The 57,671-nt window shown below is 52.8% G+C and carries 48 protein-coding genes, 1 tRNA gene and 2 pseudogenes (1 of these 51 running past the window's edge); 21 read left to right on the forward strand and 30 right to left on the reverse strand.

Features of this window, described 5'->3' with window-relative positions; all coding sequences use genetic code 11:
• Positions 1–21 precede the first annotated feature (21 nt).
• Both VB712_RS01270 and VB712_RS01275 read left to right on the forward strand, forming a co-directional pair.
• Positions 22–564, forward strand: a complete 543-nt coding sequence (locus VB712_RS01270; RefSeq protein ID WP_323251321.1) for a filamentous hemagglutinin N-terminal domain-containing protein — start codon at positions 22–24, stop codon at positions 562–564.
• A gap of 9 nt (positions 565–573) precedes the next feature.
• The gene (locus tag VB712_RS01275; RefSeq protein ID WP_323251323.1) at positions 574–3,960 is read left to right on the forward strand and encodes a hypothetical protein; all 3,387 of its coding nucleotides are present in this window, start codon (positions 574–576) and stop codon (positions 3,958–3,960) included.
• A gap of 5 nt (positions 3,961–3,965) precedes the next feature.
• Here VB712_RS01275 and VB712_RS20325 read toward each other — a convergent pair whose 3' ends face one another.
• The gene (locus tag VB712_RS20325; protein WP_416236218.1) at positions 3,966–4,076 is read right to left on the reverse strand and encodes a delta-aminolevulinic acid dehydratase; all 111 of its coding nucleotides are present in this window, start codon (positions 4,074–4,076) and stop codon (positions 3,966–3,968) included.
• A 134-nt stretch (positions 4,077–4,210) separates the two neighbouring features.
• Here VB712_RS20325 and VB712_RS01280 point away from each other — a divergent pair, with 134 nt between their 5' ends.
• Positions 4,211–5,170 carry a DUF362 domain-containing protein gene (locus VB712_RS01280; RefSeq protein WP_323251324.1) on the forward strand — a complete coding sequence of 320 codons (960 nt, stop codon included), beginning with the start codon at positions 4,211–4,213 and terminating at the stop codon, positions 5,168–5,170.
• Between the two features lie 50 nt (positions 5,171–5,220).
• Positions 5,221–6,228 carry a hypothetical protein gene (locus VB712_RS01285; RefSeq protein WP_323251325.1) on the forward strand — a complete coding sequence of 336 codons (1,008 nt, stop codon included), beginning with the start codon at positions 5,221–5,223 and terminating at the stop codon, positions 6,226–6,228.
• Between the two features lie 58 nt (positions 6,229–6,286).
• Here VB712_RS01285 and VB712_RS01290 read toward each other — a convergent pair whose 3' ends face one another.
• The 6 genes from VB712_RS01290 to VB712_RS01315 all read right to left on the reverse strand — a co-directional run bounded on the left by VB712_RS01290 (position 6,287) and on the right by VB712_RS01315 (position 16,270).
• On the reverse strand, positions 6,287–8,086 hold the full coding sequence (locus VB712_RS01290) for an SLC13 family permease (RefSeq protein WP_416236219.1): 1,800 nt from the start codon (positions 8,084–8,086) through the stop codon (positions 6,287–6,289).
• A 10-nt stretch (positions 8,087–8,096) separates the two neighbouring features.
• Entirely contained in the window at positions 8,097–9,098 is a 1,002-nt protein-coding gene (locus VB712_RS01295; RefSeq protein ID WP_323251329.1) for an NAD-dependent epimerase, read from the reverse strand.
• A 141-nt stretch (positions 9,099–9,239) separates the two neighbouring features.
• The gene (gene pyk / locus VB712_RS01300; protein ID WP_323251331.1) at positions 9,240–11,048 is read right to left on the reverse strand and encodes a pyruvate kinase; all 1,809 of its coding nucleotides are present in this window, start codon (positions 11,046–11,048) and stop codon (positions 9,240–9,242) included.
• 126 nt (positions 11,049–11,174) lie between these two features.
• Entirely contained in the window at positions 11,175–14,969 is a 3,795-nt protein-coding gene (locus VB712_RS01305; protein WP_323251333.1) for an EAL domain-containing protein, read from the reverse strand.
• 264 nt (positions 14,970–15,233) lie between these two features.
• Complete coding sequence (locus VB712_RS01310; RefSeq protein ID WP_323251336.1) at positions 15,234–15,488, reverse strand: hypothetical protein; 255 nt, start codon at positions 15,486–15,488, stop codon at positions 15,234–15,236.
• 44 nt (positions 15,489–15,532) lie between these two features.
• Entirely contained in the window at positions 15,533–16,270 is a 738-nt protein-coding gene (locus tag VB712_RS01315) for a hypothetical protein (RefSeq protein WP_323251338.1), read from the reverse strand.
• Between the two features lie 245 nt (positions 16,271–16,515).
• Between VB712_RS01315 and VB712_RS01320 the strand changes: the two genes are divergently transcribed.
• The 3 genes from VB712_RS01320 (at position 16,516) to VB712_RS01330 (ending at position 19,786) form a co-directional block, all read left to right on the forward strand.
• Entirely contained in the window at positions 16,516–17,085 is a 570-nt protein-coding gene (locus VB712_RS01320) for a nicotinate-nucleotide adenylyltransferase (protein WP_323251340.1), read from the forward strand.
• Positions 17,086–17,133: 48 nt separating this feature from the next.
• The gene (locus VB712_RS01325; RefSeq protein ID WP_323251343.1) at positions 17,134–17,841 is read left to right on the forward strand and encodes an NUDIX hydrolase; all 708 of its coding nucleotides are present in this window, start codon (positions 17,134–17,136) and stop codon (positions 17,839–17,841) included.
• Positions 17,842–17,959: 118 nt separating this feature from the next.
• Positions 17,960–19,786 carry an ATP-binding protein gene (locus VB712_RS01330; protein WP_323251345.1) on the forward strand — a complete coding sequence of 609 codons (1,827 nt, stop codon included), beginning with the start codon at positions 17,960–17,962 and terminating at the stop codon, positions 19,784–19,786.
• Between the two features lie 45 nt (positions 19,787–19,831).
• Here the strand turns inward: VB712_RS01330 and folK are convergent, their stop codons facing one another.
• The 3 genes from folK to trxA all read right to left on the reverse strand — a co-directional run bounded on the left by folK (position 19,832) and on the right by trxA (position 21,807).
• Positions 19,832–20,317 carry a 2-amino-4-hydroxy-6-hydroxymethyldihydropteridine diphosphokinase gene (folK, locus tag VB712_RS01335; protein WP_323251347.1) on the reverse strand — a complete coding sequence of 162 codons (486 nt, stop codon included), beginning with the start codon at positions 20,315–20,317 and terminating at the stop codon, positions 19,832–19,834.
• Positions 20,308–21,375 (reverse strand): LOG family protein, encoded by a 1,068-nt coding sequence (locus VB712_RS01340; protein ID WP_323251349.1) that lies wholly within the window; start codon positions 21,373–21,375, stop codon positions 20,308–20,310. The genes folK and VB712_RS01340 overlap by 10 nt, the downstream gene beginning before the upstream one ends.
• Positions 21,376–21,489: 114 nt before the next feature.
• Complete coding sequence (trxA, locus tag VB712_RS01345) at positions 21,490–21,807, reverse strand: thioredoxin (RefSeq protein WP_323251512.1); 318 nt, start codon at positions 21,805–21,807, stop codon at positions 21,490–21,492.
• Between the two features lie 444 nt (positions 21,808–22,251).
• Between trxA and VB712_RS01350 the strand changes: the two genes are divergently transcribed.
• Complete coding sequence (locus VB712_RS01350) at positions 22,252–23,496, forward strand: ABC transporter permease (RefSeq protein ID WP_323251351.1); 1,245 nt, start codon at positions 22,252–22,254, stop codon at positions 23,494–23,496.
• A gap of 17 nt (positions 23,497–23,513) precedes the next feature.
• On the opposite strand, the gene VB712_RS01355 is transcribed toward VB712_RS01350, so the two are convergent.
• Together VB712_RS01355 and VB712_RS01360 are read right to left on the reverse strand one after the other, a co-directional pair.
• Positions 23,514–24,710, reverse strand: a complete 1,197-nt coding sequence (locus VB712_RS01355) for a glycosyltransferase family 2 protein (RefSeq protein ID WP_323251353.1) — start codon at positions 24,708–24,710, stop codon at positions 23,514–23,516.
• 70 nt (positions 24,711–24,780) lie between these two features.
• Entirely contained in the window at positions 24,781–25,023 is a 243-nt protein-coding gene (locus tag VB712_RS01360; protein ID WP_323251355.1) for a hypothetical protein, read from the reverse strand.
• Positions 25,024–25,372: 349 nt separating this feature from the next.
• On the opposite strand from VB712_RS01360, the pseudogene VB712_RS20330 reads away from it, so the two are divergent.
• From VB712_RS20330 to VB712_RS01370, 3 genes and pseudogenes are all read left to right on the forward strand, one after another.
• Positions 25,373–25,648 (forward strand): annotated as a pseudogene (locus VB712_RS20330) (Hpt domain-containing protein); the annotation flags it as partial.
• A gap of 2,256 nt (positions 25,649–27,904) precedes the next feature.
• The gene (locus tag VB712_RS20335) at positions 27,905–31,099 is read left to right on the forward strand and encodes a response regulator (RefSeq protein WP_416236221.1); all 3,195 of its coding nucleotides are present in this window, start codon (positions 27,905–27,907) and stop codon (positions 31,097–31,099) included.
• A 93-nt stretch (positions 31,100–31,192) separates the two neighbouring features.
• Positions 31,193–32,122, forward strand: coding sequence for an AEC family transporter (locus tag VB712_RS01370; protein ID WP_323251359.1), 930 nt, complete (start codon positions 31,193–31,195; stop codon positions 32,120–32,122).
• On the opposite strand, the gene sixA is transcribed toward VB712_RS01370, so the two are convergent.
• The 3 genes from sixA to VB712_RS01385 form a co-directional block, all read right to left on the reverse strand.
• Positions 32,119–32,616 carry a phosphohistidine phosphatase SixA gene (gene sixA, locus VB712_RS01375; RefSeq protein ID WP_323251361.1) on the reverse strand — a complete coding sequence of 166 codons (498 nt, stop codon included), beginning with the start codon at positions 32,614–32,616 and terminating at the stop codon, positions 32,119–32,121. The genes VB712_RS01370 and sixA overlap by 4 nt on opposite strands.
• The gene (locus tag VB712_RS01380) at positions 32,617–33,552 is read right to left on the reverse strand and encodes a hypothetical protein (protein WP_323251363.1); all 936 of its coding nucleotides are present in this window, start codon (positions 33,550–33,552) and stop codon (positions 32,617–32,619) included.
• Positions 33,553–33,796: 244 nt separating this feature from the next.
• Positions 33,797–33,979 carry a hypothetical protein gene (locus VB712_RS01385; protein ID WP_323251365.1) on the reverse strand — a complete coding sequence of 61 codons (183 nt, stop codon included), beginning with the start codon at positions 33,977–33,979 and terminating at the stop codon, positions 33,797–33,799.
• A gap of 233 nt (positions 33,980–34,212) precedes the next feature.
• Here VB712_RS01385 and VB712_RS01390 point away from each other — a divergent pair, with 233 nt between their 5' ends.
• Positions 34,213–35,595, forward strand: coding sequence for a protein kinase domain-containing protein (locus VB712_RS01390; protein ID WP_323251367.1), 1,383 nt, complete (start codon positions 34,213–34,215; stop codon positions 35,593–35,595).
• 97 nt (positions 35,596–35,692) lie between these two features.
• Here VB712_RS01390 and cruF read toward each other — a convergent pair whose 3' ends face one another.
• From cruF to VB712_RS01420, 7 genes and pseudogenes are all read right to left on the reverse strand, one after another.
• A complete protein-coding gene (cruF, locus tag VB712_RS01395) occupies positions 35,693–36,613 on the reverse strand; it encodes a gamma-carotene 1'-hydroxylase CruF (RefSeq protein ID WP_323251369.1) in 921 nt (306 codons plus the stop codon).
• A gap of 208 nt (positions 36,614–36,821) precedes the next feature.
• A complete protein-coding gene (locus tag VB712_RS01400) occupies positions 36,822–36,971 on the reverse strand; it encodes a hypothetical protein (RefSeq protein WP_323251371.1) in 150 nt (49 codons plus the stop codon).
• A 153-nt stretch (positions 36,972–37,124) separates the two neighbouring features.
• Entirely contained in the window at positions 37,125–40,019 is a 2,895-nt protein-coding gene (gene gcvP / locus VB712_RS01405; RefSeq protein WP_323251373.1) for an aminomethyl-transferring glycine dehydrogenase, read from the reverse strand.
• Positions 40,020–40,087: 68 nt separating this feature from the next.
• On the reverse strand, positions 40,088–40,759 hold the full coding sequence (gene rnc / locus VB712_RS01410) for a ribonuclease III (protein WP_323251375.1): 672 nt from the start codon (positions 40,757–40,759) through the stop codon (positions 40,088–40,090).
• A complete protein-coding gene (locus VB712_RS01415) occupies positions 40,759–41,391 on the reverse strand; it encodes a Vat family streptogramin A O-acetyltransferase (protein ID WP_323251376.1) in 633 nt (210 codons plus the stop codon). Before VB712_RS01415 ends, rnc begins: the two co-directional genes overlap by 1 nt.
• Before the next feature lie 47 nt (positions 41,392–41,438).
• A pseudogene (locus VB712_RS20340) lies at positions 41,439–41,531 on the reverse strand (ABC transporter ATP-binding protein); the annotation flags it as partial.
• Between the two features lie 11 nt (positions 41,532–41,542).
• Complete coding sequence (locus tag VB712_RS01420; RefSeq protein WP_323251377.1) at positions 41,543–42,502, reverse strand: glycerate kinase; 960 nt, start codon at positions 42,500–42,502, stop codon at positions 41,543–41,545.
• 194 nt (positions 42,503–42,696) lie between these two features.
• Between VB712_RS01420 and VB712_RS01425 the strand changes: the two genes are divergently transcribed.
• From VB712_RS01425 to VB712_RS01435, 3 genes are all read left to right on the forward strand, one after another.
• Positions 42,697–43,995: a proton extrusion protein PcxA gene (locus VB712_RS01425; RefSeq protein WP_323251379.1), complete on the forward strand. Its 1,299-nt coding sequence runs from the start codon at positions 42,697–42,699 to the stop codon at positions 43,993–43,995.
• 40 nt (positions 43,996–44,035) lie between these two features.
• Positions 44,036–44,890 carry an alpha/beta hydrolase gene (locus VB712_RS01430; RefSeq protein ID WP_323251381.1) on the forward strand — a complete coding sequence of 285 codons (855 nt, stop codon included), beginning with the start codon at positions 44,036–44,038 and terminating at the stop codon, positions 44,888–44,890.
• Positions 44,891–45,019: 129 nt separating this feature from the next.
• On the forward strand, positions 45,020–46,366 hold the full coding sequence (locus VB712_RS01435) for an efflux RND transporter periplasmic adaptor subunit (RefSeq protein WP_323251382.1): 1,347 nt from the start codon (positions 45,020–45,022) through the stop codon (positions 46,364–46,366).
• A 61-nt stretch (positions 46,367–46,427) separates the two neighbouring features.
• On the opposite strand, the gene VB712_RS01440 is transcribed toward VB712_RS01435, so the two are convergent.
• A tRNA-Asn gene (locus VB712_RS01440) sits at positions 46,428–46,499 on the reverse strand.
• Between the two features lie 173 nt (positions 46,500–46,672).
• Here VB712_RS01440 and VB712_RS01445 point away from each other — a divergent pair.
• From VB712_RS01445 to VB712_RS01455, 3 genes are all read left to right on the forward strand, one after another.
• The gene (locus VB712_RS01445) at positions 46,673–47,152 is read left to right on the forward strand and encodes a hypothetical protein (RefSeq protein WP_323251384.1); all 480 of its coding nucleotides are present in this window, start codon (positions 46,673–46,675) and stop codon (positions 47,150–47,152) included.
• 88 nt (positions 47,153–47,240) lie between these two features.
• Positions 47,241–48,020, forward strand: a complete 780-nt coding sequence (map, locus tag VB712_RS01450) for a type I methionyl aminopeptidase (protein WP_323251386.1) — start codon at positions 47,241–47,243, stop codon at positions 48,018–48,020.
• Between the two features lie 96 nt (positions 48,021–48,116).
• Positions 48,117–48,419 carry an urease subunit gamma gene (locus tag VB712_RS01455; RefSeq protein ID WP_323251388.1) on the forward strand — a complete coding sequence of 101 codons (303 nt, stop codon included), beginning with the start codon at positions 48,117–48,119 and terminating at the stop codon, positions 48,417–48,419.
• 63 nt (positions 48,420–48,482) lie between these two features.
• Here the strand turns inward: VB712_RS01455 and VB712_RS01460 are convergent, their stop codons facing one another.
• A complete protein-coding gene (locus VB712_RS01460; protein ID WP_323251390.1) occupies positions 48,483–48,956 on the reverse strand; it encodes a low molecular weight protein-tyrosine-phosphatase in 474 nt (157 codons plus the stop codon).
• 167 nt (positions 48,957–49,123) lie between these two features.
• Between VB712_RS01460 and VB712_RS01465 the strand changes: the two genes are divergently transcribed.
• Positions 49,124–50,503: an SGNH/GDSL hydrolase family protein gene (locus VB712_RS01465; protein ID WP_323251392.1), complete on the forward strand. Its 1,380-nt coding sequence runs from the start codon at positions 49,124–49,126 to the stop codon at positions 50,501–50,503.
• A gap of 279 nt (positions 50,504–50,782) precedes the next feature.
• Here VB712_RS01465 and VB712_RS01470 read toward each other — a convergent pair whose 3' ends face one another.
• Entirely contained in the window at positions 50,783–51,553 is a 771-nt protein-coding gene (locus tag VB712_RS01470; protein ID WP_323251394.1) for a DUF1350 family protein, read from the reverse strand.
• A 113-nt stretch (positions 51,554–51,666) separates the two neighbouring features.
• Here VB712_RS01470 and VB712_RS01475 point away from each other — a divergent pair, with 113 nt between their 5' ends.
• Positions 51,667–52,332 (forward strand): type IV pilin-like G/H family protein, encoded by a 666-nt coding sequence (locus VB712_RS01475; protein WP_323251396.1) that lies wholly within the window; start codon positions 51,667–51,669, stop codon positions 52,330–52,332.
• Positions 52,333–52,362: 30 nt separating this feature from the next.
• On the opposite strand, the gene VB712_RS01480 is transcribed toward VB712_RS01475, so the two are convergent.
• Positions 52,363–53,703: a hypothetical protein gene (locus VB712_RS01480; RefSeq protein ID WP_323251398.1), complete on the reverse strand. Its 1,341-nt coding sequence runs from the start codon at positions 53,701–53,703 to the stop codon at positions 52,363–52,365.
• A 167-nt stretch (positions 53,704–53,870) separates the two neighbouring features.
• On the opposite strand from VB712_RS01480, the gene VB712_RS01485 reads away from it, so the two are divergent.
• The gene (locus tag VB712_RS01485) at positions 53,871–54,032 is read left to right on the forward strand and encodes a hypothetical protein (protein WP_323251400.1); all 162 of its coding nucleotides are present in this window, start codon (positions 53,871–53,873) and stop codon (positions 54,030–54,032) included.
• On the opposite strand, the gene VB712_RS01490 is transcribed toward VB712_RS01485, so the two are convergent.
• From VB712_RS01490 to VB712_RS01505, 4 genes are all read right to left on the reverse strand, one after another.
• Entirely contained in the window at positions 54,029–55,387 is a 1,359-nt protein-coding gene (locus VB712_RS01490; protein WP_323251402.1) for a recombinase family protein, read from the reverse strand. The two genes, VB712_RS01485 and VB712_RS01490, sit on opposite strands and share 4 nt — an antisense overlap.
• Positions 55,351–56,253 carry an alpha/beta fold hydrolase gene (locus VB712_RS01495; RefSeq protein ID WP_323251404.1) on the reverse strand — a complete coding sequence of 301 codons (903 nt, stop codon included), beginning with the start codon at positions 56,251–56,253 and terminating at the stop codon, positions 55,351–55,353. The genes VB712_RS01490 and VB712_RS01495 overlap by 37 nt, the downstream gene beginning before the upstream one ends.
• Positions 56,250–57,479 carry a serine hydrolase gene (locus VB712_RS01500; protein ID WP_323251406.1) on the reverse strand — a complete coding sequence of 410 codons (1,230 nt, stop codon included), beginning with the start codon at positions 57,477–57,479 and terminating at the stop codon, positions 56,250–56,252. The genes VB712_RS01495 and VB712_RS01500 overlap by 4 nt, the downstream gene beginning before the upstream one ends.
• A 131-nt stretch (positions 57,480–57,610) precedes the next feature.
• On the reverse strand, positions 57,611–57,671 hold the end of the coding sequence (locus tag VB712_RS01505; protein ID WP_323251408.1) for a response regulator. The gene runs 341 nt beyond the window's last position; 61 of the gene's 402 nt are visible here — the last part of the coding sequence; the start codon falls outside the window, past its right edge; it ends in the stop codon at positions 57,611–57,613.

Below are 57,671 nucleotides of genomic sequence, written 5' to 3' on the forward strand. Positions count from 1 at the left end.
TGATTCACAGCGAGGATGAGGATGAAGGATTTAGGGATCAGGGGTTTGGGGTTGGGGGTAATGATTGCCCTCCTTTCTAATTCAGTCGCACAGGGGCAATTGTTGCCGGATCAGACGTTGGGGGGGGAAAGCTCGCGCATTGTTCCCCTGTGTGCAACGGTGGATCAGATTCAAGGGGGGGCGATCCGGGGGATGAACCTGTTCCACAGTTTTGAGGCTTTTAATGTGGAGGCGGGGCGGGGGGTGTTTTTCCAAAACCCGGAGGCGATCGCCAATATTCTCACCCGTGTTACGGGGGGCGATCCCTCTCGCATTTTCGGGACGTTGGGGGTGTTGGGGGATGCGAATTTATATCTGATTAACCCCAATGGGATCATTTTTGGAGAGCAGGCCCAACTTGATATTCGCGGTTCTTTTTTCGCCACAACCGCCGCGAGTATTCCTTTGGGGGAAGAGGGCCTGTTTAGTGCGACGCAGCCGGAAATGAGTAATCTCATTGCCGTTGATCCCGGTGCGCTGTTTTTGAATCAATTGGCCCAGCAAAGCCGGATTGAGAATCGTTGAGCGTTGCAGGTGGGGGGGGATCTCACTTTGGCGGCGGGACAGTTGGATCTAGAGGGGCAGTTACGGGCCGGGGGAAATTTAACGCTTCAGGGTGGGGAGGGGTTAAAGATTCGCGATACGGTGGATCAGCCGTTTTTAGCCGTTGCGGGCCAGAATTTAACCCTGGAAAGTCAGCACATTGATATTTTCGCCCTCAATCATGGGGAGAGTGAAATCGTGGCGGGGGGGGATTTGGTGCTGCGATCGCCCCTCCCGGTGTTAGGCGATGCCCATTATTTTGCCGGGGGCAATTTCCGCATTGAGGAGCCGGGGGGCGAGTTGGGTCAGTTGGAAAGCCCCAATGATCCGGTGATTCGGGCGCGGGGGGATGTGAGTATGGCAGGCTATACAGGGGCCTCGCTCCATATTCTCGCGGCGGGTAATGTGACAATCCCCGGCACGATTCGGATTACCGGAGCAGATTTTGTCAACGGTTTAATCGAAACGGTGACGCTTTCCGATGGTTCAACGCTGAATATTAACGGCAAGACTCAGCCCACCCTCGATATTCGCGCCGGGATGAATTTGGGAGCGATCGCCTCCACCATTAACCCCGGCAGTCTAGCAACGATCAGTAATCCCAACAATCCCCAAGGCTCAAACATCACCCTCGGCACTGTGACCGGAGAAGGTGGATTGTTTGGAGATCCTATTCAAGTGTTTTTAACCAATCAATATCAAGCCAATGCCAATTTACCGGCGGGCAATATCACGGTGAATAGTATCAGCACCAGTACGGGATCTTTTAGCTTCTCCTCTGCTGGCAATATCACCATCGATAGCCGGGGAAATCTCAACGTCACAACATTGAGTACAGATTCTTTTTTTGAAGGTGCGGGCAATATGCGCTTGATTGCCCAAGGCAATACCAACGTTGGCACAATCAATGCTAGTTCTGGTTTCAGTGATGCGGGAGATGTGAATATTACCGCTCAGGGAGATATTGCGATCGCCAATTTGAGCGAGGTTTCCAGTGGGTTCACCACAGGAGGAAACCTAAAACTCACTGCTGGAGGGTCAGTCCAAACAGGAGAAATTGATCTGTTCGGCTTTGGTGGGAATGGTGGAACTTTAGACATCCAGGCAGGCAGCAACATTACCACTCAAAAAATTGATGGACTGACCTCCGGCGGAATAGGGGCAATGGTAACGATGCAAGCCGGGGGTGCAATCAATGCGGCAGCGATTGATACGTTTTCGAGAAATATTCAAGGGGGCAATGTTGAATTGCGAGCGGCGGGCAATATCAATGTCACTCAAATCAACCGCCTCAGCGAGGCGACTGATCCCAACTTTTTTGTTCAAAACGGCAACATCACCCTCAACAGCACCCAAGGCGGCATCAATGCCGGCCCCCTCTTTAGTAGCGCCACCCAAACCAATGGCGGCAACGTCGTAATTACCGCCCGCAACACCGTCACCACAGGAGGAATTGCTGCCTTTGGCACTGGTGTTAATCGCTCCGCTGGGGAAATTAATATCCACACAACCCATGGAGATTTGAATCTCAGTAGTGGCGAATTAAATACCGGCGCAGGAACCAATAGTCGAAACGGTGGGGAGATTAGCCTCAGGAGCGATCGCGGCAACATCAACTTAGGATCCATGAATACCTCCGGCGGCCTCAACGGCGGCGGCGGCAATGTCACCGTCCAAGCCGGGGGAGCCGTCACAATGCTACGGGAAGAAATTTTTGGCCAAACCCGTGGCCCTGCCCAAGCAGGCAATGTCGTGATTGAGGCCGCAACCTTTCGATTAGCCGAAGGCGCAAGAATCACCTCCAGTACAAGGGGGGCTGGCAATGCTGGGAATATCCGGATCAACACCAGCGGCGCAATCAACCTAGATGGAACGCTGACCAATGGCAACAACGCCGCAATTTTCAGCAATGCTATTGCGGGATCTACCGGCCAAGGGGGGATCATCACCCTCGAAGGCAGCACCATCGCCCTCAACAACGGAGCGCAAATTTCCACCAGTACCAATAGCTCCGGCAACGCTGGCAATATTAACTTGCGGGCAGGCGATCGCCTCATCATCCAAGGATCTAACGGCGCAATTTCCAGCGGCGTATTTAGTGAAGTCAATATCAATGCCAACAACGCCAGCGGCGGCGTTATCACCGCTAACGCCCCCATCATTACCCTCAACAATGGCGGCGTAATGACTGTCAACACCCGTGGCTTAGGGGATGGCGGCAGTATTATCCTCAATGGCCAAGAGATCACCTTTAGCGGCGTTGGGGCCAATGGCTTGAATAGTGGCTTGCTCAGTACTGTGCAACCCCTAGGCATTGGCAGTGGTGGCCAAATTCAAATCAACACCACCAACCTCAATATTTTCAATGGGGCGCAGGTCAATTCCCGCACCGAAGGCCGGGGCAATGCCGGGGTGATCGGCATTACAGCCGGGGGAAACACCACCATCAGCGGTGGGTTTCTTCTCAGTGATGTGGCCAGCAACGCAGTTGGTACGGGGGGCAATATTAATCTTCGTAGTGGCAACCTCGTCCTGACCAATCAAGGCAATATTTCCACCAATAGCCTTGCCACTGGTCGCGCTGGCAATATCACCCTCAACATCACCAATCGTTTCGACAGCAACAAGAGTTCCATCACTGCCACCTCCAGCCAATCTGGGGGCGGCGATTTAACTATTAATGCGCGGGATACCCGCCTGCGCAATGGTAGCCTGATCAGTACCAGCGTTTTTGATGGCACAGGCGGCGGCGGCAATATCAATATTGATTCCTATATTTTCATTGCCCTCGAAGATAGTGATATTCTCGCCAATGCCTTTCGGGGTGATGGGGGCAATATTCGCATTAATTCGGCGGCGTTTTTGGCGGATTTCTTCTCCAGTGGGGCGGCCTTTTTCGTCGGCAATACCGGCGATTTTAGTCAGTTTCGCGGCAATAATCGGGTGGATATTTCCGCCTCCTCTACCTTTGGCCGTAGCGGTCAAGTCTTTACCCCCGATTTTACCTTTTTACAAAACTCCCTCTCTGCTCTAGATGACCGTTTTGCCAATGTTGCCGATGCTTTGCGGGGCAGTTGCATCAGCCGCCAAAATGAGCAACAGGGTAGTTTTGTCGTCACCGGAACCGGGGGAATGCCGGTGAATCCCAATGATCCCCTCCAGGGACAGTATGGCGCAAGCCAGGTGCGATCGCTCGGCGAAAATATCACCACAATGCCCAGTCAAACCACTACCCCCACTCCCCAATGGCAACGGGGGCAAGCAGTAACAGAGGCGGCGGGGATTCTGGTGACACCCACAGGGGAAATGGTGCTAGCCACGGCTCCCCAATTGCGGGCGATGCAAACTGCTAATGCCTTGATCTGTACGGTAGATTAACCCTCCTAGTTCATCCGGGAGGCAAACCAAAAGGCTAAAATCACCGTACAGATGAAGAGAAAGGTGCAGAACAGATCTACCCAGGTGTGCCAGGTTTGGGAGTGAATCAGAGTCATTCCTGTGGGGGAGAAACTAGCTTAATGGTATCAGATTGGACTGATGATGATAGCAGTTTATGCGTTAAGGGCATGAACTCTAAACCCACAGCCTTCACCTACAATGGAGGGCAATGATCTTTCCCCTGTCAGCCATGCCCATTGTAAGCCTCCTCCCTGTATCTAGCTATGATGCTGATCTGCTGAGAGCGAAATTAGCGGAACTCCTCGCCCCCTTTGGCGGCATGGAGGCAATCGTGAAAAAGGGCGATCGCGTCCTCCTTAAGCCCAACTTACTCACCGGCAGCCGCCCCGGTCAAGAATGTATCACCCGCCCCGAACTGGTGGCTGTTGTGGCGGAAGCTGTGATCGCTGTTGGGGGGAAACCCTTTATGGGGGATAGTCCAGCTTTTGGAACCGCTAAAGGGGTGGCCCGTAGTAATGGGTATTTGCCGATGTTACAGGATTTAGGGATTCCCGTAGTGGAATTTCACGGCCAACGTTACGAGGTGGCTGCTGCGGAATTTAACCATCTCCGCCTCAGTAAAGAAGTAATGGATGCGGATGTGGTGATTAATCTGCCTAAGGTGAAATCCCATTGTCAACTGACCCTCACCTTGGGCGTGAAAAACCTGTTTGGTTGTGTGCCGGGAAAAATGAAAGCTTGGTGGCATTTGGAAGCGGGGAAAGATGCGGCCCGGTTTGGGGAAATGTTGGTACAAACCGCAGCGGCGATCGCCCCCAATTTAACAATTATTGATGGCATTATTGGCCATGAAGGCAATGGCCCCAGCGGCGGAGAACCTCGGCATTTGGGGATTTTGGGAGCAACAGATCAGGTATTTGCGGGCGATCGCGCTTTTGCTACGATCCTTGGTGTTGACCCCGATACCGTCCCCACCCTCGCCGCTGCCCAACGGTTAGGACTGACTCCCCCTTGGGAGGAAATTAGATTTCCCCACGCTCAACCGAAGGATCTGGCTATCTCTGATTGGCGGCTTTCTGATCATCTTGTGCCTATTGATTTCGGCGCACCCCGAATCTTAAAATCCACATTCAAACATCTTTATATTCGTTGGATTAAAGAACCCATTGCCGCCTATCGTCGGGGTTAATCGCAGGGAAAAAAGTGCTACCTTGAATAGATCACAACCGTTGAAATATGATGGAACTGCTGCACCGGATTCGCTGTTCTTTGCCTGTGGCGATCGCTCTCCTCTGTGGGGGAAGTTTACCGGCGATCGCCCAAACCGCTCAAACCACGATGCGCATTCTCACCATCGGCGATCTTCCCTATAGCGAAGCGGAAGAAGATGAGATGAATACGACGCTGCGCCGGGCGATCCAAACTGGAGAATTTCCCTTTGTAATCCACTATGGCGATCTGAAAAGTGGGGGTGAATCCTGCACCGATCGCCTCCTCACAATCCGCCGTAATGATATCTGGAACCTCCACCCCGGCCGGGTTTTTTATACCCCTGGAGATAATGAATGGACAGATTGCGATCGCCCCTCCCTCACCCAACGCTTTTCAGAACTGGAAAGACTCGCTTTTCTCCGTCAACTCTTTTTTAGCCAACCCCTGGATCTCCCCCCAGAATGGGACTATCAACAGCAGCCTTTATTCCCCGAAAATGCCCGTTGGCGACAGGGGGAAATACTATTCCTCACGCTCCATATTGTGGGAACCAATAATGGTCGCCACGAAATTTTATTAGATGATCCAGAGATGGCGATCGCCCAAGTGGAAGCCCGTGATCAAGCCAATCGCGTTTGGTTGCAAGCCGCCTTTGAAGATGCAACCCAAAAGCCCACCCGTGCTGTAATGATCACAACCCAAGCAGATCTCAGCGATGGTCATGGGGAAGAACCTTGTACTGCTAAAAACCCGACGGATTGCAATGGTTATCTCGCCCTCCGGACGCAACTCACCACGCTAGCATCCCAGTTTGAAAAACCCGTTTTATTGGTTCATGGTGACACAAATCCCTATTGTTTAGACCAAGGTTTTGGCGGTTCCCAAGCACCCAATCTTTGGCGGCTCAATGCTTGGGGCGATTTCCAAACCCCCACCGATGCTACTGAAATTTTGATCCAGCCTGATGATCAAGATCAACCTTTTGTTGTGGAAACTTTACTGCACCGGCAAAAGCCAACTGTAGGTTGTGAATGAGCTTCCTTGGTTCTGGGGTGAAAAATTTTTCGCCCCTACTTTTCCCTTGATTGGAAGATCAAGGTTGTAGGCCGTAGAAGAAAATGATTAAGGCTGGGGTGGCGAAGGTTTGGATGCAGGTGAGGGGCGCACCAATGCGGGTGAAATCAAAAAAGCGATAACCCCCTGGGCCATAAACCATCGTATTGGTTTGGTAGCCGATGGGAGTCATGTAACTGTTAGAAGCGGCAAACATTGCCGTAAACATAAAAGCAAAGGGGTTTAAGCCTAAGGTGTTGGCCACCGCCGCCGCAATGGGTAACATTAACAAAACCGATGCATTGTTAGAAAGGATTTCTGTTAATAATGCTGTTGATAAATAAAACATCACTAACAGCCAATACCCGGAAAAATTCCCCGAAAATACCAATAACTGATCTGCAATCCACTGCGTTGCCCCCGACTGCTCCATGGCTGTACCGAGGGGGATTAATCCCGCTAATAAAAAGATAATATCCCAACGCACTGCCCCATAAATTTCCCCCGGTTTTAAACAGCCTGTTAATACCATTAAAACAACACCCGCTAAAGCACTCACCAAAATAGGCATAATATCAAAAGCAGCCGTGAGGACAACGACGAGGCCGATAAGTATGGCGATCGCTGCTTTATTTTGGCGCATCATCTCCACATCTCGCTCTTCCAATACCAACAATTCCCGCGTTGTTTGTAACCCGATAAAACTCTGTTTTGGCCCCTGCACTAGCAGCACATCCCCAAACCGCAACGGCACACGACCAAACCGGCCCCGCACCACCTCCGCCCCCCGCCGAATTGCCAACACTGTTAAGTTATACCGCTGGCGAAACCGCATTTCCTTCAACGTTGTCCCCACGAGGCGAGAATTGGACATGATCAACACCTCAGCCATTTTCTCTTCCCCAGATTCTAAATCCGTGGTGAGCGAGTCCTTAAACTTAACATCGGGGAGAATATCTAAACCCTGTTGTTCACGAATTTTCAGCAACTCCTGCCGCGAGCTACGCACGACTAAAATATCCCCAATGCTGATCACTTTATCCGCTAAAGGGGGTGAAAATCTTGTCCCTTGGCGAATAATTTCCAACACATCTAAATCAAACTTGCGTTGAATTTGGCTAGCTTGGAGTGTAGTCCCCACCAGAATGGATTGTGGCGTGACTAAAACTTCCGTGACATAATCTTTCAAGTTGTAATCATCGACGATCAAATTACCGGCGGAAGACTTGCGATCGGGCAAAATCCGGGGCGCGAAAATGGTCAAGTATGTTAAGCCAATGGCAAACACACAAAGACCCAACTGTGTAAACTGAAAAATGCTAAACTCACCATAACCAAGCTTTGCAGAAAGACCGCTGGCGAGAATGTTGGTTGAAGTACCAATTAGGGTCAGCATTCCTCCCAAAATAGAGAGGTAAGAAAGAGGAATTAAAACTTTAGAAACAGAGATTTTTTGCTGTTTGCACCAATCTTCAATAATTGGTAATAGGATCGCCACCACCGCAGTATTGTTTAAAAATGCAGAAATGGGGCCGACTAACAACCCCATGGCTAAAATTTGGCGGTTGGGACTATGGCCCCCCAAGCGGATCAGCAGTTTTTTAATAAACTGAATGGCTCCGGTTTTAGCAATGCCAGCACTGAGGATAAACATCGCCATCACGGTAATGGTAGCACTGTTGCCAAACCCCGCAATACCCTGTTCTGGAGTGACTAATTTTAAGACCATTAAGCTCACCATAATGATGATGGCAATCAGGTCAACGGGTAAAAGTTCTGTGATGAATAATAGTAAGGCTGCGGCAACAACAGCCAAGGTTAAAATCATATTCATGGGCATTGAATAATCCTCAGCATCCAGCGGGGGGGGTGATTTGATGATAGTCACAATACCAGGTGACGAAACGGGCTAAACCTTCGGCGAGGGGGGTACTGGGGCTAAAGCCCACATCCTGCCTCAGGTCTTCGACATCGGCATAGGTGCGAGGCACATCCCCCGGCTGCATGGGGAGCATATTTTTCACTGCCTTGCGCCCTAGACAGGTTTCGAGGATTTCAATCATCGTCATCAGTTCAACGGGCTGATGATTGCCGATGTTATAGACTTTGTAGCGGGCTTGGTTGGGGCCTTGGGGTTCAGGGATTTTCGCCATCACCCGCACAACGCCTTCAATTACATCGTCAATGTAGGTGAAATCCCGCTGCATTTGGCCGTGATTATAAACATCAATGGGGCGATCGCCTAAGATCGCCTCGGTAAATTTCCAATAGGCCATATCGGGGCGGCCCCAAGGGCCATAGACGGTGAAGAACCGCAGGCCGGTCATGGGAATATTGTAGAGATGGCTATAGCAATGGGCCATCAATTCGTTCGCTTTTTTGGTGGCGGCATAAAGGCTAACGGGGTAGTCCACATTATCCTCGACGGCAAAGGGAACTTTCGGGTTTTGGCCATAGACGGAACTAGAAGAAGCATAGACCAAATGTTCTATTTGCTGATGGCGACAGCCTTCGAGGATATTCACAAACCCCACGAGGTTACTATCTACATAGGCATGGGGGTTTTGGAGGGAATAGCGCACCCCGGCTTGGGCGGCGAGGTGGATAACGGTGGTGAAAGGGCGATCGCCAAACAACCGCACCATTCCCTCCCGATCCGCCAAATCCAAGGACATAAACTCAAAATTGGCATGAGGGCGTAACAGGGCCAACCGTGCTTCCTTCAAACTGACCGGATAATAAGCATTGAGATTATCCAACCCGATCACGGTTGTTCCAGGGGTTTGGAGCAATCGTTGGCAGAGATGAAAACCCACAAAACCCGCTGCTCCTGTAACCAAAATTGTCGTCATGGTGTTTTTAGATAAAATCCGCCTCATCAGATCATTGATGATGAGGTAGGGGCGAAAAATTTTTCGCCCCCACGCCCATTAATTCTACAACCCGATTACCGCTAATCCAGAAAGAGTGGACTTCCGTCCGCAATACGAACCTTAGGAACCAGCGGAACCCTTAGCCCGCGTGCCGAAATACACCTTACCCCGTTGGGAATCTAGGGTCAGGATTGCCCCTTCGCTGATTAATTCTGTCGCGTGCTTTAACCCGACAATCACCGGAATCCCCAACCGCAGACCAATCACCGCCGCATGGCTGGTGAGGCTGGATTCTTCCGTAATAATCCCCCCCGCTTTGCGGATCACATCCACATAATCCGCATTGGTGTGGGGGGCGACAAGGATTTCCCCAGGGCTGAAATTGCCAATCTCGCGGGGATTGCGCACGACCCGCGCCCGGCCAGTGACAGATCCTTCCCCAATGCCCACCCCTTCACCCAACACCGCCGTCACCACTTCCACCTTAATCAAATCCGTAGAGCCAGCCACCCCCTGCAATGTACCGGCGGTGAGGATCACCAGATCCCCATCATGGAGCAATTGCTTTTCCTGGGCCACATTCATCGCCGCCTGAAACGTTTGGCTCGTGGAGGGCAAATCTAACACCAACAACGGCCGCACCCCCCACACCAATTGCAACTGCCGCGCCACATCCACATGGGGCGTAACAGCCAAAATCGGGGTATGGGGGCGGAATTTGGAGACATTACGGGCGGTGGCCCCAGTTTTCGTCAAGGTCATAATTGCCGCTGCGTCCAACTGTTGGGCAATGTGGCTGACTGCGCCGGAAATGGCGTTAGGAATGGAACGTTGGGGATTTTTAAAGTGGCGGTGGGCGGGGGCTTCCTGTTCCACACAGAGGGCAATACGGGTCATCGTCGCCACCGCTTCCACGGGGTAATTACCCACGGCGGTTTCATTGGAGAGCATGATCGCATCGGTGCCATCAAGGATGGCGTTGGCCACATCAGAAACTTCGGCACGGGTGGGGCGGGGGCTGTTGACCATGCTATCGAGCATTTGAGTGGCGGTAATCACCGGAATCCCTAAACGGTTGGCGGTGGCGATCAGGCGCTTTTGATGGAGGGGAACCTGTTCAGCGGGGAGTTCTACGCCTAAATCCCCCCGCGCCACCATCACCCCATCACAGAGGGCGAGGATCGTGTCCATCTGCTCGATCGCCTCGTGTTTTTCGATCTTGGCAATCACCGGGACGGATTTGCCCGTACTGGCGATCAGTTCTTTAATTTCGAGAATATCCTGGGGCCGCTGCACAAAGCTGAGGGCGATCCAATCCACGCCTTGATCGAGGCCAAACATCAGATCCTTGCGGTCTTTTTCCGTTAAGGCGCTGACGGTGAGGGAAACATTGGGGAAATTCACGCCTTTATTATCGGAGAGTTTCCCCCCCACGACGACGCGACAATGGAGTTCTTTGGCGCTTTGATCCACCCCATCAACCACCATTTCCACCTTGCCATCATCGAGGAGAATCATTGCCCCTGGGGGAACTTCATCGGTGAGCTTGGGATAGCTGACGTAGGCAATTTCATGGGTACAGGGGACGGGATGACTGGTGAGGATGAAGCGATCGCCCTTATTCACCTGTACCGGCCCCCCCTCAAATTTCCCTAAGCGAATTTTCGGCCCCTGGAGATCCTGGAGAATCCCCACCGGCTGATCCAATTCAAAGGCGGTTTGGCGAATCAAACGCACTGCCCGATGATGATCCTCATGGGTTCCATGGGAAAAATTGAGCCGCAATGTGGTCGCCCCAGCCTCAATCAACTCCCGCAAGATCTCTGGCTTTAGGGTGGCAGGGCCAACGGTGGCAACAATTTTCGTCCGGCGCGGGGAAGGGTTCGAGCGGCTCACGCCAGCGGTTAGGGCATCAACGGGCAAGTCCATCATTGGAGGATTTTCAAGAAAAGAAGTTCAGCAGTTTACAAATCAAGGGAAGCCAGAGGGAAACATTCCACCCATAACCCGTTATGGTCGCATGAATTGACGGGCTTGCGCTAGAAAAGCCCTGTCTTAACCCGATGAAGCATGGCTTGGGGAAATAGTTGCCCCGGCTTGGAGCAATGCCGTCGCTTCTTGGGCATTGACGGGGCGGGAGAAAAGATAGCCTTGGCCCAGTTCACATTCCAGGGCTTGGAGCCATTGCAACTGTTGCGGGGTTTCAATGCCTTCGGCGATCGCCTGTAACTCCAAAACATTACTGAGGGTAATAATTAATTCCGCAATCACCTGGTTTTTCGACCCTGCCTGCATCTGTTGGACAAAGGTGCGATCAATTTTGAGAAAATCTAAGGGCAATTGGTAAAGATAGCTGAGGGAAGAATACCCTGTGCCAAAGTCGTCAATACTAATTTGAATCCCTTTTTCGCGAATTTGGGTCAATAGCGCACAAGTCCCCGCCACATTTTGCACTAACATACTTTCGGTAATTTCTAAGGTGAGATCTTCACAGCGAATCCCGGTCGTTGCAATCACTTCGTTAATTTGCTGGATTAGAATTGATTCTTGCAGTTGCTTCAGGGATAAGTTAACGCTCATTTTAAGACGGTAGGCAAATTGTGCTTGCCATTGGGCCAGTTGTTGGCAGGCGGTGGCGAGAATCCAAGCCCCAATGGGAATAATTAAGCCGGTTTCTTCCGCCATGCTGATGAATTGATCGGGGGGAATCATGCCCCGGCTAGGGTGTTGCCAGCGGACAAGGGCTTCAAAGCCAATGATTTTTTGATTGGCTAAAGAGACAATCGGTTGATAAAACAGGAGTAACTGCCCCCGTTCTAGGGCTTTGCGGAGATCATTTTCCAGTTGCAAGCGGTTAATAACTTGCAAATGCATGGCGGGGTCAAAGAGGGCATAGCGCGATCGCCCCCCCAATTTAGCCCGATACATGGCAATATCTGCGTTGCGGATCAAATCATCAGCTTTCAGTAATGTGCGATCCCAAAGGGCAATGCCAATACTGGTGCTGATGAAAATATCCCGATCCCCAAACAGGAGGGGCGATCGCAGGTTACTGAGAATCTGCTCCGCCAGATTAATTGCCGTTTCAATCCCCTCTAAATTCTCCAAAAGAATGATAAATTCATCTCCCCCTAAGCGAGACACAAAATGGTTCGGCTCCATCAGTAATTGCAGTTGATTGGCAATGGCCACTAACAACTGATCCCCCATCAAATGCCCCAGGCTATCGTTAATTACTTTGAACTGGTCTAAATCTAAAAACAACACCGCAAACAGAAAATCACTATTTTCCTTGGCCCGCAATTCCGCCTGGCCTAACCGCTCCATGAGGAAACTACGATTGGGCAACCCTGTCAAGGCATCATGGTGGGCATCATAGCGGAGTTGCTCCTCAATTTTAATCCGATCACTCACCTCTCGGGATGTGCTTTGAATATGGCGAATCTTGCCCTGCTCATCTAAAAGGCATTTTGTAAAGGTTTCTAGCCAAATATAATGGCCAGATTTTTTACAAATGCGGTAGGTAATCGGAATCGGTTTTCCGGCGGGATAGGGTCGGCAAAAGGCGTTTTTCACCCGGTCTTGATCTTCAGGATGACAAAAGTGATAAAAGTTTCGTCCGAGGAGTTCATTGGGATGGTAGCCCAACATCAAAATGCTGGAGGGGGTTACATAGAGATAATGACCCTCTGGGCCATGGATACAGACTAAATCGCTCATATTTTCAGAAACAAGGCGAAAACGAGCTTCACTTTCCGCCAGGTTAAATTCTGCCCGTTTGCGATCGCTAATATCATCGACAATGCCCACCATTAACTGTACCGGCGATTTTTTTTGCAGATTTTCAATCCGGGAGCCGGTGATCTCCACCCAAATTTGTGAGCCATCTTTACGGATATAGCGTTCTTCTTGAATAAAGGAGTGGGAAATACCCATCATGATGTCAGCCAATTGTTGACTATTTTGTTGGCGATTTTTGCCATCGGTGAGATCGAGCCAATGCATTGTTTGCAGTTCTTCAGGACTGTAGCCGGTAATTTCACAATATTTGCGATTCACCCGCAGCAACTGCCCTTGGGCATCACAAAAAATAATCCCCACCCGCACCTGTTCAAAGAGGGAACGGAACAACATTTCACTTTCTTGTAATGCAGTTTCTGCTTGCTTGAGGGCCGTGATATCCCGTCCCACCGACTGCACTTCAATTAATTCCCCTTGGGCATTAAAAATGCCCTGATTGAGCCATTGCGTCCATCCCTCTTCGCCCCCTCGACGGCGATCGCGGTTGACGGCCATAAATGTGGGCTGATCTGGGGTGAGTTGAGACAGTCGTTTTAGGGTTTGTTCTTGGCTTAAATCATCAGTATTGGCAAAGTTAATCCATTGCAGCCCCAAAATTTCCTCTAACGTGACTCCGAGCATTTGGCAGAGGGATTCATTGGCAAAGGTAATGGTGGTATCAGGGAGCGATCGCAGCAAAAAATCCGTTTGGGATTGCACCATCTGGCGATAGCGGTATTCACTTTGTTGCAATGCCAATTCGGCGGCATGGCGTTGGACTTCAACACGGTGGCGATCGCTCACGTCCAAAATCAATGTATCCCAAATCACATCCCCATTTTCATAACGCTGAGGTCGGCCAGCGGCTTCGAGCCATTTTAATTGCCCGGAGGGGGTCATAATTCGCCATTGCCAAGACCAGGGTTCAAGGGTCTGAGCGGAATCCTGAACCGATTGCCACAAGCCCGGTAGGTCTTCCCCATAAACCATCTCCCACAGAATTGAGGCATCATCAACCACAGTTGCCAATTCCACTTCCCACAGATCTTTACAACCGGAACTCATGTAAATGACCCCATTGGAGCCATCGGGGTGTAACACATAGCGAAAAATCGCCCCTGGTACGTTGGCAGCCATATTTTGAAACCGGGCTTCACTTTCGCGCAGCGCCTTTTCCACCTGTTGACGTTGGCGGATTTCCCGCCTTAACAACTGATTCCAAGCCAAACTTGCCAGTAAGCCTGCAATGGGTACAATCAGAATCAAATACAGTAAGAACTCTTGCACTGTTAGTTTAACCTTCGCATCCTCTGGTTCTAGCCATCGGGTTAATGCTTGATAATAGACTGACGTTTTATCGGTCTTAAGTTTTTTAATATAAACGTCTAGGGTATGAAGGTGTTCAAGATTTCCCCCTTTGGCGGTAATAAAATGCAACTGGGAGGATTCCACTAGAATATTCGTGGGAATCAGTCCATAATCATGCTTAAACTGCGCCCCAAAAAAGCGGTTTACAACTCCCGCATCCACCGAACCATCGGCAATCAAGGCAAACACCTGGGAAAAATTCTCCACCTCGACCAATTCCGGGGCCACATCAAACATTTCCGCCCGTGCTTGGAGCATATTTTTTTGAATACTGCCTTGAAGCACCGCAACCCGCTTGCCATCGAGATCCAACAGGGAATTGAGGGGCTGATCCTGATCTGCATAAACCACCGACCAACTGGCGAGCACCACTTCTTCGTTAAAGGCAAAACGGCGATCGCGCTCCGGGGAATAGGCCACATCCATCATTAAATCCAGTTCCCCCTGCTCCACGGCCTTGAGGCAAGCTTCCCATTCACAGGGGATATATTCCAGTTGCCAGGCCTCGGCGGCGGCGATCGCCTCCAGGAGATCGACCCAAAACCCCGCCGGTTCCCCGTTGCCGTTGCGGAAAATTTTCGGCTCATTTTGATAAATGCCCACCAGGATTTTATCCTGCGTGCCTGGTACAGCAGTGGCATGATTAGGGAAGGATAGGCCCAGAAACAGGCCTAAACTGGAAAGGATCAAGAGCGATTTCATCATTGCAAAACCAAGGTGAAATCAAGTGATTGCAACGATCCGGAGCAACGGCAAATTGGCAAAGGTTACTCTATCCTAACCTTTGTTGCTCAGGAATATTGGCAAGATTTGAGTAAAAATTAAGGGGAGAAAACCCCCCCTGGTATGGCTACCGTTTATACACATCTTAGTCCCTCACTCCCTCCGCCGCAGTCAACACTTGAGAGATATGAATCAGCCGTAGGGTATGGAAAGGGGGGAGGTGGGGGAAACTGCCGAGTATCGTTAGAAATCTCGGTCGATACTGCCCGCAAAAATCGGCTCAACCCGGATTGCTGCGACACAACTGGGACGCAGGACCATATATTCCCCTTGAATATTTTTAATCGGGACATTGATAAAGCCGGTTTCATCGGCTTTGGGCTGGAGTTCCGTGCTGTACCATTTTTGGAAATCTTGAATGGTGGGAAAGCGGACTTCTTCTCGATGCCCCGTCGTCAACATGATGTGAATGGCAAACTCATCGGGCTTACGCGACATATCCTTAGGATCTCCTCACTACGATTGCGTGGTTGGCCCTTATTTTAATGGGCAAGTTCCCTTTCCGAACGGCTAATGCTCAAGAGGTTGAAACGGGCCAGGGTGGTTTCGAGCCAAGGAGTGAGGAGGGCGGCGGTGGCGGCTCCTGGGGGGATGATCAGCGTTTGGGGGTTGGGGAGGTGATAGGGGAGAGGGCCGTCGGTGGTTTGGACGGTGAGGATTTGGCCGGGACGTTTTTGGGCGATCGCATAGCCCAACTCCAAACTCACTAAGGGATCAACCCTCCCCTCCGGCGTGAGATCAGCAATCCACACCAAGCTTTTACGAATTTGCCGCAGATGGGCGGGGCTGATTACCCCAACGGGGCGGGGGGCCAGTTTTAACGTCAGGGGCAGGCGCGATCGCCGGTTGAGTTCCTCTAAAATTTCCCCCAAGGCCCCCACCAGTTCCCCCTCTGGCTCGGCGGTACTCACCAACACCACTGGGTCAAACCGGGCGTTAATATCCTGCTTCGTGAAATAAATTTCCTGGGAAAGCAGATCCAGGTTGGCGATCGCATACCCTCCACTGCCTTCGATATAAAACAGCACCTCCGCCCCTTCTAGATAAGCCTCAAACCAAGCCGCCCCCTGCACCATTGCCCCATCATCCAGGAAATCCGCCCTCAGTCCCGATTTCAGCAAGCTATTGCGGTTGAGCCGGAGATCCTGGGGACGTTGGATCACCTCGCTTAGGGGTTCATAGCCATCCAAATACCAAGCCTTCAGTGGAATAATCGCCATTGTCCCCCCTTAACAGACACCTGTACTAAATTAAGGCTTTGATCCTAGCATTTTTCCCCCACCTCCCTCAATCCTGTGATAAATTTTGACGAAATTGATCGGCAATCCGGTTGTAGATTCGGGATCAGGAGAGTTTTGCCTGGGTAGGGCGATCGCCCAAGCGCCGAAAGGGGCAAAAATTTCTCCGGAGCATCAACAATTTTGGTGAAAATTACTATAATTGAGCAAACCCTATCCCCCTTACCATGGATCGCATCGCCCTTTTTGGAACCAGCGCCGACCCCCCCACCGCTGGCCACCACACCATTCTCCGTTGGTTGGCCAGCCATTATGATCACGTCGCTGTCTGGGCCGCCGATAACCCCCTCAAACCCCAGCAAACCCCTTTAGATCATCGGATGATGATGTTGGATTTGGTGGTGCAGGATATCCAATGGCAATATCCCCATGTGATCTGCTATCCCGATCTGAGCCAACCCCGCACGCTCCACACCCTCGAGCGGGCGCGGCAACGCTGGCCCCACCCCATCGCCTTCGATCTCGTCATTGGCTCCGATCTGGTGGGCCAACTCCCCCGTTGGCATCGCATTGGCGATCTGTTGGCCCAGGTGCGGCTGCTGATTGTGCCGCGTCCCGGCTACGACATTGAGCGGGAGGATTTAGCGGCCCTCCAGGAACTGGGGGGAGATTATCGAGTTGCCGACCTTGACCCCCCCGCCGTATCCTCCAGCCATTACCGAGAAAGGGGCGATCGCACCCTGATCACCCCCCCCGTCGCCGCCTACATTGCCCAACAGCAACTCTATGCCTCCTGAAGGATCAGTACAATGGGCGTTGTTTACTCCTGCGAGCATCCCCTATCCATGAGTTCCGTCGCTCCCTTGGCTGCGTTTAAAGTCGGCGTTGATAACGTGATTTTTTCCGTTGACCCCGCCCAAAATCGTCTCTTTGTGCTCTTGGTTAAACGCCTCCACGCCCCCTACGATGGCCAATGGAGCCTCCCCGGAACCCTCGTACGCGAAGGGGAATCCCTGGAATCCGCAGCCCGGCGCATTCTCCAAGAAAAAATCAAAGTTCATCACCTTTATCTAGAGCAGCTTTACACCTTTGGCGATCCCGGCCGAGATCCTCGGGAAACCACCAGGCAAACCCGTTACCTTTCCGTCAGCTACTTCGCCCTCGTCCGCAAAGAAGAAGCAGAACTGATCACCCATGAGGGAGGCATGACCGCTTGGTTCACGATCCAAACCGTCGAAAGCCTCGCCTTTGATCACCATCAAATCCTCACCTATGGCTACCGTCGCCTCCGCAACAAGCTGGAATACAGCCCCATAGCCTTTGAAGTTCTGCCGGACGTTTTTACCCTCAACGAGGTCTATCAACTCTACTGCACCGTCTTGGGGGAAAATTTTGCCGACTACTCCAACTTTCGGGCCCGCTTGTTAAAATTACAAATCCTGACCGACACCGGGGTAAAGGTTTCCCGGGGAGCGGGGCGACCCGCTAGCCTCTACCGTTTCGATCGCCGGGCCTTTGAGGCCCTGCGCCATAAACCCTTAGTATTTGTGTGATTCTACGCAGAAAAACAGGATAAAGATGCTGAAATCACAACAGATCACGAAGGATTACCGGGAAATTCAGCCAATTTGCGTAGGATAAAGATAGGAACACAATCGCAAGGAATGGGGTATGGCGGCAAAAATTCTGGTGGTGGATGATGAACCCACAATGCAGGTCTTGGTTCAAAAATCCTTTCGGCGCAAAATCCGCAAGGGGGAACTTGAGTTTCTGTTCGCCAACAATGGTGTAGAAGCCCTGGCCCAGATCGATGCCCATCCCGATGTGGATGTGATGCTCACCGATATTAATATGCCGCGCATGGATGGGTTGACCCTCCTCGACCACCTTTCCCAGCGTGGCTCCCCCACTCCGAAAACCGTCGTGATCTCTGCCTATGGGGATTTTGGCAATATTCGCACCGCCATGAACCGGGGGGCCTTTGACTTTCTCACCAAACCGATTAATTTTGACGACCTGGAAATTACCCTAGAGCGAACCCTAGAGCATGTGGTGCAACTGCGGGAGCGCAATGAGGCCCTCCGGAAAAGTGAGGCCAATAACCGCGCCATGCTGATGGCGATCCCCGATTTGCTGATCCGGATTAACCGGGAGGGGGTTTATCAAGAACTGCGCAATACGGAGCAGGTGCGCCTCTATAACCGGGCCATGACGGTGGTAGGAAGTCGGATTCAGGACGTGTTACCGCCGGATCTTGCGGCTCAATGGTTGACCATGGCCCAGGCTGCCCTGGAAACGGGAGAGGTGCAACTCCATGAATATGCCCTAGAAATTGAAGGGGAATTGCAATACGAAGAGGCGCGGATTGTGGTGACGGGGGAAGATGAGGTGTTAATTATGGTGCGGGATATTAGCGATCGCAAACAGGCCGAAGTGGCCCTCAATGCCGCCAAGGAACTCGCGGAAACGGCTAACCGGGCGAAAAGTGCTTTCCTGGCCAGCATGAGCCACGAACTCCGCACCCCCCTCAATGCCATCCTCGGTTTTAGTCAACTTTTGGGGGGGGATCAATCCCTTTCCCTGGGCCAGCGGGATAATTTGTCGATCATTAAACGCAGTGGGGAACATTTACTGAGTTTAATTAACGATATTCTCGCCATGTCGAAGCTAGAAGCTGGGCAAATCAAGGTCAATCTGATGCCCTTAGATTTACGCAATCTCCTTCAATCGGTCTATGAAATGCACCGCCCCAAGGCCCAGAAAAAAGGGTTAGATCTCCAATTAGCCATCAGTGATAATTTACCGCCAGCGGTACGCAGTGATGATAGCAAACTGAGGCAGATTTTTAGTAATTTGATTGGCAATGCGATTAAGTTTACCGATGTGGGTCGGGTGGTCATTCGTGCTCAAAGTGAGCCAGATCCCCATAATGTTAACTGCACGCTTTTCCAGCTTACCGTTGAGGATACCGGCCCTGGCATCCAAGCCGATGAAATTAATTTATTGTTTGAACCCTTTGTTCAGTCCAGTAGTGGCCATAAATCCACGGAGGGTACAGGGTTGGGCCTTTCCATTAGTCGGGAATATGTGCAGTTGCTGACGGGGGAAATTCATGTTGATAGTGAAGTGGGCCAGGGATCTCGGTTTACTGTCATTCTTCCCCTTGAAGTTTGTGGGGTGGAAAGTTTGGCGATCGCCACCCCTGATATTTTAACCACAGATATCCCGGCAGATTTACAAATTGAAGAATCCATAGAAGATAACGTCCATTTAGAAACGCTCTTAACCGTTGAAGATTTTGTGGGTTTACCCCTCCCTTGGCTCACCCAACTCCACCAAGCCGCCCTCACCATTGATCATCAAATTATTCTTGAACTACTAGAGGAGATCTCAGCAACCCATAGCAGCTTAGGGGAGAAAATCAATAAGCTCATTGATAATTTCCGTTTTGATCTGATTTTGGAGCGGTTGCATGATTGCGATCCACAACGGTTTTAACCAAAACTTGAACTAAAAATGATAGGGGTGAGGGATCGTTCACCCCTAAGGGTTAAAGGGTTCTACGCCTTGGCAATCCAGTTCCTGCAACCGTTGGGCCACGGTTTGGCCGGTGTGGGGATGTTGCCAATGGGGGGCGATGTCGGCGAGGGGGACGAGAACGAAGGCCCGATCGCCCATGCGAGGATGGGGCAGGGTTAAATGGGGCAAGTCTAAAATGCGATCGCCATAGAAGAGCAAATCTAAATCCAGCGATCGCGGCCCCCATCGTTCCCGCCGCACTCGTCCAAATTGCTGTTCAATGCGCAAAAGCTGGCCTAAAACCGCTTCAGGATCGAGGGCCGTTTGTAATAATGCACAACCATTGAGATAGTCCGGTTGGGGTGGCCCGACCGGCGCGGTGCGATACCAGGGGGATGTGGCGATCACGGTCATGCCCTCGGTTTGGGCTAAAGCCAAGATGGCCCCCTGGAGAATTTGAGCAGAATCGCCAAGATTGCTACCCAGGGCGATCGCCGCTGTTACTTCCATTCCGGATGCTCGCTACCCGGAGCCAAGGCCCCCAACTGATTAATCTGCTCAATCATTTGGATTAAACGAGCCGTATCCCGTTGGTTGAATTCCAAGAGCAACCGGGGTAAAGGGTGGGTTTCGTCGGGTTTTTCCAGGGGTAAAGCCGCACTTTTAACGATCTCGCCGCCCACCAAAATATCGCTAAACTCCTCGTTTAAGGCTGCGACGGCCCCATCACTTAACTCGCTGGTGAGGCGCATCACCAAGGTTCCCTCTACATAGCGGCTGGAATGGTAAACCCGGTAAAACTGGCTAATGATCCCACAGGCGACATCGAGATCATCGGTGATTTTGTAAATCTTGGGATCATTAGGACTCACCAAACCCTCCCGCAACAGGTGTTCTCGAATATGCTGATCTAAAGAATTCCAATAATCGCTGCCCGGTTCATTGATCAGCACAATCGGGGCGGGGCCATATTTGCCCGTTTGCAAGAGGGTCAAACTTTCAAAAGCTTCATCCAATGTGCCAAACCCCCCCGGAAAGAGGGCGATCGCATCACTTTCCCGCAGGAAAAAGAGTTTCCGGGTGAAGAAGTATTTAAAACTCATCAGCTTCTCATCCCCGGCAATGTAGGCATTGGCCCCCTGCTCAAAGGGGAGACGAATATTCAACCCAAAGGAATGCTCCCGGCCTGCTCCCTCATTGCCAGCGGCCATAATCCCATCCCCGGCTCCGGTAATCACCATAAAGCCCAGTTGGCTCATGCGTTGGGCAAAATCCACCGCCATTTTATAAATCGGCTTCTCCGCCGGAGTCCGGGCAGAGCCAAAAATGCTCACTTTCCGTACATGGCGATGGGGGTAAAACATTTGAAAGCCCCCCTCTAAATCCTCCATGGCAGCGGCGAGGATCTTCCAATCGAGGCGGTCTACATCTTCATGGGTGAGGCGGGTGAGTACATTTAAAGCTCGCTCAACGTGTTTTTGATGTTGAACTTCCCCCCAGCCGTTGATCAGCGTTTGTAGAGCTTGGGCCAGATCGTTAGGGCAGGGTGAGGAGGCAGGTGTAGCCATGATAACCAGTGAATTGGGGGTTATCTATTTTAACGGAATTCTGGGCCTGCGATCGCAAATGCCTTCGCTCAGGGGAACGAAGGCAGAATTGCGAGATTGTACCCAGGGATGGGTTTACAGGTATTTTTCAAGGGTATTCGCCAAGGTGGTCTTAGGAACGGCTCCCACGACCATATCGACTCGCTCTCCCCCTTTAAAAATCATCAGGGTGGGAATACTGCGAATGCCGTACTGACTAGCAATATTGGGGTTTTCGTCAGTATTGAGCTTGACCACTTTGATTTGGCCCTCGTACTGTTGTGCGATTTCATCAACCACAGGGGCAACCATCCGGCATGGTCCGCACCACGGGGCCCAGAAATCGACGAGAACGGGGACTTTGCTATCTAAAACGGATTCTTTAAAAGTGCTATCAGTCACTGCTTCGGTCATGGGATGGTGTTCCTTTACCGGGTCTGTAAATATTGTTGGCAATTCTAACATAGCAAAAGCCCCGATCCTTGCAGCCATTGCTCCCCAGAATATACACAATTTATTACGTTTTACCCCCGCTTGCGAACAAAGGCCCGCCATGAGCAGGAAAAAAGCGATCGCCCGTCCCTAGATCAAAGGAGGAACAAGGCCATAAAATGGCCTAAAAAACAACCCCTGATCAAGGCGATTTGCGATCGCCGACCGATATATATATTTCTTTTTATTGATCCGAGAGCGATCGCAAACACAAATGCATAATTCCCCCCTAAAGTCAACCCCAATTTGTGATCAGCAGTGATCAGCGGTGATCACAAATTGAGGCCCAAAACTTGGCACAGTGGAAAAAATGCCAAAATAGCGATCGCCCCTCCCCAATCCCCATTCCCCGTTCCCCATTCCCCCATGACCTCCCTCGCCCGCCGCAACCTCTTTGAAGACATCCCCCGCTTTCTCGTCGCCCAGGCGGGGATCATGTTCGCAGTGAGTCTGGTCACGATTCAAACCGGCATCCTTCAGGGCTTCACCCGCTCCACAACATTGTTGATTGATCAATCCAAGGCGGATCTATGGGTGGTCTCCGATCAATTTGTCTATCTAGAACTCACCCAACCCATGCCCCTGAGTAATGTCACCGCAGCGAAAAATGTCCCTGGTGTGGCTCAAGCAGAGGTGGTAATGCGGGGGTCTGGCCAGTGGCAGGTTCCCCAAGGGGAATTAACCTCAGTGCGAATTTTTGGCTTTGACCCCAACGGTAGCCTGTTTGTCCCCGGTCAGTTGCGGGCGGGGGAGATGGCAGCCCTGAATCGCCCCTATACGATCTTGGCAGATCACACCAATTTGAAGGCATTGAAATTAACCGGGGTGGGCGATCGCGTTCATATTGATTCCTTCCCCGCTGAAGTGGTAGGCATCACCCAAGACACCCAATCCATTGCTTCGAGTGCCTACATCTTCACCTCCCTTGAAAATGCCAACACCTACAGCAATACCCGCTTTTCCTCCCAGGTTAATTGCCGTTATCAGGGGGGGGATCTCGACTGCACCAATTCCTATGCCGAACGCAGCCCCACGGAACTAGAGGCTCCCGGCCCTGTTCAACCTTTGAATCAAACTACGCCCATTGTGTTTATTTTGATCAAGGCTGAATCGGATCAAGATCTCGCTGCCTTGGCCCGTCGCCTTGAGGCGACAATTCCCGATACCAAAGCCTTCACCACCGAAGAAATCTCCAAAATCACCCGCGACTATTGGCAGCAGCGCACCGGCATTGGTTTTATCCTGGGTTTGGGAACGGTGGTAGGGGTGATTGTCGGGATGGTGATTGTGGGGCAGATCCTCTATGCTTCGGTGTCGGATCATTTAAAGGAATTTGGCACGCTGAAGGCGATGGGGGCTTCGGATCGGTTCATCTATCGGATCATCATCGAACAAGCCCTCTGGATGGCAATTTTGGGCTATGTGCCGGGGATGAGCTTGTGCTTAGGGGTTTCCTATTGGGCGATGACGACGCAGGGAATTTTGATCCTGATTACCCCTTTAACGGGGGTGGGGGTGTTGGGGGTGGCGATCGCCATGTGTGTGGGGTCGGCGGTGTTTGCGATCCAAAAAGTAACAAGGGTGGATCCGGCGATCGTGTTTAAGGCTTAATTGATCGTTTCAGCCGCCTAACCATCAGTGCGATCGCGCTCGGTGCGAACCCATTGGGATTCCGGACGAGTCAAAAAGCGAAAATAGAGGGGGATTTTCCAAAGGATGTAAAAGGGAATGGAGAGGAGCATCCGGGGTGAGAGATCCTGACGACCAAACCGGAGCCAGGCCGTAAAAATCGCAGTGAACAAGAGTAAGCCAGCGATCGCCCCAGTAAACACCGGCCAGGCCAACGACCAACCCAACCCCCACAACCCCAAGCTCAACCCCATCACAGCCCCCCAGAGCAACACCAACAGCGTTAAAGGTGGAACCGCCAATTCTAGAGCGAGGGCGATCAGATCGAGTCGGCCCTGCTTCATCCCTGCCCCGATCAAGCGGGGAACGGTTTTAAACAAGGTTTGTAAATGGCCATGTTCCCAACGGGTGCGTTGGCTCGTCGCGGCCTTAGACTGACTGGGGAGGCGGCCCATCACCAGGGTAGTGGGGGAAAATTGGGGGGGATAACCGGCGATCGCCAAATCCAGCCCCAACTGCATATCTTCAACAATATTGCCGCTGGCCAAACTAATTTGGGGCAGAACTTCCCAAGGAAACGCCATGCCTGTGCCGGTGAGCAAACAGGGCTGTTGTAATTGCCACAACCCCAAGGGGCGGACTAAATTCTTCACCTTAAAGGCAAAGGCAGAAACCGCATCTTTCGCTTGGGGTTGAGGCGGTTTTGCCATTAAATACAAAGCCTGTACGGGTCGTTTTAAACCAACGGCCTGTTTAGCAATCTGTTCAATTGTCCCCATCTGCACATCACAATCCGCATCCACCATCACCACCACCGCCGGAGGGTCTGGAGCAAGATGTTGCAAACCAAAATCGAGAGCATAGCCTTTGCCCCGATGTTCCGGGTCTTCCCGCTCTAAAACCTGGATCCCCAAACTCCGAACAACAGCCGCCGTATCATCGGTGCAGTTATCCGCAATAACAAGAATTTCTGCGGCCTCTGGGAGTTCCAGCAAAATGGGTTTCAGGGTGGCCGCAATCCCCTCCGCTTCATTGTGGGCTGGGATCAAGACGACGGTTTTAGGCATCCCTAACGTGCGGCTGAGGGGTTGGGCGCGGGCAATGGTTGCCCCCCAACATTCCAGCCATAAAACTGCACAGAGCAGGCAAAGGATCCCGGTGGGGATCAGCATAAGCACCGAAACCAGCAAAACCATGGCGGATTGCAAAAAAAGGCTACAGCCATCCTAGCCGAATCTGCCCAATGGGGTCGATGTTGACTTAGGGTTACTCGTCGGCATCTGCGACGGCAGAGAGCTTATCCACCACTTGGGCGCGGCCGGCACGGGTGGCCCGCAGCAGGCGATCGATGGAAGCTCGCTCTTCCGTTAAGAGGGGTTCTTCTAACAGGGCGGCCATTAAGCCATAGCGGTCGGCAAGGGTCAGTTCCCCGGTTACACTGACATGGGCAAATAGGTCAGATAATGCACCAGGGAGAAGTTGAGGATGAGATTTTATAAAATTGGGCATTTTAAATAGCTTAAGCAATCGTAATGATTCGTCTAGTATCCCTGAGGTTTCCGGCAATCTCGGTGATGGCACGGGGATTTTATGGTGATGAATGTCAGGATTAATCGGTGATCAGGGTGGGCGATCGCCGTGATGGGGATCATTTCGCCCCCAATTGGCGCAATAATGTCTCTCCAGAGAATTTTTTCGCTACAGTTTGGAACAGGGGTGATGGGGGACAATCCCCAGGGGTGGGATTTTACAGATGGGGTCAGCCCATTGTTTTTTGAGTCGAGTAGACTTAGAACTAACCGAGGGGGATAATCCAATCAAAGACTAGACGGACAACGGCTAGGGGATAAGCAGGGCTATGGATGCAGAGCAACGCAAAAAAATTACGGGGTACTTCATCTTAGAAGCGAAAGAGCATCTCGAAGTGATGGATGAAAGTTTGCAACACTTTCAAGCCACCATTGATGATCCTGAACAAATTCACGAAATTTATCGCGGGGCCCATTCCATCAAGGGGGGAGCGGCGATGTTGGATTTTGAGGCGATTCGCTTCACAGCCCATCGTCTCGAAGATTATTTTAAGTTTCTTAAAAATAATCCCTTCCCCATTGACCGCACCCTTGAGGAACTGATTCACGAGGTTTATCAAATCCTCACGGAAGGAATTGATACCCTCGAAGCCACGTTAAATTTACCCTCAAAGTTTGCCCAAGATATGCTGGCTAGGGTACAACCCTTGTGTGAGCGGGTGTCGCAACATTTGGAACAATTGACAGCGGGCCGGGGGGAGTCGGTGGAACTCCCCGATGAGATGGTGACGGCCCTCAATGCGATTACGGTTTTAGCCCAACAGCCCGATGATGCGGGCAATCGGGTGCAGATCCAACGCCATTGTCAAAACCTGTTAGAGCAGTGGCAGAACCATGGTGATTGGCACGCTCTTGTGGAAGCGGCCCAAGGGGCGATCGCCTATCCCCAAAATGACTACAGCCATACCAGCCACCTGATTCTCACCGCACTCCGCACCGGAGCAATGGCGTTGGTCAAGGGGGAGGCGATCGCCCTTCCTCCCGAACTGCAAGCCATGGCAGAGGCCCCTCCTGCCTCGGTGGGTGACATCGAAGATGTTTTTAGTGAAGACCCATTTGCCACCGATTCAGCTTCAGCACAATCAGATTGGCTCAACGAAGATCCAGAACTGGCGGAGTTTCTCAATGGCGATTTACAAGCCCCCCCACCACCTCCCGCCCCTGTGGATGACCTTGAAGCCCTCCTCAATGAATTTGACACCACCCCCCCCATTGAAGGCCGCGAACTGGATCAACTCCTCAGCGCCTTTGACACCCACCCCGCCATCCCTGAACCCTCCCCCCCCAGTGATCCGCCGGATTTAAGCCAAGACCTTGATGATCTTTTTGGGGCCCAAAGTGGTTGGGAAGAGGAAGATTGGGAAACCGGCACAGAATCCGCTTCCCCCTTGCCCCCTTCCGGTGAGGATTTACTGGCCATTGGTCAATCCCTTGGGGGGGAGCGATCGGCGACAACCTACCCATCCCCTGCCCCCTCCAGTTCCGAAGGGGAACTCTTTGGGGCTGATTTTTCCTTTGAAACGGAGGCCGATACTTCAGAAAACGCGACAATCTTTGATGCCAATCCTCCCAGCTACACCGGAGCCACCGTCAGCGGGACAGTTCATCACGAACTGGATCGGGATCTCAATGACCTTTTCGCAGATTTTGATGATCCCGATACCCATGGCGTATTAAACCCCGATTTCAATGCCACTAGTCCGGGGGTCGTTGTCCCTGACCTGCCGGTTGTTCAGGATGACTTTGGCGATCTCTTAGCCATTGGTGATAATGCCTTAGGGGATATCGATGCCAAATCTACTGCTGCCATGTTTGGCGATGATCCCGAAAACCCCGATATTGTTGAATTTGATCCCCTCGGAACCTTCACGGGTCAAGAGCAGCCCTCCGCTGGTTTCTTTGGGAATGCGGCTGATCCTGAACTAATCGATGATGATGATGATATTGATGTTGATGATCTCGCCGCCTTTCTCAGTGGTGAAAATGCAGACTTCACCGCACCTCTCCCCTCACCCCCCCCGGCTCGCTTTGATGATCTCAATGGCATCCTCGGCGAAGAAGCCGATACCCTCAGTTTGGCAGAAATTGATGATTTGGGCGCGTTTCTCAGTGGTGAAACTGAAGAGGGGTCTACCTTGGAATTTGCGCCGAGGTTAGAGGCAAAGGCTTCCTTTGATGATCTCTTTGCCGATGTGGTGATTCCAGAACCGACGGTGGAATCTAACAATGATTTTAACGATCTCTTCGGGTTGACCCCTGAAACCCATGGGGATAGTCACCAAATTGATGATCTTGAAGCCTTGCTGAGTGGCAAACCGGACGAAACCATTGATGATCTTGAAGCCTTGCTGAGTGGCAAACCGGATGAAACTATTGATGATCCGAGCTTTGGCGCTTTAGAGGCGATGATGGTGGGTGAGGTGGAGGCTGTGCCTTTGCCAGAGAATAACCCTGAAGTTGATGAGTTAGAGGCATTATTTGCAGCGGCAGCGGCGGCTCCGGTTCCGGTGTTTCGAGAACCTTCGCCGCCAATTAGCGTAGGGGCAAAAAATGTTTCGCCCCCACCAGTAGCCGCCGAAACTCCCACAGAACTGGGCTACTATACCCCCTGGGATGAATTGCTGGGTTTGGTGGAGCGATCGCCCCTCGAAGCTAAAGATTTAACTGTGGCCACCTCCTTTGCTGCCTTGGAGGCCCTCCTTGAAGAAAACAACACCATTGCCCCCCCCATTGCCCCGACCCTAGAGCATCATCCTGTTCCCCTTGATGTTGCCCCGGCTCCCAATGGCGAATGGGATGATTTGATCAATATTGTCCAAGAGGCCCAACAAAAGGCGGGGGAATTAATCCCCGCCCAGCGCCCCATTGCCAAGCCCCGCAGTACCCGCGCCACCGTTGAAGCCACCCTTAAGGTTCCCGTTAAGCAGATGGATAACCTCAATAACCTCGTGGGGGAATTGGTGGTCAATCGCAACAGCTTAGAAGGGGATGAAGAACGGTTGCGGCAATTCCTCGATAACCTGATGCACCAAGTCCAGAACCTCAATGATGTGGGGGGAAGGATGCAGGATCTTTACGAGCGATCGCTCCTCGAAGATGCCCTGTTACGGAGTCGGCGGGAATACCGGGCCAAACAGGGGGGGAATAGTGATTTCGGCAGCAGCAGCAGTAATGGGACACAAACCCAAACCACATCGGAAACCGTTGGCGAATTTGATGAACTGGAAATGGACAGTTTCACCAAGTTCCACGAACTGGCCCAAGAAACCATTGAAATGATCGTCCGGGTGCGGGAATCCACCGCTGATATTCAGTTTCTCGTCGATGATATTGATCAAGTGGCGCGAACATTACGCCAAGTGACATCCCAGCTTCAGGAAGGGTTAAATAAATCCCGCATGGTTCCCTTTGGCAACACCGCCAGCCGCCTACCTTTGGCGGTGAAACGGATTGCCCCCCAACTCAATAAGCAGGCCAATTTAGAATTGGAGGGTCAAGAAACCTTAGTAGATAAAATGCTTTTGGAGCATCTTTCTGATCCCCTCACGCATTTGGTGAACAATGCCCTCACCCATGGCATTGAGCCGCCGGAAATTCGCCTTGCTTCAGGAAAATCTCAAGCGGGGCATATTAAAGTCAGCGCCTTGCAACAGGGGAACCAGACGGTGATTTCGGTTTCCGATGATGGGGCGGGGATTGATTCCCATCGGGTCAAGCAAAAGGCGGTAGAAAAGGGATTGTTAACACCGGGTCAAGCGGCACAAATGGATGAACAGGCCACGTTTGAATTGCTGTTTCATCCGGGGTTTAGTACGAAGGATCAGGCGGATAATTTTGCCGGTCGGGGTGTGGGTTTGGATGTGGTGCGCACGAGTATTCATGATATTCGTGGCACAGTGATGATTGATTCTAAGCTCAATAAAGGCACAACGTTTACGATTCGTTTACCCCTCACTTTAAGTATTGGGAAAGCCCTCTGTTGTATTAGTGAAAATGCGCCGATTGCGTTTCCTTTAGATGGGGTGGAAGATATGGTGGATGTGCCTCATCATAAACTGCGCCGCAATGCCCAAGGTCAGCCCTGTGTGCAGTATCGGGATATGCTGTTGCCCTATCACCATTTATCGGCGTTGTTAACCTATAACCGTCGCATTGGTCGGGGCAATTTCTATGGCAATAAACGGGAGGATAATATCCTCTCGGTGGTGGTGCTTCGGGGTGCAGATAATCATATTGCCGTGGGTGTGGATCAGGTGTTGGGTGAGCAGGAAATTGTGATTAAGCAGTTACAAGGGCCGGTGCCAAAACCCGCTGGGATTGCGGGGGCGACGGTGCGGGGGGATGGCACGATTATGGCGATCGCCGATGTCTTGGAACTGATCGAATTAGCCCAGGGTCGCCTCCGCAAGGAAACCTCAAGCTGGCAAACGATGAACAATCTACCGGAGGAACAGGAAGCCATTGTCCGCTCTGAGCCGACGGTGCTGATTGTCGATGACTCGATTACGGTGCGGGAATTGCTGTCGATGACGTTTGGCAAGGCGGGTTATCGGGTGGAGCAGGCGCGGGATGGCCAAGATGCCTGGGATAAACTTTGCTCAGGTCTGCCCTGTGATATTGTGTTCTGCGATATTGAAATGCCCCGCGTTGATGGGTTGGAACTGCTCGATCGCCTCTCCCATGATGAGGAGTTACGGGATCTGCCCATTGCCATGCTCACCTCCCGGGGGGCGGAACGTCACCGCAATGTGGCGGCGGAGTTGGGGGCCTGTGGCTATTTCACCAAACCCTATTTAGAAGATATTTTGCTCGATGCTGCTGAACGGATGATGCAGGGGGAAATTCTCCTCGAAAACAGCAGCCGAAAACAGCGATCGCCCAAACCGAAAGCGGCTCCATTGCCCACACCGGAACCGGCCCCCCTGCCCATCCTGGCCAATGGATATGCTAGCGGCGATGATCATATCCCCGTGCAGGTGTTAATTATTGATGACTCGGTGACGGTGCGATCGCTCCTGTCCATGACCTTTGAAAAAGCGGGCTATCAAGTCGAGCAAGCCCGGGACGGTAAAGAGGCCTGGGATAAACTCAACAGCGGCCTGCGGCCAGATCTGATTTTCTGCGATATTGAAATGCCCCGCCTTGATGGCTTAGAACTGCTAGGGCAGATCTATGGCGATGGGGAACTGAACCGGATCCCTGTGGCGATGCTCACCTCCCGAGGGGCGGAACGCCATCGTAAGGTGGCGGCGGAGCGGGGGGCCAGTGGCTACTTTACCAAGCCCTATGTGGAGCAGGAATTGCTAGCAGCGGCGGATCGAATTCGTCGTGGTGAGGTGTTGTTGAAAGATAGTGTGCGCAGTCCGGGTTTAACCACAAAACCCATCGAATCCCTGCCGGAAGTTGCCGTCCCAGAACCCCCCATGGCCCCCCTGGAGGTTGATCCCCAGGCGACAATGATTGATTTTGATCCCCAGGCGACAATGATCGACTTTGATCCCCAGGCAACGGTGATTGATTTTGATCCCCAACCCACGGTGTTCCAAGAGTCATCCATGGCGGATTTCCTGCCCCCGGTGTCCTATTCCCAACCCTTGGATCGTCAGCCCCGGGTGCTGATTATTGATGATTCGATTACGGTGCGATCGCTCCTGTCGATGACGTTTGAAAAGGCCGGCTATGAAGTGGAGCAGGCCCGTGATGGCAAGGAAGCCCTCGATAAACTCCAAGGGGGCCTCAACCCCGATCTCGCCTTTTGCGATATTGAAATGCCGAAAATGGATGGGTTAACGCTGTTGGATCATGTGGCCGCCGATAGTCGTCTCCACCATATCCCCATTGCCATGCTCACCTCCCGGGGGGCGAAAAAGCATCAACTGGCCGCCGCTGAACGGGGTGCGAAGGGTTACTTCACCAAACCCTATACTGAGGATGTGTTACTGGATGCAGCAGAGCGGTTAATGCGTGGGGAAGTATTGCTAAAGGTGGAAGCGTAGGAGTCCCGGATTATGGATGAACAGCACTATTGTCCCGTCAGTCATAGTTTTGCGGCGTTGATGTCCCGCGTTGATAAATCGGGACTTTAACGGATGGAATTTACCCTCGCCCTTGGGACGCTCTACGGTCAACTCCTCGGTGTTGTTGGTCTGGGCTACATTTTAGGACGCTGTTTATCCCCAACTTTGCCCCAACGGATTGGGGATTTTCTGTTTTGGATTGGTGTTCCCTTGGGGGTGCTGATTTTTCTGCGGGGGGCGGATCTATCGGGGGCGATCGCCCTTGCTCCTTTAATTGCCTGGGTCGCGACGTTACTCGGAGCCGCCCTCACCTGGCTGTGGTCACGGTATCAACCCCTTCCCCAAAGCCAATCCACCGGCACGCTCATGTTAGCCACGATGTTCGGCAATACCGGCTATCTGGGCTATCCGATTATCCTCACCCTTTTAGGGGAGCAGTATTTTGCCTGGGTGCTGTTTTACGATTTGTTAGGGACAACTGTTGGAGCCTATGGTTTGGGGAGTTTAATTGTTGCCCGGTTTCAGCCCCAAACGGTGCGAGTGTTGCCCCATATTGAACTGTTGAAAGCGTTACAAAATCCCATCTGGTGGGCCCTCGGTTTGGGGTTGTGGTTGCGTCATCTACCCCTACCTTTGTCGGTGGAAACCAGTCTCAGGGCTGTGGGTTGGGGGGTGATTAGCCTTTCTTTGGTGTTAATTGGGATGCGATTAAGCCAATTGCGATCGCTGCGCCATCGTCGCGCTGTGGCCGCTGCTTTGGGGATCAAAATGGTGATTGTGCCGCTGGTTTTAGGGATCATCCTGGGGTTATTGGGAATGACAGGGGCATTACGCCTAACCCTCGTCTTGCAAATCGCCATGCCGCCGGCCTTTGCCACCTTGGTACTCTCGGAAGCCTATGATTTAGACCGAGAATTGGCGGTGACGGCAATCGCCCTCGGTTCCATCGCTCTCCTCCTGACGCTTCCGATCTGGCTCCTCCTTTTTCCCCCCATTCCTTAGGGTGAGAGCAGCCATTTAGGGGAGGTGAGCAAAAATAACTCGCCATTGCCTAAGGGGTTGCCGTTGGGGTTGAGCTTAATGCCAATGATGCCCGCTTTTTTGAGAATGAGGCGATCGCCATGGTTGTATTGCTCCCCCCAAACCAACTGCTCCGCCCATTGCCCTAAATCCGGTTGATGGCCCACAAGGGCGATGGCCTGATAGGTTTGCAACTGATACCAATTCACCCACAGATGAATATCCCCCCCCGGCGCTAAGGGCGTGAATAGCTCAAAACCCGCCGCAAGGCCCGTCTCTTGGAGAATCACCGCCGTCTGTTGCGCTCGCACCAAGGGGCTAGTCAGCATTGCATCAAACCGCAGGCCCATCTCTGCCAACCGTTGGGCCACTCGTTTGGTTTTTTTGCGTCCCCCTTCCGTGAGGGGTCGCTCGGCATCGGTGGTTTGGGCATTGCGATCGGCGGCAATGCCATGGCGAATCAGGTAAATTTGCATCTAGATCGATTCCACCGGCAATGTTAATGGCTCAACTTCGACGTTAAACCATTGATCCCCTTCTCGATCCATCACTACCAAAATCGATTGGGCTTGGAACCGCTGTAAACGGAGGAAAAACGCCGACACGACGACAGCGGGGATAAACGTGCGAATCCCACTGCGAAACACCGGAGTTTGAGGATTGGGGAGTTCTAAGCGGGGACGAGGTGGGGGAGATGCCTCAATTGCGGTGGAATGATGATCATCCTCAGCGGTCGGGGCTGTTGGGGCTGGAGTGATGGGTTCAATGGCGGTGGCCTCACTGTCCGATTCCTCTAAGGGCGACTCCGTTGGTTCATTACGGTCTAGGGTGGGCAAAGCTTCCATCACCGGAGCAACAACGGTCGTTACCGTTAGCAATTCCCCTGGCCAAATATCCATGAGATCGAGACCGACAAAACATCGCAAGCGGGCGATCGCCTTTTCCTGCATTTCCCCCAATTCCCCCACCTGAGCCAGATAGCGCCACCGTTCAATCCCCTGAATCCGCATTTGCAAGGGAGAATGGGCCCGCATTCCCTCGGCGACCGTTGTTAACGGCACAGCAGGCAATTCATTTTCTGCATCCGCTAATTCCGGATTAGCCAGCGTCATATACCATTCCGGCAACTTGCGGCAGATGATCCGCTCAAAATCCCCGGTAAAGTGGGGGGCAGGATGGCCGCGTTTTTGCCAAAGGGTGAGAATATGTTCCACAGAAATTGCTTTATAGCGACCTTGGTAAAGGGCTTCAATAATCGCCGCCCGAATCCAATCCGCCGCGTAGAGGTCTAACCAATGGCCCATCCGCTCCGCCGTCGTATGGGGTTTGGTATCAAACCCATAATGACTCAGGAGCATAATCGCTTGGGCGATGATTGTACGTCTGGCGGAACCGGAGGTGGTCATGGTCATGGTCAAGGGTTGCAGGCGAGCAATCGGGGAAAGCAATTCTCTCCCCTATGTTATACGGTATTTTCGGCTTTCCCGATGGAATCGTGGAAAATTTTGCGGCGGATCTAAAAACCTCAGCCCAGATTCTCAATAAGAACGGCGGGGCTGAGGTCGTTGAGGGTTGAAAACATTCGCGAGAAGGACCGGAAGGAATTAAGCGGCTTGGCGGTTGACAACTTTGGCGGATGTTTTACGTATTGCCGCTCTAATTAACGTTGAGGAGGCCATGACGCACACCATAAAATACGCGCTGAATCAGCGTGCGGTCTTGGGCATCGAGACTATGACCCTCTTCTTGAAGAATTAATTGCATTCTGTGGTGGTCGTAGCGGGAGAGGGTGCGGTTGGTGAGGGCGCGGAGGGTCAGTTCGCGGATGCTGGTGCTCATGGTCTTGGCTCCTTAAAGGGGTTTATGAATGGGGCGTTTATAATCTTTTGTTTTCTTAACATTAAGTATGACCGATCCCGGCAACCCCCACGGTGATCCAGGGAATTTATCCGGGGTGATCTTTACAAAACCTCATGGTGATCGGTTCTGGAGGGGTGAGGTGATGGCTGTCACGGTTAACCCGGCGAGAAAACCATTGATAATGGAAATAGCACCCCTGCGAAGCTGCCTGCATGAGCCACTGCCTGAACCCCCAATGTGATCAGCCCCACAACCCCAGCAATGCCAACTTTTGCCAACGCTGTGGCCAGCCCCTGCGCTTGAAGCAACGCTATCGCAGCTTAAATCTGTTGGGACAAGGGGGGTTTGGGCGCACGTTTCTCGCTGAAGATGAACAACAACCGGGCCAGCCCCGCTGTGTGATTAAACAATTTCACCCCCTGGGTCAAGCTAATGCCAGTAAGGCGATCGCCCTCTTCCAACAGGAAGCGATCCGCCTTCAGGATCTCGGCCATCATGATCAAATTCCCAGCCTCTATGCCCATTGTGAGGAAGGGGGAAAACATTACATTGTTCAGCAATACATTGATGGCCAGAACCTCACCCAAGAGTTCCAAAGCCAAGGGGTATTTAATGAGGCGAAAATTCGCAGCCTATTACTGGATTTGTTGCCGGTTTTGGAGTTTATCCATAGTGGAGGCGTGATTCATCGCGATCTGAAACCGGATAATATGATTCGCCGTTGGAGAGACGATCGCCTCGTATTGGTGGATTTTGGGGCGGCAAAGTTTGCCACCGCCACCGCCCTCGCCCAAACCGGCACGATGATCGGCAGCGCCGAATACACCGCCCCGGAACAGTTGAGGGGACGAGCGACCCCCGCCAGCGATCTCTACAGTTTGGGCGTAACCTGCTTACATTTGCTGACGGGGTTATCGCCCTTTGATTTGTTTGATGTCCATGAGGATTGCTGGATGTGGCGGCGTTATTTATTTGATAATCCCGTCAGCGATGAGTTGGGCCGGGTGTTAGATGGCTTGGTGGCGGGGGCAATTAAGGAGCGTTGGCCCAACGCCACAGCGGTATTGACCGCATTACAATCCCCCTCAATGGGGGGCGCTGCGACCCTGCCCCCTGTGGTGACGGCGGAGTACCACACCTTAGCCCAGCTTTTGGCCCAGCAACAATGGGAAGCGGCGGATCAAGAAACCGCTGAAATTCTCTTGAAATTAACGGGGCGCGATCGCCACCGTTGGCTCCGCTGGCAGGATCTCCAGGCGGTTCCCCTCCCTGCCCTAGAAACGCTAGATCAACTCTGGGTAGAGGCGAGTCATGGCCTGTTTGGATTTTCCGTCCAACAGCGGGTTTACGAACGTTTGGGGGGGAACCGCCTCTATCGCACCTCCCTCTGGCAAAAGTTTGGCGATGTGGTGGGCTGGCGCGATCGCGATCGTTGGCTCCTTTATGGGGATCTGACGTTTAATCATCTCGCCCCTCAGGGCCATCTCCCCCGCTATTGCTTCACGATCAGCGGCCGCCATCTTCAAAATTGGTTCTATGGTTGGCCCCAAACCCTCTGGTTTTCTGTAATGGCTGTTCTCCAACGGTTCAATTAATGAATCGGCGGAGGGGCAAAAATGGGCGTAGGGGCGAAAAATTTTTCGCCCCTACCATAATTGGATTCACCAAATTACCAATCCATCTAATCCCAATTTATTTGGCAGATACCGCTGCCACGGGTTCAGAAACAGTGAGGGGGAGCGTATCATTAACCGGCTCTACGGGTAAGTTGGGAGTCGTAGGGGCGATGAAGTAGAGGATAATCGCCGGGCCAACCCCTGTCACCATTCCCAACAGCACCGGAACCACAAAACCCGATCCCAGACTCATCACCGTTGAAAAGGCCAAGTTACTTAAATACACCACCAACGGGAATACTAACTGCTGACGGGAAAGGGCCAAGGGCTGCTTGGGCCAGAGGAACGTAGCCACCGTCATAAACACAATCCCCGTTGCCAGCCAACCGACAAAGTTTTGATAGGGCATCCCGAAAAAAGCGCCGGGTTGTTCCCAAATCCAGAAGGGGACGGTGGTTTGGCTCATGGCGGGGTCAAGGACAAAATCCCAGGAGGTGAGCAGGAGGGAACCAAGGGCGATCGCCACCGGCAACCGTAACCAAGCTGCCCCTTGGAGGCGCGACTCTAAACCCACCCGGGCCAATAAATAGGCACAGATCCCCAAATAGAACCAGGAAAGGGGAATCGTGAAGGGGACTAAACCGGCGACTTTATACCCCAGGCCACTGAGGTAGCGGTAATGGCCAAAGGGAAAGCCGGTGCTGGTTCCCAACAATTCGCTGCTGAGGGAGAGGAAGATGGCGGGCAACATAAAGGTCAGGGCGCGACGGGTTCCGAGAATGCGGAAGGCATAAACCGCCACAGCAGCAGTTCCCAATAGCATATAGGCTACGCCGCCGCCGGCCATCGACCATTGAAAGACCGTTTGGCCAATCTCCGGGAGATTGGCAATTAATTCAGCATTGGGCAGGACGATGAGTAACCCGGCCAAACCAAACGCCATTGATAAAATATGACCGACGAGCAAGGAACGCTCTACCATTGCAAGCTGTTTCATCCAAATTCAATCCTCTTAAACCTTAATGTGTAAGGGGTTGGGAAAAGATCAACGTTTCCTCCCCCCTTGAAGGTCAGTAAATCCCGATGGGGGAGATCTGACTGTGAGCAAGTTAACTGATCAAGTTAACAGATTTTTAACAAATAGTTTACATCTCTACATACTTGAGTGTACCCCGTGGGGCGCAAGTTGGGCCATTTTCGAGGGCCTAGCGAGGGGGTTCATCCTCAGATTTGTTTAACTCGCTGAGATACCAAGGGAGGAGGGCGATCGCCCCCATCAATCCCAACGTAATCGGCCCCCAGGCAAAGGTGAGGAAAAACTTTTCCACCGCATCCCGCCCCCGTGAAGCCACCATCACCGGCCCCAAACCATCCCGGACAATCTAGGCCAGCGTCCCCACCCCAAACCCCCAAACCGTGAGCACCAGGTAAAAGCGGGCTAAAATTCCCTGACCCAGCCGATCCGACGCATGGCGATTCCTTAGTGATAACGCAACGTTGCGCCTATTCTAGGCTTGGTAGGCCTCCATGCCGATGCAGGAACAGACCAAGTTGCGATCGCCATAGGCGTTATCAATGCGTCCCACGACGGGCCAAAACTTATGGCGTTTTAAATCCACCATGGGATAGGCGGCTACTTCCCGGCTATAGGGGTGGCTCCAATCGCCACAGATGAGAGATTGGGCGGTGTGGGGGGCATTTTTAAGGGGATTATCCTGGGGATCGGCGGCTCCGGTGATCACCGCTTCCGCTTCAGCCCGGATCGCCAACATCGCCCCACAGAAGCGATCCAACTCCGCTAAGGATTCGCTTTCCGTCGGTTCAATCATCATCGTGCCAATGACGGGCCAGGACATCGTAGGAGCATGAAACCCATAGTCCATCAACCGTTTCGCCACATCATCCACTTCAATGCTGTGTTTTTTCAACGGCCGCAGATCAATGATGCATTCATGGGCCACTAATCCCTTCACCCCCTTAAACAGGACGGGATAGGCCGCATCAAGCTGATGGGCGATGTAGTTGGCACTGAGGATCGCCGCCTTCGTCGCTGCCGTTAACCCCGTTGCCCCCATCATCGCAATATACATCCAGGAAATCACCAAAATACTGGCACTCCCCCAGGGGGCAGCGGCGATCGCCCCGATCCCCTTTTCGCCCCCCAAACCCGTCACGCCATGGCCGGGCAAATAGGGGGCCAAGTGGGCCGCCACGCCAATGGGGCCAACCCCTGGCCCGCCGCCGCCATGGGGAATACAAAAGGTTTTATGCAAATTCAAATGGCAAACATCCGCGCCAAAATCCCCGGGCCGACAAAGGCCCACCTGAGCATTCATATTCGCCCCATCCATATACACCTGGCCGCCATGGCGATGGATCACCTCGCAAATGTTGCGGATGCCGGTTTCAAATACACCATGGGTGGAAGGATACGTCACCATCAAGGCGGCTAACTGGTCGCTATACTTCTCGGCCTTGGCTTCGAGATCCGTGAGGTTAATATCCCCATCCTGATCACATTTAATACTTACCACCTTCATGCCACACATCACGGCGCTGGCGGGATTTGTGCCATGGGCAGATTCAGGGATCAGGCAAATGGTGCGATGGAGGTCGCCGCGATCGCGGTGGTAGGCGCGGATCACCTGCAACCCGGCATATTCCCCCTGGGAACCCGCATTGGGTTGGAGGGAAATGGCCGCAAAGCCGGTAATTTCTGCGAGCCAGGTTTCCAACTGGTTAAACAGAATTTGATAGCCTTGGGTTTGCGATCGCGGCGCGAAGGGGTGGATCTGACCAAATTCGGGCCAGGTAACGGGGAACATTTCCGCCGCTGCATTCAGTTTCATCGTGCAGGAACCGAGGGGGATCATCGCCGTATTGAGGGCGAGATCCTTGCTTTCCAACTGATGGAGGTAGCGCAAGAGTTCGGTTTCGGAATGGTAGCGGTTGAAAACGGGGTCTTGGAGGAAGGGGGTGGTACGGGTTAAGGCTTCGGGATAGGTGGTGTTGGGGGTTAAATCTTCCAACGTGAAGGGGAGCGTTTCCCGATGGGCGAAAATTTGCAACAGTTCGGTAATTTCCTCAGAAGTGGAGAGTTCATCGCAGGCGATCGCCAGATGGCCCGGCTCCATCAGGCGCAAATTAAACCCCCGTTCCGCCGCCGCTGCCAATAGGGCCGGCGCACTGGCTTCCCCCACCCCAATGCAAACCGTGTCAAAAATCGGCCCATCCACAACGGAATAATTCAACCGTTTTAACCCCGCTGCTAAAACCGTGGCGTGGTGGTGGATGGTGGCGGCGATCGCCTTCAATCCTTCCGGCCCGTGGTAAACCCCATACATCGAGGCAATCACGGCTAAGAGAACTTGAGCCGTACAAATATTGCTCGTCGCCTTATCACGGCGAATATGCTGCTCACGGGTTTGTAACGCCAACCGCAGTGCAGGATTACCCTGGCTATCTTGGGAAACGCCGACAATCCGCCCCGGAATCTGCCGTTTATAGGCTTCCTGGGTGGCAAAATAGGCCGCATGGGGGCCGCCAAACCCTAAGGGAACGCCCAACCGTTGGGTACTTCCTACAGCAATATCTGCCCCCAATTCCCCAGGGGAGGTGAGCAACGTTAGGGCTAAAGGATCGGCAGCTAACGTCACCAATCCCCCCACACCATGAACCCGCTCAATACAGCCGCGATAATCCCACACCACACCATCGGTCGTCGGATATTGCAACAACGCCCCAAATACCGGCGTTTCCTCAAAATCCATCGTCATGTGATCACCAATGATCACCTCAATGCCCAAGGGTTCGGCACGGGTGATCACCACTTCCAAGGTTTGGGGGTGGCAGGCTTCGGAAATAAAGAAGCGATTCGATTTATTCTTACAAACGCTGTAGCTCATGGCCATGGCTTCCGCCGCCGCTGTGCCTTCATCCAAAAGGGAGGCGTTGGCGATGGGCAGACCCGTCAGGTCAATGATCATCGTTTGGAAATTGAGCAGGGCTTCGAGGCGACCTTGGGCAATTTCCGCTTGATAGGGGGTGTAGGCGGTGTACCAACCGGGATTTTCGAGGATGTTACGCTGAATAACTGGCGGCGTGATGCAGGGGGAATAACCCATGCCGATCAGGGAGCGGCGGATCTGGTTTTGGGAGGCGATCGCCCTTAAACTTGCCAAAGCCTCATATTCGCTCTGGGGTTGGGGCAAATTCAGGGGCCGTTGCAACCGGATCGCAGCGGGGACGGCTTGATCGATTAACTGATCCAAACTTGCATAACCCAAAGCCTCCACCATGGCGGCTTCTGCTGCGGGGGTGATGCCAATGTGGCGTAGGGCGAAGGGGGGAAGGGGGGCGGGGGGGGCAGCAGGGGGGGCGATCGCCGGTTGAAGCTCAAGCATTATCGGGTTTAAGGTTGGGGAAAAGGGGCCTTTTTGTTGTAACAAATTATCACAATTTACGGGGGCAATTACTCCCCTTGCCCCAACTGTTGCAAAGCCGCCCGCGCCGCTGCTTTTTCCGCATCCTGTTTCCGTCGTCCCTGGCCCCGGCCGTAGGTTTTCCCCTGAATCCGCACCTCCACCACAAAGGTTTTTTCATGATCTGGCCCCGATTGCCCCACTAACTGATAGGTGGGAATTTGCCCGATCTCGGCCAGGGCCCAGGCTTGCAAATCACTTTTCGCATTGGCTGGCTCCGCTTCTTGCCGTTGGTTTAGGGCCCAGGTAAACAAGGAATTGATATAGTTCCGCACCGGCTCCAGATCACGATCCCCCGCTAAAAAATAAGCCCCAATCAAAGCTTCAAAAGCACTACTGAGTAAACGGGGATTGTCCCGACCCCCGCTATTTTCGACGCTTTTACCAAGGTAGATGTATTGATTCAGGTGTAATTGGTGGGCAAATTCTGCCAATTGGTGGCGATCGACCAAGGAGGCCCGCAAATTGGTTAATTCCCCCTCGGTATATTCGGGATAGCGATGATAGAGAAATTCGCCACAGAGAAACGTCAGGATGGCATCCCCTAAAAATTCCAGTCGTTCATTACTCTCTTCCCCCCGTTCATAGGCATAGGATTTATGGGCCATAGCCTGTCGAAACCAGGGGTCATCAATGGGTATCGGTAAGTTGAAAGGGTTCATCAATCACAGTCCTGCAAAGCGGCGAGATCGGCAGCGGTAATTTTATCCAGATGGCGGGTGATCTTGGCAATGTCCCAATTCCACCAGGCAATGGCGAGTAAAGCCTCAATGATTTCATCGCTGAACCGCTGACGGATCACCTGAGCCGGATTCCCCCCCACGATGGCATAGGGTGGTACATCCCGCACCACAACGGATTTAGCAGCAACGATCGCCCCATGGCCGATCTTCACCCCCGGCATGATCACCGCCTCATAGCCAATCCACACATCATGGCCAATCACCGTATTGCCCTTGTAGGGATAAGCCTCTGGGGGCGATCGCACCGTTTCCCAACCGTTGCCAAAAATTTCAAAGGGATAGGTAGAAAAGCCATTCATTTTATGATTCGCCCCGTTCATGATGAACTTGACCCCACGGGCTAAGGCGCAAAATTTGCCAATAATTAACTGATCCCCCACAAAGGGGAAATGATAAAGAACGTTACGCTCAAAATTTTCGGAATCTTCGGGATCATCGTAATAGGTATAGTCGCCAATGATGATGTTGGGGTTCGTGACGGTATTTTTGATAAAACAAATCTGGGGAAAGCCCGCCATGGGGTGTTTATTCTGGGGATCGGCTCCGTACATCTTCACTCCATGGTTTTTGGCACAACCTACCATTGTAGACAGTTTGCCGCAATTCCTGTATTGGCGATAATTTCCTTCGCTGCCGCCTCAATTTCTAAAATAATGGAAGGTTGAATCCCCTCTGTGGTTTCATCCAAAACCCATTGGAAATTTAAAACGTTCTGGAAGGAATAAACATTTCGCCAATGCTGTGATCCTCACGAATTTCTACCACAGCATCAGTAATTTGCGGATCATGGCTTAAAGGGGTGATCAACAGTTCAGGATGGAGGGCTTGCCAAAAGTAGGTCACGAAAGCCTCAATCTCTTGATCACCCATGCCCCCTTTTCCTTGGGCCTTCATTCGCTGTTCCGCTGCTTTGCGCCAGGTGTAACTGAGGCGATAGTCTACGGGTTTGAGCAGGATCAGTCGATCCAGACGCTCCCACAGGGGGAGATAATCCGCGAGCTTGGCATTCATGGCAAGGGCAAAGGCGCGATCGCCCTCGCTAACAATCGGTTCCGGTGCGCCGTCAAACACAGCGGGGTCTACGGGGCGCACCCCCACAAACCAGCCTTCAAAGATCACCACATCCACCCCCGCCACCCTTTCCGGTTCCCCTTGATCCCCCGCTCCTCCCCACAGGGATTTATCAAATCGGGGGACGGCAACGGGTTGGCCCGCCCAGAGGTGATCTAATACCTGTATCCCTTGAGCAATATCATGGGTTCCCGGCGGCCCCCGCCATTTTAGCCGTGGCTCCTGGGCTTGGAGGGCTTGGCGTTGGCCATAGGAGAGGTAGAGATCATCGAGGGAAAAACTTAAGGGGTGATGGCCTTGCTGTTTTAATAGCGCCGTCACCATCGCGCCTAAGGTCGTCTTCCCTGTACCCTGGCCGCCTAAAATCCCTAAAACGATAGGCCGGCCTAGCCTTTGCTGTTCCTGATGGAGGGCTTGGGCAAGGGGAAACCAGAGGCGCTGAAACGTGGAAGCGATCGCCCATCCCTCTGCTATTCCTTGGCTTTGGGCAAGCGCGATGAACGCCTCCGGGCAATCCCTCTCTGTGGGGGTGAGTAACCGGATGGCAAAATCCATCGGTGGGAGATTGTCGAGGATTGCTGATCCGGCCATAGGCTATGAATCTCCTGAAAGGGTTGAATTTTTAGGGGCCTCGGGCAATGGGAAAATGTTAAGGTGCAAAATTGTCGCAAAAATTTTTGCCCCGCTCCCCTCGCTTCCTTCCCTCTAGAATTTGTTAGGATATGCCTTAGCTTTGGGGACAAAGCACAATTTAACCGATCCCCGGCCCTTAACGACCTTTTGTTATGAACATCCGCAGCCTGTTTCGGGATTTAAGACGGTGGTATGTGGGAACCCCTGACCGCGCCTTAGATGAAGCCTATCAGGGAGCATTGCGGATTAAAGCCCTAGAAGATGAGCATTTTCAGGGGCAGCCGGTGAGCGCGGCGGCGGGGCCGGACTATTGCGATCGCGTTCTCACTTATTTTGAGGCGGAGGTTAAAAACCAGATCCGCACGATTAATCTGCGATTGGCGGAGTTTCGTGCTACTCGTCAGGTGGTGGGCCAGGGCGATCGCCTCGGAGAAGCGGGGAAAGAAGCTGCCGGGATCATTATTGATAAGCTCAATTTTATCGACCAAATTCTCAACCATTACCCAACGACTGCCCCATCGGAGCGCAAAAAATCCCTCTCCCTCATTCCCGTTGACCCCAAAAATACCGCTGCCGTCCCCCAAAACCCCAAACCAAAGCCCTCACCCTCAATATTGCCCAAGGATAAACTGGCCAGTGCTGGCTCCAAAACCGGAGCCGTCCCCCGTTCGATCCTCAATACTTTTAGCCGGGTTAAACGGGAACTCGATCCCCAATCCGTCGGCTCTGAAGGGGAGGTAGTGAAAAAATTTCGCCAAGCCCGCGATCGCACGGCGATCGCCATCAAATTTCTCCTCTTACTGATCATCATTCCCCTCCTCACCCACCAACTCACCAAAACCTTCATCATCGAACCCCTGATCGAAAAGCAATTTTTTACCACCCATAGTGAAATTGTTTTTCTCAATCAAGACCTCCAAGAAGAAGCATTTATCGAGTTAGAGCATTATGAAAAAACCCTGAAATTTACCACAATGCTGGGCTTAACGCCGGAGCTTTCTCAAGGTGAAATCGAAGTTAAAATCAAAGAAAAAGCCGATGAGTTAGCCAGTAACTATCGTCGCCGTGGGGCCAGTGCCGTTGCCAACGTCTTTGCTGATATTTGTTCACTGCTTGCCTTTGGTTGGGTGATTATGATCAGCCGTCGGGAGATTCAAGTTCTCAAGGATTTTATTGATGAGATTGTTTATGGCTTAAGTGATTCAGCGAAGGCATTTTTAATTATTCTGTTTACCGATATGTTTGTGGGGTTCCACTCTCCCCACGGTTGGGAGGTTATTTTAGAAGGGGTTTCTCGCCATTTTGGTTTACCGGAAAGCCGCGATTTTAATTTCCTGTTTATTGCGACCTTCCCCGTGATTCTTGATACGGTGTTAAAGTACTGGATTTTCCGCTATCTCAACCGCATTTCTCCCTCAGCGGTTGCTACCTATAAAACCATGAATGAGTAACCCCGTGAGCAATTCTACCAGGGCTGATTTTTTACTGTTCATGCAACATGGTTGGGCGGATCAGGCGCAACCCATTGCTGGTTTAGGGGCGCAATTGGCCCCCAATGGGGAGGTGGTGGCTCCAGATTTGGGGTGGTGGCGGACTTGGTGGCGGATCGAGCCGTTAATTGAGACGGTGGAAAGGGCGGCGATCGCCCTTCAATCCCAACACCCCGATTTATCCTGGCGAATTGTGGGCCATTCCATGGGGGGGCTGATCTGGTTGGAGCTATTGGATCGCCATCGGCATTGGTGGCCCAAAGTGCATTCTTTAGTATTAATTGCCTCCCCCGTGGGGGGTGCGGATTTGGGGCGGATTCTCGATCCCTTCGGTTGGGGGGTGGGGATTGCACGGGATTTGGGGCGCAATCGGCGGGATTTGGCCCGCCGGATTGCGGCCGAGATCCCCACTTTGGTAATTGCTGGGGATATTGATGGGGGGAGTGATGGCACGGTGTTGGTGCAAACGACCCGCTGTGATTTTGCTCAGTGCGTGACACTACCCTATAGCCATCCGGCGTTAAAAAATCACCCGGCCTTAATCCCCGTGATTCAGGAATTTTGGGCGGATCCTAGGGTTGCTCCACCTCCGGAACTCGGTTTAATGGGGGCAATTGGCGATCGCCTCCGCCAAGTCCCCGGTATCACCGATGCCCATCCCCGTGATGCCCTCAAAGCCAGCATCTTCAAGGAATTCCCCGATGGCACGACGGTGAAAACCTGGCGCAATCCCTGGGGATTGCGCCATGTGTTTGTGATGGATGGGGGAGGGGTTTGTCACTATGGCGGCTTTGTGGGCATGGCCGATGAGGCCAAGTTAGCCAGGGCCTTGGTAGAAATCCAAGGGTTTTGCTAACCTCCAGGTCTAAAAATGTTAAGATTCTTAACAGAAAAGGCTTGCTCATGGAGAATATGGGAAGCATGGAAACCCCGTCTCTTTAGAGCGGGGAAGGGTTAACAAAGGGGAACAATCCGTCGTTTTGTCATGATTCAACCTGCTTCCCGGTTCGGGATCTTTAAAAATCGTCGCCTTTGGATCGGTCTGGGTTTTGGCCTGTTGATCGCGGGGGCCAGCCTGAAGTTATTAGCACCAACGGAGCAATCCCCCACTGCTTCAGGGGACAGCCCCGCCATCGCCCAAACGGGGGAAGCCACACCCGTAACCCTTGTCACCGCTGAATTAACCACGATTCAAGAGGGATTTAACGCCACCGGAACCGTCACCGCCACGGAATTGTTACCCGTCACCGCCCAAGCAACGGGGTTACAAATTCAAACGATTCTGGCCGATGAAGGGCAGTTTGTCCGGGGGGGTCAGGTTTTAGCGCGGCTCAATAGTAGTTTATTGCAAGCTCAATTGACCCAAGCCCAGGCCAGTGTTGCCCAAGCGGAGGCGCGGGTGACGGAGTTGCGCTCCGGTAGCCGGCCTGAAGAAATTAACCGTGCACAGGAAGCGGTGCGTATTGCTAGTGCTGGGGTTGTCCAGGCTCAATCGGATTTGGAGTTAGTGCGGAAACGGGTGCGCCGGAATCAAAACCTGGAGGCGGAGGGGGCGATCGCCCGCGATCGCCTCGATGAAATCCTCAATCAAGCCCGGATTCAAGAAGCGAACCTCCAACAGGCTCAAGCCCGGTTAGCCGAAGCTCAATCCCAACTCACTGAACTGCGCCAAGGCCCTCGGGCTGAGGTGATCACCCAAGCAGAGGCCCAACTTCAGCAGGCCCAAGGGCAAGTCCAATTCATCGCTGCCCAACTGCAACAAACCCAAATCCTCGCCCCCGCCAGCGGCACGATCGCCACCCGCAACGCCCGTGTTGGGGCAATTTCCAACGCCTCAGAACCCCTATTTACGATTATTCAGGGGGGTCAGTTGGAATTGGCTTTAATGATCCCTGAAACCCAGTTGCCCCAAGTGCGGCCCGGGCAGGTGGTGCGAATTACTGCTGAAAATAATCCTGATCTGAGCCTGAACGGCCAAGTGCGGACGATTAACCCTGTGGTTGATGCCCAATCTCGGCAGGCGACGGTGAATGTCATGCTTCCTGCTAATCCCTCCTTAAAACCGGGGATGTTCCTCAAAGGGGAAATTATTACCCGCAATACCCAAGGGATCACGATTCCCACGGCGGCCCTCTTACCCCAAACTGAGGAGCAGGCGGTGGTATTTGTCCTGGCGGGGGATAATCGGGTACGGCGGCAAGAGGTGCAGGTGGGGGAATTATTGGGGGGCGATCGCGTTGAAATTTTGGCAGGGTTAGAGGTGGGCGATCGCATCGTCCTTGAGGGTGCGCCCTATCTCAAAGATGGGGATCAGGTGACTATTGAGTCTTAAATCCTCAACAGGCGTAGGGGCGAAAAATGCTGTAGGGGCGAAAGATTTTTCGCCCCTACTACTCCCCAGGTAGGATTCGAACCTACGACCAATCGATTAACAGTCGATCGCTCTACCACTGAGCTACTGAGGATTGCTTTGTAGCCACAGTTGCTTATTGTAGCAGTAGGTTTTTTAAAAGGCAAGATTTTTTTGTTAATTTCCCCAACAACCTGTAACAGCCCTGTTGTGAATGCCCCAAGACCCTTGGGAATCAGGCTATGGTGGGAAATGGCCAGATTATGAAAATTGTTATCCTCCCGCCCTATGCTCACCCATCATCGCTGTCCCGTCTCCCTCTCCCTGGTGGCCAAAGACTTGCCCCTATGGTCAGCCGTGGATACCTATGCCACCCTCTGCCAACAAGACCGCGATCGCTTCCACCTGCGGCTCAAACACCCCAGCTTTCCCACCCCCGAAACCGCCCTGGCTACCCCTTGGACGGCACACCCTCCGGCGGGAATGCTCTGGTTAGAATTTTCCTCCCAACGGGTTTTACTCACCCTCCAAGGCCGGGGGCAATTGGGCTATCGTCACCACTGGGCCAATGGCGTTTATGGCACTTCTCGCTATTGGCTCGATGCCCCAAACCAAGGACTTCAGCCTGTCATTGCTTTGCGGAACTTTACCCGGCAGTTGGTGGTTTCTGGTTATCCCCTCCCTGATCGCTTGCAGATTGACTATGAACTCTGGTCAGGACAACTCCCCCTCGGCCAATATATTTTGCACCTCGACATTCATCACTAGAAAACAATCAAAAGGCCCCATCCCCGCCGATCTCTGCGAAGATGAGAACAGAAACTTTGTAGAAATTCAGCAGTAAGCCTCAGAATCTATGGGAAGCGATCGCATCGTTTTGCTCTCACGCCGAGAAATCGACAAAATGCGGCAAGCGGGTAAGCTCGCCGCCCAACTCTTAGACCACCTCACCCCCCTAGTAAAACCGGGGGTCAGCACCCTCGAACTCAATGATGAGGCAGAGCGGTGGACTCAGGCCCATGGGGCCAAAAGTGCGCCCCTAGGGTATCCCGGTGCAGTGATGGCCTTTCCGAAATCCATTTGCACCAGCATTAACAATGTGATTTGTCATGGCATCCCCAGCGCCAAAGAAGTCCTCAAAGACGGCGACATTATCAATATTGATGTCACCCCCATCGTTGATGGCTACCATGGCGACACCTCCCGCACGTTCTTCGTCGGTACACCCTCCCCGGTGGCGAAAAAATTGGTGGAAGTGACGGAAGAATGTTTACGGCGGGGGATTGCGGCGGTGAAGCCCGGTGGCCGGGTGGGGGATATTGGCGCAGCGATCCAAGAATATGCCGAAGCGGAAGGCTTTTCCGTTGTGCGGGATTTTGTTGGCCATGGCGTAAATCGTGTCTTTCACACCCCGCCCCAGATTCCCCACTATGGCGTGCGGGGCAAAGGCAAAAAGCTCAGACCCGGTATGGTGTTTACCATTGAACCGATGATCAATGAGGGGAGTTGGGAAGCGGAGGTTTTGGCCGATGGTTGGACGGCTCTCACCAAAGACCGCAAACTTTCCGCCCAGTTTGAACACACCATCGCCATTACCCAAACCGGCGTAGAAATCTTGACCCGCCGCGAAGATTAGCACCATTCCACTTGGCTGTGGCGATCGCGCAACGGCGGAATGCTCCGATGCTAATCTTTGAGGGAAGCCGTTCAGTTCCTTTGTGGAGAAGCCCCCATGCAACTTAGTCCCCAAGAAAAAGATAAGCTGTTAATTTTTACGGCGGCGCTGGTGGCCGAGCGTCGCAAGGATAAGGGTTTGAAGCTCAACCACCCGGAAGCGGTGGCCTATCTCTCCGCAGCTATCCTTGAAGGGGCGCGGGAAGGGCGCACGGTGGCGGAGTTGATGGATTATGGCACAACGCTGCTGACCCGTGAGGATGTGATGCCGGGGATTGCCGAGATGATTCCGGAGGTACAGGTGGAAGCGACATTTCCCGATGGGACAAAGTTGGTGACGATCCACGACCCGATTCGTTAGCTGCGAAAACGGGTTGGTAGGGGCGAAAAATTTTTCGCCCCTACTTAACCCCCTTGGCGACCGCTAGAGCTTGCCCTTAATCTCTGCGAGCAAGCCTTTGCAGGCATCCATGAGTAGATTGATCACATAGTCGAAGCCATCGGGGCCGCCATAGTAGGGGTCAGGGACTTCGCGATCGCCATGGTATTGGGCATAATCGCACATCAGTTTCACCTTTTCTTGATATTGGCCGGTGTGATCGAGGGCGAGAATATTGCGATAATTATCCCGATCCATGGCAAGAATGAGATCAAAGGCTTCAAAATCTTCCGTATTGAACTGGCGAGCAGCGCCCGTCATGGGGATCCCTTGTTTAGCGGCGGCATTTTGCATCCGGCGATCTGGGGGGGAACCGATGTGATAGCTAGAGGTTCCGGCGGAATCACATTCAACCTGGCCCGTCAGACCTGCCTGCTCAACAAAGTGTTTCATGATATTTTCCGCCGAAGGGGAGCGGCAGATATTACCTAAACAGACAAACAGGAGTCGATAAGCCATCGTTAAAAATGCAGAACAGCGTCAAAAACAAGGGAAACAGGGGCAAAACTGACACCGGGAATGGGTAGAAATTCCTAAAATGCCCGCCCTCTATGATAGGGTCTAGTCGTGGTTTTGTGCTAACGTATTCTGCGAGGTTCCCCTTGCTTGTGAGGATAGATTTATCCATGTTCCGAAGCCATCGCAGTCCCTACTCGTTTCGTCAGCGTAAGCAGTCCTTGCATTTTTGGCCCACGGTGCTGTGGGTGATTGTGGGATTGGTGGGGCTAGAATTGGGCATGAATGTCTTGGTTCTCTTGACCAGTCAGCGCGATCGCATCATCAATGCCACGGGGGATAACGCCGAAGCCAATCAATATAAACTTGCCTTTCTCACCCCAGAGGGCAATTCCCTCACCGGCATCCCTCAGCCCGGTAAGCTCGCCGCTAAGTCCAGCGTTGCTGTGGGCTATGAATTATTCCCCGACCAAACCAGTGAGGTTTGGACAATCAACGCCCAAGGGTTCCGTGATCCTGAACCAGTCCCCCTCGAAAAACCAGAGGGAGAAATTCGCATTTTTCTCCTGGGCGGCTCCACCGCCTTTGGTCAAGGGATTAAGGATCAAGCCTCAATTTTAACGGAACGGCTCAATGCTCGGTTCCAGGAGCGTTTAGAGCAACAGGAGCGATCGCCCGAAAAATATCAACCCACCGTCCTCCCCCCCACCGCCGAACAGCGGCAACGCATTGCCCAACTCCCCCCCCGCCTGCGCTCTGGCAATTATCGCGTCATCAATGCCGCCATCCCCGGCTACGCATCGGGGAATCAGTTGGCTCAATTAGCCCTGCGGATTTTGCCCTATCGCCCGGATGTAATCGTTGTCCTCAATGGTTATGAAGATTTGATGCTGGATTCCAGTCAGGAAAGCGTCGGGATTCCAGTTAAATCTAATCTGCTACAACAGCCCTTCCAGTATTTTTGGATTTTAGTCAGTCATCCCATTGAACGGACGATTCAAAACACCATGACTGCAAAGGTACTGCAATACTATGTCTTCAAGGATTATCCTGGCCTTGCCGAACGGAGCTTACCCGTTCAAGATGGTGGCAAGACTTTTGCCGACTATTTACCAGAGAGCGCCGATTCCGAGGAAATGGCTCGCCGGGTGCAACGGTATCGTCAGCACACTTTGCAAATGATTCAGATTGCAGCCGGGGCAAGAGTCCCTTTAATTGTGGCATTGCAACCGGAAATCACAGGCATTTCGCCCGAAAAACGAACTTCAGAAGAATCAACCATTGTCCAGGGATTGGAGTCAAATTACACTGAACTATTGACAGCGGGTTATCAGCAGTTAAATACAAGTAATGAGCAGTTAGGGTCTGCTTTTCCCAATAATGTCAAGGTGCTGAATTATTACGATCTCTTCGATTCCTTTTCAGCAACGGCATTCCTCGATACCGTCCATCTCACCGCCGCTGCTCACCAAGCGGTTTCAGAGCGATTTTATAATGCCATAGCGGATTTGCCCCAATTACAACAGCGGCCGGTGGAGCCGGCTAAGTAGGGAGTAGGGAGTAGAGAGTGGGTGTGAGGGGGCGAAAAATTTTTCGCCCCTACATCAACCCTATTGAACTATAGCAATCCGACGTGATTGCTGAACAAAAAGATAACTGAAGGCCTTGCCCAGCAACAATAGTTGTTTCATGAATCAAATAGGATTGAGTAAGTTTCAGAGTAAGCAGTTCCCACTTCCCACTTCCCACTTCCCACTCCTCACTTCCCACTCCTCACTTCCCACTCCTCACTTCCCACTTCCCACTCCTCACTTCCCACTTCCCACTCCTCACTTCCCCGCCAACCACTTTAAAATCTCCCCCTGGAGGCGATCCAGATCTCGCGAAAATTCCTGTTTGAACCATTGCCCGACGGCATCTAGGGGCGTGAAATTTTTGCCAGCCTGCCAATTTAAGCGTTGGTTAAGGGGGGTGAGGTGTGTGCCGGGGAGGATTTGGAATTGGGTGGTGGTGCTGAAGCGATCGCGCAAAATGGCCGCTAGATCATCGGTTTGATCAATGTCATCGCGGCGAAATTTGATCAAAAAGTTCTGATCTGTGGGGTAGCGTTTCTGGATGAGGGTTAAGGTATCTGTGGGGTTGGGGGTGAAATCTAGATTAAAAGATGCTTTTAAGCCAAGGCGATCGCCAAAGGGAATGGAGCGATCAATGGGGAAATTATTAAAGGAAATGAGAATATTTCCCGCCCGTTGTACCGGATAAACACTGTTAATTAATAAATGGAGTTTGCAGCCCATGCTGTGGCCCAGGCCGTAGATGGGCAGCGGTTCCGGGGGGAGTAACCGGCGGGCTTGGAGGCGATCGCTCAGGGTTTCAAACCGATTAAGTACATCGCGGGCGATCGCCTGATGATCGAGGCTATCCAAATTAGAAAAGGGCGTGGCAATCACCCCATAGCCCGCATCACCCAACGCATTGAGCAAACTGCGATAGACTAAATGGGGAGCCGTTGCCACAAATGCCCCCCCCAAAAAATGAACCAACCCCACCGGCCGGGGGGGGAGTAATAACCAATTATTGCCGCTTGCTTGCCAGTCCATTGTTACTGCTCAATCTCCCCTTAGAATAACGTGCCTACTGGCGATCGCGGCAATCCTCGCTAAGATGGAAAAACCTGCCTCAATGTTTGGCAGTCAGCCTATTCACGATCATTATGAACCTAACTCGAATCACACCCCTTGCTCTCCTCGCCAGTTTAGCCCTAGGGACAACCGCCTGCAATCAAGCCGGGACAAAGTGGCAAGGCACTTGGGAATTTGAAAATCCTGATACTGGAGAAACGGTTCAATTTATTCTCAGTGACGATCAAAAAGTATTTTTTCTGGGCCCAGAAGGGTTAACCCCTGAACCCGTAGCCTACGAAATCCCGATTAAACGGGTCTCCGAAGCCACCACCGTCCCGGAAGGGGTGGAAATAGTTGATCTTGCTGCTGAAATTGAAAAAAATGCAGCCCAAGCCATTTCCTCCGAAGGGGCCTTATCCATCAGTGCCTTAATGCGGGGCCAACAGGCCTATCACCTGGAAAAAGGCGAGTTTACCGATGATTTTGAAAAAATCGGCATCGGGCTGCCGCCAGAAACTGATAATTACAACTACAAAATGACCTTGGCGGAAAATCGCATTGGCCTAACTGCCACAGCCAAAGTAGATAAGGCTAAAAGCTACGCCGGTTTAGTCTACATCGAAGGGGAAGGCCCCCAATCCATGACCCGCGCCATCCTCTGTACCACCGAAGCAGACTCCACCACTGCCCCGGATCTCCCGGAAGTTGCTGAGGGTGAAGCCACCTGTGCCAGCGGTTCTGTCCCGGTGGAATAGGCATCTGTCGGGGCGAAAGATTTTGCGCCCCTACTGCAATTGGGCCAACTTTGCCCGCGCTGAACTCAAAAGTTCCTGGGCTTTGGCGTGGGCAGTTGTGCCGGTTTCAATTTTTTCCAGTTCGGTGATGATCTCTTGGATTTGGCTAGCAGTGGCGGTTTTATTAACGGCGGCGGGATCATCGGGGGTATTGGCCAGCAGCCTACTAATGGCAACATTGGCTTGATCAAAGGCGGCGATCGCCTGCCGTTCTGACTCCTCACGGGTCTTAATCTGAGCTAAATTCGCCACATATTGCGCCCTTAAGGTTTGGGCTTCCACATAACCCGCATCCCCGGCCTGAACCCGGTTTAACTCATCAATAGCCTCCTCCCAAAGATCGAGAATTTGCTGCCATTTTGAAGCGGGATGGGGGGGATTTTGGGACATTTGAGCCGCCTGTTTGCCGAAGGCTTTAGCAACGCTGATATGTTCGTTGGTTTGTTGGGTGCTGGCTACGGTTCCGGTTAATTCGGCAAAATCTCGCTCGTGGGCGATTAGTTTTTGCGCTGCTAGACGACCGGCTAAGGTATTGGGGGGGATTTGGCTGAGTTGATCGAGGGCCACTTGCCAATGGGCTATGGCCCCCTGCCGTTGGGCATCATCCCCCCCCTGCTGATATTGGGTTTTAGCTGTAGTTAGGGTTTGCTCTGCTGTGGCCAAAGCCGTTAAAGCGTTGGTTTCCTGGAAAGCTTGGGCCTCCATCCGCCCCACCTTTTGCCGAGCGGCTTGGAATTCATCCACCGTAAACCGCCAACTACAGCCAAAAAAACTGCAATACCCCACCGGCTCATAGCCCAAAAACCACACCGGCAAACGGTCTAAATTCCCTTGGGCTGCTTTGACTTTCTCGGCTCCCAACGCAATATCTGCGCCGCTGGTGGCTTGATTAAGCAGTTGATCCGCCTGCTCCACATGGGCGATCGCCTGTCGATAATTTTGATCCATTTGGAAAAAACTGGGCAAAAGCAAAATTGGCGCAGCATTAGCCACCGGCCGCCGAATCGGGGGAAAGGGCAAATTCACCACCCACAGGCCCCCAGCCCCAATGATCACCCCCAAAACCCCCCACTTGAGCCATTGCCCCAGGCCGATCTGACCATTGGCCCGGGCCGCTTGGCGAATCACTTTGGGGCTAAACTCCGGAAAATGATCTGTGACGGTTTCGCGAATTTGCGTTTCGGTAGCAAAATCTCCCCGCTCCAGACGCATTTTTTCTAGCCGTTGCAGCACAATGCCGAGCAGGGTTGTGCCGTTGCTGCCCTTGGCTTTAGCGGCTTTTTTGAGTTCAGTTTTGAGGATTTGATATGCGCGATCATTAAGACGGGCCATGGTAGAAACGCAGGTGAGGGTTGATTGAACCTATTTTAAAGGGTGGCGTTCCGCCCCATCGTTTCCTTCTTATCCTGGTTCAATTTTCCCAAGATTCAGGGGGGCCAAATTTCTGATCCTCGATAAACTGGGAAGAAGATTGTAGGGTCCTTGAGCCAATTTCTGTGATGAACCAACCCAACAATGAACGCCAACGGGCCGCCGATGCCTTTGCTCAATCCTTAGCCGCATTTCAAGAACTGTTGGCGGAAGTTGCCCCAGAGGAGGCCCCTTTAGCCGACGAACCCCTGGATGAGTCGCCCGCCCAATCCCCACGCAGTAGCGATTAATCCCCAACGATGGGATCAACCGGCGGAATATCCGGGGCAAAAATAAACACTAGGCTTAAAAACCACGGCTCCCCCGTTGGGCGATGAATGGCAATCTCACGGATAAATTCCCGGAAATAAAACCGCCGCTCCGGTTCGGAGAGATCCCACCAAAATTGTGAAATCGAAACGGTTTGGGCGATCGCCCCTAAATTATCCGGCGGCAGTTGGGCGAGTTGGGCTTGGGCTTGGGCGATTTCCGTTTGTAATTGGTAGCGGCGCAATTGGGCGGTTTCGGGATCAAGGATGCCCTGAGCTTCTAAATCCGGGAGTTGGGTGAGAATCTCCTGATTCCTCGCTATCTTGGCCCGAATTTCCCCCCCGAAATCCCCCGCTGGCATTCGGGCCACCGCTTGGGGGAGGTCACGGCATACCGAGGCGATCGCCGCCGCCAACACTTCCCCATAGGCCAATCCCCCGCAGGCTTTCCCCCCCAAGCATTCCACGGGCCGCAGATAGAGATAATCCGGTTTTTTGCCCCGTTGGGTGGTGCGGGTAATGCGGTAGCGGCTGCGGCAATGGTGACAGCGTAATAAACCGGCCAGCGATCGCGGCGCACTGGCGGTGCGGGGGGGTAAGGCGCGATTGCGTTTGAGGAGGCGATCAATTTGGGCCGCTTCATCCCGGCTTAAAATCGGCGTATGGGTGTTGGTCAGCGTTTGCCCTTGGGCAGAGGTGAGATCGCCGCGATAGACCGGATTCGTCAGCCAGCGGCGACCCGTCGTCACCGTAATTTTTTTGCCATATTTCTTTTCCAAATAGCGCACCGCCCCCCGCAACGAACCATAGAGCAAAAACTGCTCAAAAAAATCCTTCACCACCGGAGCCGTACTGCGATCCAACAAATAGCGATCCTGGCCGCGCCGATAACCATAGGGGGCCTTTCCCGGTGGGGGTTTGCCCGCTAAACGATTGCGGCTGTGGCCGAGGCGCAATCTGCGCCGCTGTTGCTCTTGTTGAATGGCGGCGATCAGGCCGAAGAAAGGGGCATTTTTTCCCTCTGGATAGCCTTGGCTGGTGACAATTAACGCCACTTGGGCCGCTTCCAATTGAGCCACCACCCCACTCACCTCAGCCAACGTATCCCCCAACTCCTCCAACCGCCGCACCAGCAGGTATTGAGGCGGTTGTGTGGCACAAAGGGCTAAGAGTTGCGCCAATTGGGGACGCTGCCCATTGCCCCAATCTTGATAAACCTGATCCACCTCCACCCCCCAAAGATCCGCCGCTGGCGGAGCTTCCAATCTTGGATCACTGTAAACGTAGGCAATAATCCGCATTAGGAGGCGATCGCCACAGTATGACGGGCCAACCAAGTTAATAAAATCCCATTGACCTGTTCCGGCGCTTCATCCTGGGGACAATGGCCCACATTGGGCAGGGCAATAAAGTCCTCCACCGTCCCTAAATTTGCCACTTCTCGCCCCAAAGCTACCGGCTCCCAAGGATCCGCTTCCCCCCAAATTACCACCGTCGGACAACGCAATTGGGGGAGCAAATCCTCCGGTAGGGGCCCTTGGGAATAGGTGGTGAAGGCAGCAAAGACGGCGGCCGCACCGGGATCGCGGGCGGGTTTGAGCAGCATGGCCAGCAGTTCATCGGTGACGGCGGCGGGGTTGTGGTAGGCCTGTAAAAGGGCTTGGCGGACGGGGCGGGGTTGGGCGATGGTTTGGAAAAAGAAGGTGTAAAACCAGGGCTGTTTGAGTAGACCTTGCAAAATCGGCGTGCTGAACTGTTGATGCCAGGGTTGGGTGTCCCGTTTGCGTTCGTGAAGGAGGCGGAGGGAAAAGTTGAGGGCGGCGAGGCCCTGGACTTGATCGGGGTAATCAACGGCGGTTTGCATCGCGGCGATCGCCCCAATGGAATTCCCTACTAAAAACGCCGGTTCCCCCACCACTTCCCGACAAAAATCGGCAATTTGGGCCGCCCAAGTCTCGAAGGTATAGGGGAAAGGATCGCCAGGCTTGGGTTTTGCCGAAGCGCCAAACCCCAATAAATCCAGAGCATAGCAGCGGTATTGCGCCCCCAACACCGGCAGATTATGCCGCCAATGGCCCCAGGAAGCCCCAAACCCATGGATCAGCAATACCGGCGGCCCCTGATCCCCCACCTGTTGATAGCAGATGGGGAGATTGTGCCAATGCCAGGTCTGGGTGGGAGTGGTGAGGGGTAAAGGGGTCATGGTTGGGCGTTGAGGAAATGCTCGTAAGTGGTGCGGGAAAGGTTTTGAATCAGGAGGCGGGCGCGGTCGTCATTGTGGGGACGACGGACGAGGATGGCGATCGCATAGCGTTTCCCCGTGGGGGTTTCCACCATGCCCACATCCCCTAACATTGTGCCAATATCGCCGGTTTTATGGGCAATCACTGCCCGTTCATCCAAGCCTTGGGGTAGGAGTTCCCGCCGCTCCACCCGCTGCAAAATATTCAGGAGGCGATCGCGAGATTCTAAGGAAACAATTTCCCCCTGATGAATTTGGGCTAAGAGATGGACTAAATCAATGGGCGTAGTGACATTCGTTCCCCCCAAATCCGGGAGGTCATTTGCAATGCTAGTGGCCGTGAGTCCCCAATCACTAAACCGCTGATTCACCCTTGCTGCTCCCCCCAAACGATGGAGCAGCATATTGGTGGCGGTGTTATCACTGATGATGATCATTTTTTCGAGAACTTCCCCGACGCTATAGGTGCGGCCGGGGGTATCGTACTGCATCGTGCCGGAGCCGGTGGCGATCAAATCCGGCTTCATGACCAAACCTTCTTGGAGCGTTAAGCCCCCAGCATCGATTTCTTGAAAGGCCGCAACCAACAGGGGTAACTTAATCGTGCTGGCGGCGGCGATGCTGGCTGTGCCGTTGAGATTGACAAAATCGTAGGTATCTAAATCGAGGATAAACACCGCCGGTTCAAGATCGGGAAAGGGGGCGGTGACGGTTTGGAGGCGATCGCCCAATTCATCCAAGTTCTGGCCCAACTTTAACGGCGGCAAGTTTTGCCCTAAGGGGGCAGTGGGGGCAATGGCATTGGGGGGAGTTGGGTTAATGCCAACAATGGCCGTACCCGCCAGCACGGCGATTCCCACAAGGACGATCACACAGCGACTCCCATAAATCACCCAGGGATTCAGCGGGCGTTGGCGTGGGGATGCTATTTCCTTAAAGGCGTGAACCGGGGGAGGGGCCAAAACCACCTGTTGAATCCGGGGGGGTTGATCCGGCACAGCATGGAGATGACGGGGCCGTGGGTTTTTGCGGGTTTTTGCTGGCGATGGGGAAGCTAAGGCGGAACGCTCCGGGCGCGGTAGGGGTGTGATCGATGCCAGTTGGGATGGGGGGATGGGTTGACCTTGTTGCGCCGCCGCTTGGGCCATCCGTCGCCGTCTTCTGCGTCCACCGCCTGAGGATGTCATTGGTCTTTTTCGCCTCTGCGCTCAATTCTGCTGCTATACTAATAATTCAAACGAACTATTGATGAGTTGAAGCTCAGGGAACCTCCGCCCTCTATACCTCATCTATTCACCCTCCTCACCACAACCGAAGCTTATTTCCCCGACGGTAACAGATCCAAAATTTTATTCACAAATTCTTGATGATCCACCACC

It is taken from the genome of Spirulina sp. CCNP1310, assembly GCF_034932185.1.
GTDB lineage: Bacteria > Cyanobacteriota > Cyanobacteriia > Cyanobacteriales > Spirulinaceae > Spirulina.

Coding starts and splice junctions, on each gene's coding strand:
- VB712_RS01500 (WP_323251406.1), bottom strand. CDS start 57,479: ATGACATCCTCAGGCGGTGGACGCAGAAGACGGCGACGGATGGCCCAA.
- VB712_RS01480 (WP_323251398.1), bottom strand. CDS start 53,703: ATGGCCCGTCTTAATGATCGCGCATATCAAATCCTCAAAACTGAACTC.
- VB712_RS01470 (WP_323251394.1), bottom strand. CDS start 51,553: ATGGACTGGCAAGCAAGCGGCAATAATTGGTTATTACTCCCCCCCCGG.
- VB712_RS01360 (WP_323251355.1), bottom strand. CDS start 25,023: ATGCCCAATTTTATAAAATCTCATCCTCAACTTCTCCCTGGTGCATTA.
- rnc (WP_323251375.1), bottom strand. CDS start 40,759: ATGAACCCTTTCAACTTACCGATACCCATTGATGACCCCTGGTTTCGA.
- VB712_RS01435 (WP_323251382.1), top strand. CDS start 45,020: ATGATTCAACCTGCTTCCCGGTTCGGGATCTTTAAAAATCGTCGCCTT.
- sixA (WP_323251361.1), bottom strand. CDS start 32,616: ATGCAAATTTACCTGATTCGCCATGGCATTGCCGCCGATCGCAATGCC.
- VB712_RS01485 (WP_323251400.1), top strand. CDS start 53,871: ATGAACCAACCCAACAATGAACGCCAACGGGCCGCCGATGCCTTTGCT.
- VB712_RS01315 (WP_323251338.1), bottom strand. CDS start 16,270: ATGGCGATTATTCCACTGAAGGCTTGGTATTTGGATGGCTATGAACCC.
- VB712_RS01295 (WP_323251329.1), bottom strand. CDS start 9,098: ATGACGACAATTTTGGTTACAGGAGCAGCGGGTTTTGTGGGTTTTCAT.
- VB712_RS01350 (WP_323251351.1), top strand. CDS start 22,252: ATGACCTCCCTCGCCCGCCGCAACCTCTTTGAAGACATCCCCCGCTTT.
- gcvP (WP_323251373.1), bottom strand. CDS start 40,019: ATGCTTGAGCTTCAACCGGCGATCGCCCCCCCTGCTGCCCCCCCCGCC.
- VB712_RS01425 (WP_323251379.1), top strand. CDS start 42,697: ATGAACATCCGCAGCCTGTTTCGGGATTTAAGACGGTGGTATGTGGGA.
- VB712_RS01380 (WP_323251363.1), bottom strand. CDS start 33,552: ATGACCATGACCACCTCCGGTTCCGCCAGACGTACAATCATCGCCCAA.
- VB712_RS01370 (WP_323251359.1), top strand. CDS start 31,193: ATGGAATTTACCCTCGCCCTTGGGACGCTCTACGGTCAACTCCTCGGT.
- VB712_RS01310 (WP_323251336.1), bottom strand. CDS start 15,488: ATGTCGCGTAAGCCCGATGAGTTTGCCATTCACATCATGTTGACGACG.
- VB712_RS01290 (WP_416236219.1), bottom strand. CDS start 8,086: ATGCCCATGAATATGATTTTAACCTTGGCTGTTGTTGCCGCAGCCTTA.
- VB712_RS01355 (WP_323251353.1), bottom strand. CDS start 24,710: ATGGTTTTGCTGGTTTCGGTGCTTATGCTGATCCCCACCGGGATCCTT.
- VB712_RS01445 (WP_323251384.1), top strand. CDS start 46,673: ATGCTCACCCATCATCGCTGTCCCGTCTCCCTCTCCCTGGTGGCCAAA.
- VB712_RS01390 (WP_323251367.1), top strand. CDS start 34,213: ATGAGCCACTGCCTGAACCCCCAATGTGATCAGCCCCACAACCCCAGC.
- VB712_RS01475 (WP_323251396.1), top strand. CDS start 51,667: ATGAACCTAACTCGAATCACACCCCTTGCTCTCCTCGCCAGTTTAGCC.
- VB712_RS01330 (WP_323251345.1), top strand. CDS start 17,960: ATGGCGGCAAAAATTCTGGTGGTGGATGATGAACCCACAATGCAGGTC.
- VB712_RS01400 (WP_323251371.1), bottom strand. CDS start 36,971: ATGGTGGCTTCACGGGGGCGGGATGCGGTGGAAAAGTTTTTCCTCACC.
- map (WP_323251386.1), top strand. CDS start 47,241: ATGGGAAGCGATCGCATCGTTTTGCTCTCACGCCGAGAAATCGACAAA.
- VB712_RS01305 (WP_323251333.1), bottom strand. CDS start 14,969: ATGAAATCGCTCTTGATCCTTTCCAGTTTAGGCCTGTTTCTGGGCCTA.
- VB712_RS01385 (WP_323251365.1), bottom strand. CDS start 33,979: ATGAGCACCAGCATCCGCGAACTGACCCTCCGCGCCCTCACCAACCGC.
- VB712_RS01460 (WP_323251390.1), bottom strand. CDS start 48,956: ATGGCTTATCGACTCCTGTTTGTCTGTTTAGGTAATATCTGCCGCTCC.
- trxA (WP_323251512.1), bottom strand. CDS start 21,807: ATGACCGAAGCAGTGACTGATAGCACTTTTAAAGAATCCGTTTTAGAT.
- cruF (WP_323251369.1), bottom strand. CDS start 36,613: ATGAAACAGCTTGCAATGGTAGAGCGTTCCTTGCTCGTCGGTCATATT.
- VB712_RS01325 (WP_323251343.1), top strand. CDS start 17,134: ATGAGTTCCGTCGCTCCCTTGGCTGCGTTTAAAGTCGGCGTTGATAAC.
- VB712_RS01280 (WP_323251324.1), top strand. CDS start 4,211: ATGCCCATTGTAAGCCTCCTCCCTGTATCTAGCTATGATGCTGATCTG.
- VB712_RS01420 (WP_323251377.1), bottom strand. CDS start 42,502: ATGGCCGGATCAGCAATCCTCGACAATCTCCCACCGATGGATTTTGCC.
- VB712_RS20325 (WP_416236218.1), bottom strand. CDS start 4,076: ATGACTCTGATTCACTCCCAAACCTGGCACACCTGGGTAGATCTGTTC.
- VB712_RS01430 (WP_323251381.1), top strand. CDS start 44,036: ATGCAACATGGTTGGGCGGATCAGGCGCAACCCATTGCTGGTTTAGGG.
- pyk (WP_323251331.1), bottom strand. CDS start 11,048: ATGGACTTGCCCGTTGATGCCCTAACCGCTGGCGTGAGCCGCTCGAAC.
- VB712_RS01270 (WP_323251321.1), top strand. CDS start 22: ATGAAGGATTTAGGGATCAGGGGTTTGGGGTTGGGGGTAATGATTGCC.
- VB712_RS01455 (WP_323251388.1), top strand. CDS start 48,117: ATGCAACTTAGTCCCCAAGAAAAAGATAAGCTGTTAATTTTTACGGCG.
- VB712_RS01495 (WP_323251404.1), bottom strand. CDS start 56,253: ATGACCCCTTTACCCCTCACCACTCCCACCCAGACCTGGCATTGGCAC.
- VB712_RS01340 (WP_323251349.1), bottom strand. CDS start 21,375: ATGGCTACACCTGCCTCCTCACCCTGCCCTAACGATCTGGCCCAAGCT.
- VB712_RS01465 (WP_323251392.1), top strand. CDS start 49,124: ATGTTCCGAAGCCATCGCAGTCCCTACTCGTTTCGTCAGCGTAAGCAG.
- VB712_RS01415 (WP_323251376.1), bottom strand. CDS start 41,391: ATGTACGGAGCCGATCCCCAGAATAAACACCCCATGGCGGGCTTTCCC.
- VB712_RS01285 (WP_323251325.1), top strand. CDS start 5,221: ATGGAACTGCTGCACCGGATTCGCTGTTCTTTGCCTGTGGCGATCGCT.
- VB712_RS01320 (WP_323251340.1), top strand. CDS start 16,516: ATGGATCGCATCGCCCTTTTTGGAACCAGCGCCGACCCCCCCACCGCT.
- folK (WP_323251347.1), bottom strand. CDS start 20,317: ATGGAAGTAACAGCGGCGATCGCCCTGGGTAGCAATCTTGGCGATTCT.